The 57,671-nt window shown below is 47.4% G+C and carries 43 protein-coding genes and 1 riboswitch; of the genes, 25 read left to right on the forward strand and 18 right to left on the reverse strand.

Annotated elements, in window-relative coordinates:
* Positions 1-170: 170 nt before the first annotated feature.
* Together C234_RS0104100 and C234_RS0104105 are read right to left on the reverse strand one after the other, a co-directional pair.
* Positions 171-2,075, reverse strand: coding sequence for an erythromycin esterase family protein (locus C234_RS0104100; protein ID WP_034540924.1), 1,905 nt, complete (start codon positions 2,073-2,075; stop codon positions 171-173).
* A gap of 79 nt (positions 2,076-2,154) precedes the next feature.
* Complete coding sequence (locus C234_RS0104105) at positions 2,155-3,225, reverse strand: N-acetylmuramoyl-L-alanine amidase family protein (RefSeq protein ID WP_027324737.1); 1,071 nt, start codon at positions 3,223-3,225, stop codon at positions 2,155-2,157.
* A 125-nt stretch (positions 3,226-3,350) separates the two neighbouring features.
* Between C234_RS0104105 and C234_RS0104110 the strand changes: the two genes are divergently transcribed.
* The 4 genes from C234_RS0104110 (at position 3,351) to C234_RS0104130 (ending at position 9,380) form a co-directional block, all read left to right on the forward strand.
* Positions 3,351-4,631 carry an O-acetylhomoserine aminocarboxypropyltransferase/cysteine synthase family protein gene (locus tag C234_RS0104110; protein WP_027324738.1) on the forward strand — a complete coding sequence of 427 codons (1,281 nt, stop codon included), beginning with the start codon at positions 3,351-3,353 and terminating at the stop codon, positions 4,629-4,631.
* A gap of 571 nt (positions 4,632-5,202) precedes the next feature.
* Positions 5,203-7,497, forward strand: coding sequence for an NADP-dependent malic enzyme (locus C234_RS0104115; protein WP_027324739.1), 2,295 nt, complete (start codon positions 5,203-5,205; stop codon positions 7,495-7,497).
* A complete protein-coding gene (locus C234_RS17735) occupies positions 7,494-7,670 on the forward strand; it encodes a hypothetical protein (protein ID WP_021647217.1) in 177 nt (58 codons plus the stop codon). The genes C234_RS0104115 and C234_RS17735 overlap by 4 nt, the downstream gene beginning before the upstream one ends.
* Before the next feature lie 375 nt (positions 7,671-8,045).
* On the forward strand, positions 8,046-9,380 hold the full coding sequence (locus tag C234_RS0104130) for an NADP-specific glutamate dehydrogenase (protein WP_021647219.1): 1,335 nt from the start codon (positions 8,046-8,048) through the stop codon (positions 9,378-9,380).
* Between the two features lie 230 nt (positions 9,381-9,610).
* Here C234_RS0104130 and C234_RS0104135 read toward each other — a convergent pair whose 3' ends face one another.
* Positions 9,611-12,589 (reverse strand): PEP/pyruvate-binding domain-containing protein, encoded by a 2,979-nt coding sequence (locus C234_RS0104135; protein ID WP_027324740.1) that lies wholly within the window; start codon positions 12,587-12,589, stop codon positions 9,611-9,613.
* Between the two features lie 93 nt (positions 12,590-12,682).
* Between C234_RS0104135 and C234_RS17345 the strand changes: the two genes are divergently transcribed.
* The 4 genes from C234_RS17345 to C234_RS0104165 all read left to right on the forward strand — a co-directional run bounded on the left by C234_RS17345 (position 12,683) and on the right by C234_RS0104165 (position 18,793).
* Positions 12,683-12,934: a hypothetical protein gene (locus C234_RS17345; protein ID WP_027324741.1), complete on the forward strand. Its 252-nt coding sequence runs from the start codon at positions 12,683-12,685 to the stop codon at positions 12,932-12,934.
* 749 nt (positions 12,935-13,683) lie between these two features.
* Positions 13,684-15,795: a prolyl oligopeptidase family serine peptidase gene (locus tag C234_RS0104155; protein WP_027324743.1), complete on the forward strand. Its 2,112-nt coding sequence runs from the start codon at positions 13,684-13,686 to the stop codon at positions 15,793-15,795.
* 246 nt (positions 15,796-16,041) lie between these two features.
* Positions 16,042-17,379, forward strand: coding sequence for an NADP-specific glutamate dehydrogenase (gene gdhA / locus C234_RS0104160; protein ID WP_027324744.1), 1,338 nt, complete (start codon positions 16,042-16,044; stop codon positions 17,377-17,379).
* A gap of 247 nt (positions 17,380-17,626) precedes the next feature.
* Positions 17,627-18,793, forward strand: a complete 1,167-nt coding sequence (locus tag C234_RS0104165) for a M24 family metallopeptidase (protein WP_027324745.1) — start codon at positions 17,627-17,629, stop codon at positions 18,791-18,793.
* 43 nt (positions 18,794-18,836) lie between these two features.
* Here C234_RS0104165 and C234_RS0104170 read toward each other — a convergent pair whose 3' ends face one another.
* Positions 18,837-20,273 (reverse strand): CCA tRNA nucleotidyltransferase, encoded by a 1,437-nt coding sequence (locus C234_RS0104170; RefSeq protein ID WP_027324746.1) that lies wholly within the window; start codon positions 20,271-20,273, stop codon positions 18,837-18,839.
* A 120-nt stretch (positions 20,274-20,393) separates the two neighbouring features.
* Between C234_RS0104170 and C234_RS0104175 the strand changes: the two genes are divergently transcribed.
* On the forward strand, positions 20,394-21,230 hold the full coding sequence (locus C234_RS0104175; RefSeq protein WP_027324747.1) for an outer membrane protein assembly factor BamD: 837 nt from the start codon (positions 20,394-20,396) through the stop codon (positions 21,228-21,230).
* A 12-nt stretch (positions 21,231-21,242) separates the two neighbouring features.
* On the opposite strand, the gene C234_RS0104180 is transcribed toward C234_RS0104175, so the two are convergent.
* The 4 genes from C234_RS0104180 to ruvA form a co-directional block, all read right to left on the reverse strand.
* Positions 21,243-21,782, reverse strand: a complete 540-nt coding sequence (locus tag C234_RS0104180) for a ClbS/DfsB family four-helix bundle protein (protein WP_027324748.1) — start codon at positions 21,780-21,782, stop codon at positions 21,243-21,245.
* Positions 21,783-22,002: 220 nt separating this feature from the next.
* Positions 22,003-22,140, reverse strand: coding sequence for a hypothetical protein (locus C234_RS17740; protein WP_162830789.1), 138 nt, complete (start codon positions 22,138-22,140; stop codon positions 22,003-22,005).
* Between the two features lie 12 nt (positions 22,141-22,152).
* Positions 22,153-23,130, reverse strand: coding sequence for a DUF3843 family protein (locus tag C234_RS0104190; RefSeq protein WP_027324749.1), 978 nt, complete (start codon positions 23,128-23,130; stop codon positions 22,153-22,155).
* A gap of 42 nt (positions 23,131-23,172) precedes the next feature.
* Positions 23,173-23,778, reverse strand: coding sequence for a Holliday junction branch migration protein RuvA (ruvA, locus tag C234_RS0104195; protein ID WP_027324750.1), 606 nt, complete (start codon positions 23,776-23,778; stop codon positions 23,173-23,175).
* A gap of 146 nt (positions 23,779-23,924) precedes the next feature.
* Between ruvA and C234_RS0104200 the strand changes: the two genes are divergently transcribed.
* The 7 genes from C234_RS0104200 to nrdG all read left to right on the forward strand — a co-directional run bounded on the left by C234_RS0104200 (position 23,925) and on the right by nrdG (position 35,783).
* Positions 23,925-24,824: a diaminopimelate dehydrogenase gene (locus tag C234_RS0104200; RefSeq protein WP_027324751.1), complete on the forward strand. Its 900-nt coding sequence runs from the start codon at positions 23,925-23,927 to the stop codon at positions 24,822-24,824.
* Between the two features lie 234 nt (positions 24,825-25,058).
* Positions 25,059-27,074, forward strand: a complete 2,016-nt coding sequence (locus tag C234_RS0104205) for a DUF3857 domain-containing protein (RefSeq protein ID WP_027324752.1) — start codon at positions 25,059-25,061, stop codon at positions 27,072-27,074.
* Between the two features lie 22 nt (positions 27,075-27,096).
* Positions 27,097-28,983 carry a transglutaminase domain-containing protein gene (locus C234_RS0104210; RefSeq protein WP_051290152.1) on the forward strand — a complete coding sequence of 629 codons (1,887 nt, stop codon included), beginning with the start codon at positions 27,097-27,099 and terminating at the stop codon, positions 28,981-28,983.
* 724 nt (positions 28,984-29,707) lie between these two features.
* Positions 29,708-32,011, forward strand: coding sequence for a carboxypeptidase-like regulatory domain-containing protein (locus C234_RS0104220; protein WP_034537544.1), 2,304 nt, complete (start codon positions 29,708-29,710; stop codon positions 32,009-32,011).
* A 12-nt stretch (positions 32,012-32,023) separates the two neighbouring features.
* Positions 32,024-32,350 (forward strand): DUF3858 domain-containing protein, encoded by a 327-nt coding sequence (locus tag C234_RS0104225; protein WP_027324755.1) that lies wholly within the window; start codon positions 32,024-32,026, stop codon positions 32,348-32,350.
* A 323-nt stretch (positions 32,351-32,673) separates the two neighbouring features.
* A riboswitch (cobalamin riboswitch) is annotated at positions 32,674-32,854 on the forward strand.
* A 33-nt stretch (positions 32,855-32,887) separates the two neighbouring features.
* Positions 32,888-35,281 carry an anaerobic ribonucleoside triphosphate reductase gene (locus C234_RS0104230; protein ID WP_027324756.1) on the forward strand — a complete coding sequence of 798 codons (2,394 nt, stop codon included), beginning with the start codon at positions 32,888-32,890 and terminating at the stop codon, positions 35,279-35,281.
* 10 nt (positions 35,282-35,291) lie between these two features.
* The gene (gene nrdG, locus C234_RS0104235; protein ID WP_027324757.1) at positions 35,292-35,783 is read left to right on the forward strand and encodes an anaerobic ribonucleoside-triphosphate reductase activating protein; all 492 of its coding nucleotides are present in this window, start codon (positions 35,292-35,294) and stop codon (positions 35,781-35,783) included.
* A 265-nt stretch (positions 35,784-36,048) separates the two neighbouring features.
* Here nrdG and rseP read toward each other — a convergent pair whose 3' ends face one another.
* From rseP to tsaB, 7 genes are read right to left on the reverse strand one after another with little or no spacing between them, the layout of a single operon-like run.
* Complete coding sequence (gene rseP, locus C234_RS0104240) at positions 36,049-37,404, reverse strand: RIP metalloprotease RseP (protein ID WP_027324758.1); 1,356 nt, start codon at positions 37,402-37,404, stop codon at positions 36,049-36,051.
* A 38-nt stretch (positions 37,405-37,442) separates the two neighbouring features.
* Positions 37,443-38,627, reverse strand: a complete 1,185-nt coding sequence (locus C234_RS0104245) for a 1-deoxy-D-xylulose-5-phosphate reductoisomerase (RefSeq protein ID WP_027324759.1) — start codon at positions 38,625-38,627, stop codon at positions 37,443-37,445.
* A 19-nt stretch (positions 38,628-38,646) separates the two neighbouring features.
* Positions 38,647-39,507 (reverse strand): M23 family metallopeptidase, encoded by an 861-nt coding sequence (locus C234_RS0104250; protein ID WP_027324760.1) that lies wholly within the window; start codon positions 39,505-39,507, stop codon positions 38,647-38,649.
* Positions 39,508-39,559: 52 nt separating this feature from the next.
* On the reverse strand, positions 39,560-40,096 hold the full coding sequence (gene rimM / locus C234_RS0104255; RefSeq protein ID WP_027324761.1) for a ribosome maturation factor RimM: 537 nt from the start codon (positions 40,094-40,096) through the stop codon (positions 39,560-39,562).
* Positions 40,093-41,397, reverse strand: coding sequence for a UDP-N-acetylglucosamine 1-carboxyvinyltransferase (gene murA / locus C234_RS0104260; RefSeq protein ID WP_027324762.1), 1,305 nt, complete (start codon positions 41,395-41,397; stop codon positions 40,093-40,095). The genes rimM and murA overlap by 4 nt, the downstream gene beginning before the upstream one ends.
* A 17-nt stretch (positions 41,398-41,414) precedes the next feature.
* Positions 41,415-42,029 carry a DUF4290 domain-containing protein gene (locus C234_RS0104265; protein ID WP_021645007.1) on the reverse strand — a complete coding sequence of 205 codons (615 nt, stop codon included), beginning with the start codon at positions 42,027-42,029 and terminating at the stop codon, positions 41,415-41,417.
* 2 nt (positions 42,030-42,031) lie between these two features.
* Positions 42,032-42,721, reverse strand: a complete 690-nt coding sequence (gene tsaB / locus C234_RS0104270) for a tRNA (adenosine(37)-N6)-threonylcarbamoyltransferase complex dimerization subunit type 1 TsaB (protein ID WP_027324763.1) — start codon at positions 42,719-42,721, stop codon at positions 42,032-42,034.
* An 89-nt stretch (positions 42,722-42,810) separates the two neighbouring features.
* Here tsaB and C234_RS0104275 point away from each other — a divergent pair, with 89 nt between their 5' ends.
* From C234_RS0104275 to nadD, 3 genes are read left to right on the forward strand one after another with little or no spacing between them, the layout of a single operon-like run.
* Complete coding sequence (locus C234_RS0104275; RefSeq protein WP_027324764.1) at positions 42,811-43,689, forward strand: YicC/YloC family endoribonuclease; 879 nt, start codon at positions 42,811-42,813, stop codon at positions 43,687-43,689.
* 31 nt (positions 43,690-43,720) lie between these two features.
* Positions 43,721-44,287 carry a guanylate kinase gene (gene gmk / locus C234_RS0104280; protein WP_027324765.1) on the forward strand — a complete coding sequence of 189 codons (567 nt, stop codon included), beginning with the start codon at positions 43,721-43,723 and terminating at the stop codon, positions 44,285-44,287.
* A gap of 16 nt (positions 44,288-44,303) precedes the next feature.
* Entirely contained in the window at positions 44,304-44,900 is a 597-nt protein-coding gene (nadD, locus tag C234_RS0104285; RefSeq protein WP_027324766.1) for a nicotinate (nicotinamide) nucleotide adenylyltransferase, read from the forward strand.
* Here nadD and C234_RS0104290 read toward each other — a convergent pair.
* Positions 44,857-45,774 (reverse strand): metallophosphoesterase, encoded by a 918-nt coding sequence (locus tag C234_RS0104290; RefSeq protein WP_027324767.1) that lies wholly within the window; start codon positions 45,772-45,774, stop codon positions 44,857-44,859. The genes nadD and C234_RS0104290 overlap by 44 nt on opposite strands.
* 92 nt (positions 45,775-45,866) lie before the next feature.
* Between C234_RS0104290 and C234_RS0104295 the strand changes: the two genes are divergently transcribed.
* Positions 45,867-46,784 carry a 1,4-dihydroxy-2-naphthoate polyprenyltransferase gene (locus C234_RS0104295; protein ID WP_027324768.1) on the forward strand — a complete coding sequence of 306 codons (918 nt, stop codon included), beginning with the start codon at positions 45,867-45,869 and terminating at the stop codon, positions 46,782-46,784.
* A 39-nt stretch (positions 46,785-46,823) separates the two neighbouring features.
* On the opposite strand, the gene rfbB is transcribed toward C234_RS0104295, so the two are convergent.
* On the reverse strand, positions 46,824-47,960 hold the full coding sequence (rfbB, locus tag C234_RS0104300) for a dTDP-glucose 4,6-dehydratase (RefSeq protein WP_027324769.1): 1,137 nt from the start codon (positions 47,958-47,960) through the stop codon (positions 46,824-46,826).
* 8 nt (positions 47,961-47,968) lie between these two features.
* Entirely contained in the window at positions 47,969-48,832 is an 864-nt protein-coding gene (gene rfbA, locus C234_RS0104305) for a glucose-1-phosphate thymidylyltransferase RfbA (RefSeq protein ID WP_027324770.1), read from the reverse strand.
* A gap of 419 nt (positions 48,833-49,251) precedes the next feature.
* On the opposite strand from rfbA, the gene C234_RS15810 reads away from it, so the two are divergent.
* The 5 genes from C234_RS15810 to C234_RS0104330 all read left to right on the forward strand — a co-directional run bounded on the left by C234_RS15810 (position 49,252) and on the right by C234_RS0104330 (position 57,484).
* Positions 49,252-49,830, forward strand: a complete 579-nt coding sequence (locus C234_RS15810; protein WP_051290154.1) for an RNA polymerase sigma-70 factor — start codon at positions 49,252-49,254, stop codon at positions 49,828-49,830.
* Positions 49,831-50,030: 200 nt separating this feature from the next.
* Entirely contained in the window at positions 50,031-51,002 is a 972-nt protein-coding gene (locus C234_RS0104315; protein WP_081688112.1) for a FecR family protein, read from the forward strand.
* 246 nt (positions 51,003-51,248) lie between these two features.
* Complete coding sequence (locus C234_RS0104320; RefSeq protein ID WP_423774683.1) at positions 51,249-54,632, forward strand: TonB-dependent receptor; 3,384 nt, start codon at positions 51,249-51,251, stop codon at positions 54,630-54,632.
* Between the two features lie 26 nt (positions 54,633-54,658).
* Positions 54,659-56,548 (forward strand): RagB/SusD family nutrient uptake outer membrane protein, encoded by a 1,890-nt coding sequence (locus tag C234_RS0104325; RefSeq protein ID WP_027324773.1) that lies wholly within the window; start codon positions 54,659-54,661, stop codon positions 56,546-56,548.
* Between the two features lie 18 nt (positions 56,549-56,566).
* Positions 56,567-57,484, forward strand: coding sequence for a discoidin domain-containing protein (locus tag C234_RS0104330; RefSeq protein WP_027324774.1), 918 nt, complete (start codon positions 56,567-56,569; stop codon positions 57,482-57,484).
* Positions 57,485-57,671 lie beyond the last annotated feature (187 nt).

The following is a 57,671-nucleotide window of genomic DNA, read 5'->3' on the forward strand; positions in this document are numbered from 1 at the left end:
TTTTTTTTGATAAAATCGTCATTCGCTACAACATGGATAAGGTTGTATTGTATCCCGAAAATAGTTTGAGTTTGCTAAACCTGTTCAAGTCCATTTGTAAAAACGCAAAAATCAGCATTGACAATAAACAGGAGTGAAATACCTTAATCCGATTTTCAATCGGTACTAAATCAGTGATTAAAAATATTGTAATTTCCAGGCAACAGTTTCAGATATTGGCGAAGTTGAAGCATCTTCGGAACGGCTTTTTCGCCAAATGAAACCTCCGGCCGGATAACATCCGATGGTTTACTCTGAGATAAATATACAATGCCATCCATTAATAAATGAGGATATCCAATAAAAAAACGGCTATTCGCAGAAATGGTTCCTACACGCATATATAAGGGACCTTTGGGAAGAGAAGCGGTATTGGTGAAAAAATAACGATGGTTACTTATATTAAGTTTCGACTCGAGACTGAGAGAGTACGGACAAGGTAATTCGTTAACCATAAAATTAAAATTATTTATAGTGGTGTTTTCTCCGTTTCCTACAAAAAATCCTATGGAGAAGAAATCATTTTTAAAAAGATTCTTCAACAGCCCGCCACAGGATTGATCGTTAAACGACCAGCTTGCCCGGAACCGGTTATTGCAGATGTGCCCTAAATGTCCATAAAAAGTAACCGTTTCGTCAGGGGCACATAACAGTCCGGTCAAATATCTAATATTTTCATACATGATTGAATCTCTTATTATAAACTTATTATCGGATGAATGGAGTCGATAAAGTTGTTGATGATAATGGCCAATCATGTTCAATTCAGTAGGGTCTAATCTAATTTTCTTCTCTGCCTCAACCTCTTTTAATGCTTTAACCACATCGTTATGGTAAAAAGTAATTGCTGCCAGTCTTTTACATATTTCATCCTCAGCCTCAAGCTTATTTGTCTTTCTAAGATAATCAAACAAGTTTAGGTTATAAACAGGTAAATCTTCGATATTTACATCGAATCCCAATACTCGCACCTTTTTATCTGCTGTTTTATTGTATTCTTTTACCCATTCAAAAAATCCCAGCATATTTTTGGAATAAACAGATTGGCTTATCACACCGTATTTTACAATGCTGTCAAGGTGAAACGCCTCATTTCCTCTCACATATTGATTCACGCTAAGCATCTCGTCTAAAGGCAACTCTATCAATATCAACTTGCAATTTCCGTGAGTCACCCGATATTTCAGAATGTCGATGGCCGCCTTTTCTATCGTTTGGCTTCCGTGTACCGACTCTCCTAACGCCACTATCTTTTTTGTTCTTAATTCAGAGATCGGACCATATCTTTTTTCCTCTGAAACATCTAAATCCTTTAACTTTTTCTTCTTTATTTTATAATGAGAATCCGCATCGGAAATTGAACTGTACAACTGATCTTTATTCATAGATAATTGTATATCATCAAGGAAAAGAGCAGAGTTGCCTTTAACGTTGTCCGATTGCAGCTGAAATTCGAACCGTAAAAACCGGACGTTTCTCAAAGGATGAATTGCTTTGGCAATTGTCCAACCCGTGTCTTTCAACAGGATCGTCGTGTCTGAGCTTATGACGTCTCCTTCGTCATCCATGCATTGAGTGATAAAAACAGGATTTGATAAATTTTCACTCTTATAAGACAAACGAACCGTTATAGAGTCAGCATCGCTCGGTTTAAGTAGAAGCCCGCTACTAATAATATGCTTCTTTTTGCTTTTCCCTAACGCGGCTCTTTTATTTCCGGCTATCACAATTTTTTGAACGGGCTTTTGAGTATCGATAATTACACTTGTGTCAACCGCCAAAGATAAGTTATCGCCATTATAGACATCCCAATAAATCCTCCTTAGGTTATCGGTTTCGGAATTGAGTATATACCGGAAAGCCCCATTGTCTTGAGCGAGCAATAAATGACTCTTTACAAACAAACAACAAATTGTGAATATACCGCCTCGCAACAGCAGTGACAGAGCAGTAATATCAGAGATGCGATTTTTCCTCGATGGAGGAATGCAAGTGGCTAAGCCGGATGAAGTAAAAAAGACTTGTGACAATTTCATTGTATGTACTATATATATAAAGTCAAATTATGTTTTTCAAGCTCGCTAACGAAATAAGATGCGACAAGAGTAGACATTATCATTTAAACGTCAGTTTATAATCTTTTATAAATCCCTCCATCAGCCAATTGGCGAGGGCCTGCCGGTTGGAATTGATGACCAGCCGCCGCTGGTCGAACGTGTTTTGAATATTGCCCAGCTCCACAAAAACAGAGGCCGGATGGGTGTAAGCCAGCACATACAGATTCCGCTCGCTCACCGTTCCTGAAAAGCCGCGATTGGGCTGATGCTTCCCGTATTTGGATTCGAACATATCTTTCATGTTGTATGCCAACCGCTTGCTTTCGGCCTTCTTCATGGAATGATAGAAAAAGACATCGGTCTGCTTCCCTTTGCTCCGGCTGTCTACATGAATAAAGATGGCGCGGCAGTAAGCATAGTTCTTCCGGTCTTCCCGGTAAAGCGTGTTTATCCGCTCGCAACGTTGCTTCAAGCGTTGCACCTGATTTAAAGGAATGGGAGCGCCCATGCAGGTTTCGCGCTTGCTGTTCGACAAATAGGCATCATCTCTGATACCGTCTTTGGCATCCCGGATGATAATGTGCACTTCCGCCCCCTCCTGCATCAGGTTGCGTGCCAGACGAAGGGCGATATCATAGGCATATTCGTCTTCATGAAGTTCATGTTTTCCCACATAGCCGATAGCTCCCGGGTCGGGCCCTCCATGCCCGCTGACTATATAAAAGCACGCACCTGCCAAACGTTCGGAAGTTACCGGGACATCCGCCAACTGCTTTCCGAAGAGCGGTTGATGAATGGACGTTCCTTTTCTTGAAGGCTTATCCGGCACTATCTTCTTTTTCCCACCGGCAGGCAGCTTATCCGCAAGAGGCTTTCCCGATACGGTTTTCGTTCTTTTCACCGGAGGAATGACGTAGGTCATCCCCATCTTCAACACTTCTTCCTTCCCTAATTGTTTCCTGTTCAACTCCACAAAGTCATTATAATATTTTTTAGGCGACCTGTTGTGTCTCAGCAGAAAAGTAGAAATGCCTTCACCAGCTTTCGGAGTGGCTTTCTCTTGAGCCTTTGCTCCCGGAATTAAAAAGAATACACTAAAACACAGAAGAATACCGAATCTCTTTTTCATATTTACGTTAACTCGTATTTACAATATCATTTCACTCATAAAATAGAACAAAAATACGATTATTTTCTCTATTTTTGCGCCATTCATCCTTTTTTTGAAAAGAAGACATTTAAAACCGATACATTATGGCAAAACAATTCAAACCCGAAACATTGTGCGTACAAGCAGGATGGAAGCCCGGCAAAGGAGAGCCGCGCGTACTGCCCATCTATCAAAGTACAACTTTCAAATACGATACCAGCGACCAGATGGCGCGTCTTTTCGATCTGGAAGACAACGGCTACTTCTATACCCGCCTGCAAAACCCGACCAATGACGCCGTAGCCACGAAGATAGCCGCACTCGAAGGCGGAGTGGCCGCCATGCTTACTTCAAGCGGTCAGGCTGCCAACTTCTACGCAATTTTCAATATCTGCCAAGCAGGCGACCACTTTGTTTGCTCTTCGGCCATTTACGGAGGCACGTTCAACTTGTTCGGCGTCACCATGAAAAAGCTCGGAATCGACGTAACCTTCGTCAGCCCCGATGCCGGCGAAGAAGAAATATCGGCAGCTTTCCGCCCGAACACGAAAGCATTGTTCGGCGAAACCATCTCCAACCCGTCGCTCGAAGTGCTGGATATCGAAAAATTCGCGCGCATCGCCCACAAGCATGGCGTTCCTCTGATTGTAGACAATACCTTCCCCACTCCCATCAACTGCCGCCCGATCGAATGGGGAGCGGATATCGTGGTGCACTCCACTACCAAATATATGGACGGACATGCCACCAGCGTAGGCGGTTGCATCGTCGACAGCGGCAATTTCGACTGGGATGCCCACGCCGATAAATTCCCCGGACTATGTACTCCGGACGAGTCGTACCACGGACTGACGTATACGAAAGATTTCGGGAAAGCGGCTTACATTACCAAAGCTACCGCCCAACTGATGCGCGACTTGGGAAGCATACAAAGTCCGCAAAATGCCTTTTTGCTGAATCTGGGACTGGAAACGTTGCATCTACGCATGCCCCAGCACTGCCGGAACGCACAAAAGGTAGCCGAATATCTATCGGGACATGAGAAGGTGGCATGGGTGAACTACTGCGGACTGCCGGAGAACAAATATTACTCGTTGGCACAGAAATACATGCCCAATGGGTCTTGCGGTGTTATTTCTTTCGGGCTTAAAGGCGGACGCGATGTCTCCATCCAATTCATGGACGCTTTGGAGGTAATCTCCATCGTCACCCATGTGGCGGATGCGCGCAGCTGTGTGCTACACCCTGCAAGCCATACCCACCGCCAGCTTACGGACGAGCAGTTGATAGAGGCCGGTGTACGCCCGGACTTAATCCGTTTATCGGTAGGCATAGAAAACGCCGATGATCTGATTGCAGACATCGAACAGGCATTGAAGGCATAACGAATAAAAAAAATGTTTCTACAGTTTAAAGGACATAAGACCGTCTTTATTTCCAAATAGTAAAAGCAATAACCTCAAGTTTATCGGATGATGTCAGGCATTAAGACTTTGAAGGTGCGGTTCACTCTCTGGTAGGGGCGGCTGCGTTTGCCGTTATGCGGAAAGAAGTTAGCTCCATTTATTATAAAGTCAGCGTTTTCGGTTTAAAGGATATTTCGTCTGCCGTTCGTGATTCATTCGTCTTTCGCCTGCGTTTGATTCGTCTCTCGAACGGCAGACGAATCAAACGCAGACGAAAGACGAATAAGTTTTGCTGTAAAAAGAGTAAAGGATTGCAGTGTAAAGGATAAGATAGAAATCTTAGATTCGCCGCATAAATTAACGGTGAAACAGACTTACATCTTCACAGAACAAAGTAAATAAGCAGTTGCACGAAATACTTTCCGAAATAATTCGTTTCAAACGGCTATTGTAATAAAATAAAATGATTTCGCCCGTTTTTCAAAACAAATTCCAACATTTATTTATACATTTGTAGCCAATTGACAAATTTGCATTTAAATAACTTATCATGGCTAAAATAACCAAAGAAGCCGCTTTGCTCTATCATTCGCAGGGTAAACCCGGCAAAATAGAGGTCGTTCCTACCAAACCTCACAGTACACAGAATGATTTATCTCTTGCATATTCTCCCGGCGTGGCAGAACCTTGCCTCGAAATTGAGAAAAATCCGCAGGACGCTTATAAATACACGGCGAAAGGAAATCTGGTAGCCGTTATTTCCAATGGAACCGCCGTTTTGGGACTGGGTGATATCGGTGCGTTGAGCGGCAAACCGGTAATGGAAGGCAAAGGGCTGCTTTTTAAAATCTATGCCGGCATAGACGTGTTCGACATCGAAGTGGACGAGAAAGATCCGGATAAGTTTATCGAGGCGGTAAAGGCCATCGCTCCGACTTTCGGCGGCATCAATCTCGAAGACATCAAAGCGCCGGAGTGTTTTGAGATAGAACGGAGGCTGAAAGAGGAGCTGGATATTCCGGTGATGCACGACGATCAGCACGGCACTGCCATTATTTCAGCAGCCGGACTGGTGAACGCGCTTCAAGTGGCGGGAAAGAAGATAGAGGAGGTGAAGATCGTAGTCAACGGCGCCGGAGCTTCCGCCGTATCGTGTACCAAGCTTTATGTGGCTTTGGGGGCGCGCCTGGAGAATATCGTCATGCTCGACAGCAAGGGGGTTATCAGCCAAACGCGCACGGACCTGAACGAACAGAAACGGTTCTTCGCCACCGCACGCACCGACATACATACGCTTGAAGAAGCGATGAGAGGCGCCGACGTATTCCTCGGACTGTCGAGAGGAAACGTGGTGAACGGAGACATGATACGGAGCATGGCCGCCATGCCTATCGTGTTCGCGCTGGCCAATCCGGTTCCCGAAATATCTTACGAAGAGGCCATGGCCGCCCGTCCCGACGTTTTAATGTCTACCGGACGTTCCGACTATCCGAATCAGATCAACAACGTAATCGGATTTCCTTACATCTTCCGGGGCGCTTTGGATACGCAGGCAAAAGCCATCAACGAAGAGATGAAAATAGCTGCCGTATACGCCATTGCCAATCTTGCCAAACAACCCGTGCCGGATGTGGTGAATGCAGCCTACCAGGTAAACAACTTCACTTTCGGTCCCGAATACTTCATTCCCAAACCGGTAGACCCGCGCCTTATCACGGAAGTGGCTTGCGCCGTAGCCCGCGCGGCCATGGAAAGCGGAGTAGCCCGCAAGCCTATCGAGGACTGGGACGCATACAAGGTGCATTTACGGGAACTGATGGGATACGAGTCCAGACTCACCCGCCAGCTTTACGACACTGCCCGCCGCCATCCGCAACGGGTAGTATTCGCCGAGGGCACTCATCCCAACATGTTGAAAGCGGCCGTAGAAGCCAGATCGGAAGGGATCTGCCACCCTGTTCTGCTGGGCAACGACGAAGCCATCTGCAAGCTGGCGCAGGAGTTGGATCTCAGTCTGGAAGGCATCGAGATTGTCAATCTTCGCCATCCCGACGAAGCGGGACGACGCGAACGTTACTCCCGCATTCTGGCGGAAAAGCGGGCGCGCGAAGGATTCACTTTCGAAGAAGCCAACGACAAGATGTTCGAACGCAACTATTTCGGCATGATGATGGTGGAAATCGGAGATGCCGACGCCTTTATCACCGGACTTTACACCCGATACAGCAACACCATCAAGGTGGCGAAAGAGGTAATCGGCATCCGCCCGGAGTTTACACATTTCGGAACGATGCACATCCTCAACTCTAAAAAGGGAACTTACTTTCTCGCCGACACGCTGATCAACCGCCATCCCGACGCGGATACGCTGATAGACATAGCCAAACTTGCCGATCACACCGTGCGGTTTTTCAACCATACGCCGGTAATGGCGATGCTGTCGTACTCCAACTTCGGGGCCGACACTACAGGAAGCCCGGTAAAAGTGCACCAAGCCGTAAGCTATATGCAGGAGAGGTATCCGGAACTGCCCATCGACGGAGAAATGCAAGTAAACTTCGCGATGAACCGCAAGCTGCGCGATGCCAAATACCCGTTCACCCGCCTGAAAGGGAAAGACGTGAATACGCTCATCTTCCCGAACCTGAGTTCTGCCAACGCAGGCTACCAGCTATTGCAGGCCATGGATCCGGATACGGAGTTCATCGGGCCCATTCAGATGGGACTGAACAAGCCCATTCACTTCACCGACTTCGAAAGTTCGGTTCGCGACATCGTAAACATCACAGCCGTAGCGGTAATCGATGCTATTGTGGAAAAGAAAAAGAAAATAAACGACCAATGAAACGCCCGTTATCAAAATCACAAATTGTTTGCATCAGCCTGCTTTGGCTGGCGCTGTGCTACTTGGTACTGACAAGAGCCGAACGCATCGACGGAATGACGATTATCATGCTGCTCATCTCTGCGGCATTGGTTTTTATTCCTGTCTATAAGTCCGTCAAAAAGAAGAAATAATATCTTTTTTACTTAAAAAAGAGCGATAATGTAACAGAAATAACACATTATCGCTTTTTTATTTATAAAATTGTTGCATATTCATTTTTTATCTTTACTTTTGCAAATCAAAATAAAGAACAAGAATCCGTTTGAATTTTGCCACTATTCTTTTTAAGAGTTCTTCTTGAAGAAAATGACCTGTTTCCATAAGAAAACCGTTGCGGAATACCGACGCGCCAAACAGAAAAGTCGGAGGCGGGGAACTCCGGGGAGAGAGGAAAACCGCAAGACGGCATTATCGAACCGGATTCTACATTACAAACATATAAATATGGTGTGCCTGCAAAGCAGGTTCATAAAATAAGGTAATAGATAACCATTAAAAAAGTGATTATGAATGCAGCTAAGGTATTAGAAGATTTAAAAAGAAGGTTTCCCAACGAACCGGAGTATCATCAGGCGGTAGAAGAAGTACTGGCCACGATCGAAGAGGAATACAACAAGCATCCGGAGTTCGACAAAGCGAACTTGATAGAGCGTTTGTGTATCCCCGACAGAATCTATCAGTTCCGGGTCACTTGGGTGGATGACAAAGGCAACGTGCAAACCAACATGGGATACCGTGTGCAGCACAACAACGCTATCGGCCCGTATAAAGGCGGCATCCGCTTCCATGCGTCCGTAAACCTTTCCATTCTGAAATTCCTTGCATTCGAGCAGACTTTCAAGAACTCGCTGACTACGTTGCCCATGGGCGGAGGCAAGGGCGGATCGGATTTCTCGCCGCGCGGCAAGTCGAACGCCGAAGTGATGCGCTTCGTGCAGGCGTTCATGCTGGAGCTGTGGCGTCATGTAGGACCCGAGACCGACGTTCCGGCAGGCGACATCGGCGTGGGAGGACGCGAAGTGGGCTTCATGTTCGGCATGTACAAAAAGCTGACGCATGAGTTCACGGGAACGTTTACCGGAAAGGGACGCGAGTTCGGCGGATCGCTCATTCGTCCCGAAGCCACCGGATACGGCAACATCTACTTCCTTACGGAGATGCTGAAAACCAAAGGCACCGACCTGAAAGGCAAGACGTGCCTGGTATCGGGAGCGGGCAACGTGGCCCAATACACCATCGAGAAAGTGATCGAACTGGGCGGGAAAGTAGTGACCTGCTCCGATTCGGACGGATACATTTACGATCCCGACGGCATAGACCGCGAAAAGCTCGACTACATCATGGAGCTGAAGAACCTGTACCGCGGACGTATCCGCGAATATGCCGAGAAGTACAACGTGAAGTATGTGGAAGGTGCAAAGCCGTGGGGAGAGAAATGCGACATCGCCTTACCCTCAGCCACTCAGAACGAGCTGAACGGCGACCATGCGCGCCAGTTGATCGCCAACGGCTGTATCGCCGTGTCCGAAGGAGCGAATATGCCTTCCACTCCGGAAGCCATCAAAGTGTTCCAGGATGCCAAGATTCTGTACGCTCCCGGGAAAGCGGCCAATGCCGGAGGCGTATCGGTATCGGGTTTGGAGATGACTCAAAACTCCATCAAGCTGGGGTGGAGCGCCGAAGAGGTGGATGAAAAGCTGAAAAGCATCATGAAGAATATCCACGAGGCCTGCGTACAGTACGGAACGGAAGCCGACGGATACGTAAACTACGTGAAGGGCGCCAATGTGGCGGGATTTATGAAAGTAGCCAAAGCGATGATGTCGCAAGGCATTTTATAAAATCTTCCCCGAAGGTTCCATACAGAAACCGATGCACCGAAAGGAGGATTTGTAACCCGAAGCTCACGCATTCAATCCCCCTTTCGTCTGAAAAAGATTTCGCGTTTGCCTGAAAAAGACTTCGTGTCCAGGCAAACGCGAAGTCTTTTTCAGGCATGAGAGGGAGCCTCCGGTCTCGTTCTAAAAGAGAAAAGGATGCGGAGAAGCGTTCCGGATTCGCGCGTTTGCGGTCAGCCTTGTCCGCCATCGGGCATAAGCACAACGCCCCTGTTCTTTTTCCCGTCCATCTTCACCACCATCGGTTGTTCGAAACGGACGTGGCGCAAGAACTTCGTTTCCTGTACGGCAGGCTGCGCATCGAGGTACTCCTGATTGTAAACACCGTCGTTCATGTAAGCGTTGACGGTGAAATACCCCACGCCGAACGAAGTCAGATTCTGGAAGAAGTGAGTTCCCTGACTCGGATCGACGCGGTAGTTCGTCAGCCCCGCCTCCACAATCACGCGCGCGGCGGAGATGTGAGGCCACTTCACAGGAATGCCGAGCCACGTGTCGCTGCTTCCCCAACGGCCGGGACCGACCAGCACATACCCCTTTCCCTCGTCCAGAAACTGCCTGTTCAGTTTTTCTATCTCCCATGCGATGGCCTGATTGTTCGAAGCGCTATACCCTTCGGTCTTCACATATACGATATCATAGATATCGTTCATGACACCATGCCCCAAAGACTTGTCCGAGCGAAGCACCACCTGTTCGTCGGGTATCTGCGCCAAATCTTCGTCCAACACATCTTTACTGTCTACTATCGGACGAATCTGCAAGAGATAGAACGTTCCTTTCTTGTCCTGATCGGGATGCAGATTGGCGGCAAACTCTATTTCAACCGGACGCCGCATTTCCTGTTCGCCGTACTTCAACACCAGTTGCAGGATACGTGCCAGCGGGAAAACGTCGTGCTGAAGAATGTTGGCAAACGTGATTACTTTCCGCCCGCCGGGATAGAGTCCGTCGCGTATAATCTGGTCGTAGGGATCGTATGTAGAAGCGATGTACCGCAATGAACCGTCGCTCTCCGCCTCCTTCACATGAAGTTTCAGCAGGTTGAACCCGTCGTCGATGGAGAAGTTTTGCCCTACGTTCTTCAAGTCGAGCGCGTAGAAACGCGTCTGCGTCTCCTTCAGAGCAATCTCCATCTCGCTGGTCTGGAGCACGCGGTTGGGGTGATGGGGAGAGAAGCGAAGCGTCATTCCTCCGTCGACAATGTATTTGCCCAAGCCCAAAGCCAGGTTCACCGTCCCCTCTTCGGCCTTTTCATCGCCCAAGGGGTAGTAGTTGAGCGAACGGGCTACACCCGACATCGAAGGATAGTAGCGGTCGCAATACTGGTTGCCGACCACCTCTTGCAGGATAACCGCCATTTTCTCCTGATCGATTACATTCGACGTAGCCTGCATGTAGGCCTTGCTGTCGCGGAAGTAGACGGAAGCGTACACCCCCTTTATGGCGTCGGAAAGCATGCGGAGCATCTCGTACCGGTCGTCGAGATAAGGAATCATATACGTATTGTAGATTCCGGCGAAGGGCTGGTAATGCGAGTCTTCGAGCAAGGAAGACGAGCGGATGGCGATGGGCGACTTCACCACGTCGAAGAAAGTAAAGAAGTCTTCCACCAGCCGGTCGGGCAGTTTGGCTTTCAGGAAGTATTTCAGGATGAGATCGTCGTCGGCATCCGAGAGGGCTACCTGGTAGAGACTGTTTGTTTCCATGAACTCATCGAACACATCGGTGCAGAGGACAACGGTCTTCGGAATGGCTACGGCGGCATCCTCGAACTCCTCGAATTCGGGATGAATCTTCACCATGTTGTCGATGAAAGCCAGTCCGCGTCCCTTTCCCCCCAGCGATCCGTCGCCGATGCGGGCGAAGTTGGAATAACGGTCGAAGCGGTCGCGCTTGAAGACAGCCACCACTCCCTGATTTTTCATCTTCCGGTACTTGACGATGGCTTCGAAAATAATCTTGCGGTGAGCGTCCACATCTTGCAAGCTGTTCCACGTAATGGGGCGAAGAAACTCGGCAACGGGAAACATGGCGCGCGAATACAGCCAGCGCGAAACGTGGTTCCGGCTGATGTGGTAAAGGAACGACTCCGCAGGCACGGCGAAAAGAATGTTCTGCAGCTCTTTCAGATTGCGCACGCGCGCTATCTCCTCGCCGGTATCGGGGTTGCGAAACACGAAATCGCCGAAGCCGAAATTCTCGGATACAATGCGCCGCAGGTCGACATCCATCTTCTTCGAGTTCTTGTCGATGAAGCTTGCGCCGTATTTGGCCGCGTATAAAGCGTTTTCCGATTCCGACGACTGCACGATGAGCGGCACGAACGGGTCGTTCTTGCGTATTTCGGCACAAAGCTTGATGCCCGCCAGTTCGTCTTTGCCGCCGCGCTCCACTTTCGGGAAACGGACATCGGTAATCACCCCCAGAATATTGTTCCGGTACTTCCGATAAAGTTCCACAGCCTCCTGATAGGTACGCGCCAGAATAATCTTAGGTCGCCCGCGCATCCGAAGCGTGCGCTGATGGGCGTTCAACGCCTCGGTAGAAACCTCCTGACTCTGCTTGAGCACAAACTTATACAGGTTGGGAAGGATGGAGGAGTAGAAGCGGATGCCGTCTTCCACCAAAAGGATAAGCTGCACCCCCACCTCATTCACGTCATGTTCCAGATTCATCTTGTCCTCCATCAGCTTGATGATGGAGACCAGCAGGTCGGTGTTTCCCAGCCAGCAGAACACGTATTCGAACGCGCTGAGGTCTTCGTTGATGATGCGCTTCGTGATGCCGTGGCTGAAAGGCGTCAGAATCACGATAGGAATGTGGTTGTATTTCGCCTTGATATGCCGTCCGATATCGAAACTGTCGTTGTCTCCCGTACCCGGCATACATATTACAAGGTCGAACGGCATCTTTTCCAACAGTTCCCACGCCTCTTCCTCCGTCGATACTTGCGAGAAGCGGGGCGGATAGCGGAGAGACAGGGAAGTGTATTCGTTGAATATCTTCTCGTCGATACGCCCGTCGTCTTCGAGCATAAAGGCATCGTACGGATTGGCTATGAGCAGCACGTTGAAGATGCGCCTTGTCATCAGATTGGCGAACTGCGTGTCTTTGAAATAAAGCTGGTTCAGTTTGTATTTACTAAGCATAAGATCAGAATGATTACTCCGCAAAGTTAATTTTTTAATCTTATTTTTATTCTTTCCGGTGTCCCTATTTTGCGAATCGCAGCAGGAAGACGTTTGCCTGCACACGGGGAGCCATGGGGAAGCGGCGATCTGCCTGCGATGCCGCATCCGTTGCGCCTCTCGGTTCGGGGAAGATTGCCCTGCGATACACAGACCGACAACACGGATGCATGTCCATACCGCCTCTTGCTTCGGGAAAGATCCTGTCGCAACCCGTTCGGCAACCGCCGTTCTGCCGGAGGAAGCGACAGCGGTATTCCACAGCGTGAAAGTTTCCCGCCGGGGAAAGCCGAATCTTTTCATTAAAGGAACAGAGGCTCTGTCCGGGCGAAACAGAGGCTCTGTCCGGGCAAAACAGAGGCTCTGTCCGAGCAAAACGGAGCTTCTATCCGGAGCAAACAGAGGCTTTATTCCGTGAAGAAAGAAGCTTCGACGGAACTGAAAGAAATACCACAAAGCAAAACAGAAACCATTTTCAATAAAATACACCGGATGTATTCGGTGAAAAAAGAAGCTCCGACCAAACTGAAAGAACCGCCACAAAAGCAAAGCAAAAATCATTTTCAATAAAATACACCGGATGTATTCGGTGAAGAAAGAAGCTCCGACCAAACTGAAAGAACCGCCACAAAAGCAAAGCAGAAACTATTTTCAGTAAAATACATCGGGAGCATTCGAAGAAGGAAGAAGCCTCGTCGGAACAGAAAGAAGCATCACAAAAGAAAAGCAGAAACCATTTTCAGTAAAATACACCGGATTTGTTCGGTGAAGAAAGAAGCCACACCGGAACCCAAAGAAGTTAAGCCAAAGCAAAAGCAAAATTCTTTGCGGCAGAAACAGCCCTTCTCCGAAACAAGGCAAAAATGCAGCTCCGGCAAAAAGTTGCCGCAAGACAAACAGCCGCTTAGGGCAAAACCGAGCCGCTCCCTCCTGCCCCGAAGGCGGAAAGCCGGATAAATATTCAAAAAATAAAACTTGATATTCCTTTATAACTCATTATTTTGTACATTTGTGACGTCCAAGCTCTATGTCAAACCAAAAAAGAGATGAACGAAATGAAAAAAACAATCTTGCTAATGAGTGGAGTCATCGTGATGTCATGCACTTCGCAACAGAAAAAAATCGTCTACCCCGAAACGGCCAAAGTAGACACTGTAGACGTGTACTTCGGTACACAAGTTCCCGATCCGTACCGCTGGCTCGAAAACGACACCAGCGCCGCCACCGCCGAATGGGTAAAGGCGCAGAACGAAGTCACCGCTGAATACCTGAGCCGTATCCCCTTCAGAGACAAGCTGCTGAAACGGATGACCGAGCTTGCCGACTATGAAAAGATAGGCACTCCCTTCAAGAAACACGGGAAATACTATTTCCGCAAGAACGACGGACTACAGAACCAAAGCGTATATTACGTTCAGGATTCGCTGAACGGAGAACCGCGCGTATTCCTCGACCCGAATAAACTCTCGGAAGACGGAACGGTGGCTCTCACCGGATTGTATTTCTCCAACGACGGGAAATACACTGCCTACAGCATCTCACGCAGCGGCTCCGACTGGTCGGAAATATTCGTGATGAACACCGAAACGGGCAAACTGCTCGACGACCATATTCAATGGGCGAAGTTCTCCGGTGCAAGCTGGGAAAAAGACGGCTTCTACTACAGCGCCTATGACGCTCCGGTGAAGGGCAAGGAGTTTTCCAACGTGAACGAAAACCATAAAATATATTATCACAAGATAGGTGAACCGCAATCGAGCGACAAGCTCGTTTACCGGAATCCGGCTCACCCGAAACGTTTCTACAGCGCCGGAACCAGCGAAGACGAGCGCGTTCTCTTCCTCTTCGAATCGGGCGCAGGCAGAGGAAACAACCTCTCGATACGCAACCTGACGAAACCGGGAGCGCCTTTCGTGCAGTTGACAACCGACTTCGACTACCAGTACAGCCCGATCGAAGTAATCGGCGACCAAATCTATATCTTTACCAATTACGGCGCGCCTAAAAACAGAATCATGGTGGCCGACCTCAAGCAACCGAAGCTGGAGAACTGGAAAGAACTCGTGCCGGAATCGGACGCCGTACTGTCGGGAGCCGATATCATCGGCGGAAAGCTCTTCCTCACTTACGACAAAGACGCTTCGAACCATGCTTACGTATACGGTCTCGACGGAAAGATGATACACGAAATCAAGTTGCCTTCGCTCGGTTCGGTAGGCTTCAGCGGCGATAAAGACGACAAAGAGTGCTTCTTCGGATTCACCTCGTTTACCATCCCCGGAGCTACTTATAAATATGATATGGACGGAAACAGCTACGAACTTTACCGGGCTCCCGAAGTACAGTTCAACCCCGACGATTTCGTCACCGAGCAAATCTTCTTCACCAGCAAAGACGGAACGAAGGTACCGATGTTCCTTACCTACAAGAAAGACCTGAAGAAGAACGGAAAGAACCCCGTATTCCTGTACGGATACGGCGGATTCGGCATCAGCCTCAACCCGTATTTCACCACCTCGCGCATCCCATTCCTCGAGAACGGCGGCATCTATGTACAAGTAAACCTGCGCGGCGGAAGCGAGTATGGCGAAGAATGGCACATCGCCGGCACGAAGATGCAAAAGCAGAATGTATTCGACGACTTCATCTCCGCCGCCGAATACCTGATCGACAATAAATATACGGACAAAGAGGGAATAGCCATTGTAGGCGGTTCGAACGGCGGACTGCTGGTAGGAGCCTGCATGACGCAACGCCCCGACCTCTTCCGTGTGGCGGTTCCGCAAGTGGGGGTAATGGATATGCTCCGCTACCACAAGTTCACCATCGGCTGGAACTGGGCAAGCGATTACGGGACAAGCGAGGACAGCAAGGAAATGTTCGAGTACCTGAAAGGATATTCGCCGATTCACAACCTGAAGCCCGGAACCAAGTATCCCGCCACACTCATCACCACCGCCGACCACGACGACCGTGTAGTGCCCGCGCATTCATTCAAGTTTGCGGCAACTTTGCAGGCCGCCAACGACGGAACAAACCCGACAATCATACGTATCGACACCAAAGCGGGGCACGGAGCGGGCAAGCCGATGTCGAAAATACTGGAGGAACAAGCCGACACCTACGGCTTCATCATGTATAATCTGGGGATGAAACCGAAATTCTGACAGCGGGCAAACCGCTCGGGAATACCCCCACCGTACGAGCAAAGAAAAACAAAAGCGCGGAATTCCGCGCTTTCTTTTCAGCTTCTCGCATAGGGAAGAATACGCTTACACAACGCATCTTTATCATTTTATCATTATTTAATCAAAAAATAAGCGTAAAAAAGATTATATATGAAAAGTTTTCCTATATTTGCAGCATACAAAGCTGACATTTTATCAGAATAACCTTTTTAAAAACATACTATTATGAACATCCAAAAAATCATGTCCTCTCTGGAGGCAAAGCATCCCGGTGAATCCGAATACCTTCAAGCTGTGAAGGAAGTACTCCTATCTATCGAAGATATATATAACCAACACCCCGAATTTGAAAAAGCCAAGATTATCGAAAGGCTGGTGGAACCCGACCGTATTTTCACGTTCCGTGTGACTTGGGTAGACGACAAAGGCGAAGTGCAAACCAACCTCGGCTACCGCGTACAGTTCAACAATGCCATCGGCCCGTACAAAGGCGGTATCCGTTTCCACGCTTCGGTAAACCTGTCGATCCTGAAGTTCCTTGGCTTCGAACAAACATTCAAGAATGCGCTGACCACGCTTCCGATGGGCGGCGGTAAAGGCGGTTCCGACTTCTCGCCACGCGGCAAAAGCGACGCCGAGATCATGCGGTTCTGCCAGGCATTCATGCTCGAATTATGGCGTCATCTGGGTCCGGACATGGACGTGCCTGCCGGCGATATCGGCGTAGGCGGACGCGAAGTGGGCTACATGTTCGGTATGTATAAGAAACTGACCCGTGAGTTTACCGGTACTTTCACCGGCAAAGGATTGGAGTTCGGCGGTTCTCTGATTCGTCCCGAAGCTACCGGTTTCGGCGGATTGTACTTTGTGCACCAGATGCTGAAAGCCAAAGGACTCGATATTAAAGGAAAGACGGTAGCCATCTCCGGTTTCGGCAACGTTGCCTGGGGCGCCGCAACCAAAGCGACCGAGCTGGGGGCCAAAGTAGTTACCATCTCCGGACCCGACGGCTACATCTACGATCCCGACGGAATCAGCGGAGAAAAAATCGACTATATGCTCGAGCTTCGCTCTTCGGGCAATGACATTGTTGCTCCTTATGCGGAAAAATACCCGAACGCCACCTTCGTAAAAGGCAAACGTCCGTGGGAAGTGAAAGTCGACATCGCGCTTCCTTGCGCCACGCAAAACGAGCTGAACGGAGAAGACGCTCAAAATCTGATCAACAACAAGACGCTTTGCATCGGCGAAATCTCCAACATGGGATGTACGCCGGAAGCCATCGACCTCTTCATCGAACACAAGATGATGTATGCTCCGGGTAAAGCAGTCAACGCAGGCGGAGTTGCCACTTCCGGGCTCGAAATGTCTCAAAACGCCATGCACCTGAGCTGGAGCGCGGCGGAAGTGGACGAAAAACTTCATGCCATCATGCACGGCATCCATGCCCAATGCGTGAAGTACGGCACGGAATCCGACGGATATATCAACTACGTGAAAGGCGCCAACATTGCCGGATTCATGAAAGTTGCCCATGCAATGATGGGACAAGGAGTCATTTAAGAATCAATTGATTGCATAATAAATTATGAATAATGGGTCGCTTGGTAGTCGATTACCGGGTTGAGTCATAACAATGTTCATATATCTCTAAATCTTTGTTTAGTTGTATTTGTATTTGTGGTTTGCGCTACTCATCTCCTGCGACAGGAAGTGGGTAGCGCTATTTTCTTTGTTTGGGTTTTATTTTCAATTGAAATAATTAACTTTGCAGAACGAATGAACATATATAAACCATAATCAAATCTTCATGTTACAGCCTGAATTAAAATTAAGACGCGATAAGATACGCAGTCTGATGGCGGCGCAAGGGATTGATGCGGCACTCATCACCTGCAATGTAAACTTACTCTATACATACGGCACTATTGTCAGCGGCTATCTTTACCTGCCTCTTCACTCTCCGGCGCTGGTGTTTTTCAAACGCCCGAACAACATTACGGGAGAGTATGCTTTTCCGGTTCGCAAACCCGAACAAATAGTCGATCTGCTTAAAGAACAGGGAGTGCCCGCGCCAACGAAACTGATGCTCGAAGGAGACGAACTTCCCTATACGGAATACCTTCGTCTGTCCGGACTGTTTCCCGATGCGGAAATAGTAAACGGAACGCCGATTATCCGCGAAGCGCGCAGCATCAAAACCGCTGTGGAAATCGAGATGTTCCGCCGTTCGGGAATAGCCCACGCCAAAGCTTACAGCCAAATACCCGAAGTATATCGGGCGGGAATGACCGATTTTGAGTTTTCCATTGAAGTGGAGCGCCTGATGCGGTTGCAGGGAAGTCTGGGCATCTTCCGCGTATTCGGCCGGAGCATGGAAATCTTCATGGGCAGCGTATTGGCGGGCGACAACGCCGCATACCCTTCACCGTTCGACTTCGCCTTAGGAGGGCAAGGACTCGATTACGCTCTTCCGGTCGGTGTGAACAAGACTCCATTAAAAGAAGGACAGAGTGTAATGGTAGACTTGGGAGGAAACTTCAACGGATACATGGGCGATATGAGTCGCGTATTTTCTGTGGGCAAACTGCCGGAAGAAGCTTACAAAGCTCATCAAGTCTGCCTGGATATACAGGAGAGAATCGCGTCTGTCGCACGACCGGGAGTACGCTGCGAGGATCTGTACAATACAGCCATCGAGATGGTGACCGAAGCCGGCTTTGCCGACAATTTCATGGGAACCGGACAGCAAGCACGGTTTATAGGGCACGGCATCGGGCTTGAAATCAATGAAGCCCCGGTTTTGGCTCCACGCGTCAAACAAGAGTTGCAAGCGGGAATGGTATTCGCCCTCGAACCCAAAATCATTATACCCGGGGTGGGTCCCGTAGGCGTAGAGAATTCCTGGGTGGTGACGAACGAGGGAATAGAAAAGCTGACTATCTGCGAAGAAAGCATTATCAATCTGGAGGCCTGACAACAACAGCCGGCAATGTCTTGTGAAAAGCCGAACAGGCTCGCTACTCCTTAACCGCTTTCAATCCCATTTTCTTCGCCTTTTGCATCATAAAAGCATGGGCGGCTTCGTATTCATTGGGAATCACGCCGTCGAGTATGGCGTCTTTTATGGCAGCTTTCAAAGAGCCTACCTCCCGGCAAGGCTGCAAACCGAAGGTTTCCATGATTTCCTCTCCGCTCACCGGAGGCTGAAAGTTACGGATACGGTCTTTCTCTTCCAAGTCTTTCAGCTTCCGCCGCACCAGTTGAAAATTGTTCAGGAAGCGCTGCTTGCGTTCCAGATTCTTCGAAGTGATATCCGCTTCGCAAAGAGTCATCAGGTCGTCGATATCGTCTCCGGCTTCAAAAAGCAACCGGCGCACAGCCGAATCGGTCACCACGTCATCCGCGATTACGATGGGACGCATGTGCAATCCCACCATCTTCTGCACATACTTCATTTTCTCGTTCATGGGCAGCTTCATCTTACGGAAAATGACGGGAACCATCTTCTCACCCACAAAGTTGTGGTTGCGGAAAGTCCATCCGGCTTTAGGCTCCCAGCGTTTCGTCACCGGCTTGGCAATGTCGTGGAGCAACGCCGACCAGCGCAACCAAAGGTTATCGGTCATCTTGCTGATATTGTCGAGCACCTGAAGCGTATGATAGAAGTTATCCTTGTGAGAACGCCCGTTTCTGGTTTCCACTCCCTGAAGAGCCGCGAATTCGGGGAAAATAAGCGGCAGCAGTCCGCTGCGGTCTAAATCGATGAAACCTTTGGAGGGTATAGGCGAAAGGATGATTTTGTTCAATTCGTCTGCAATGCGTTCGCGCGAAATGATTTCGATACGGTCTTTGTTTCGGCAAAGCGATTCGAACGTATCATCGTCGATGTAAAAACCCAGCTGAGTGGCAAAACGAATGCAACGCATCATCCGCAACGGATCGTCGCTAAACGTGATATCCGGGTCGAGCGGCGTACGGATGGTCTTTTCTTTCAAATCGTCCAACCCTCCGAACGGGTCTACCAGTTCTCCGAAGCGAGATTGATTGAGGCAAACCGCCAATGCGTTGATGGTAAAGTCGCGCCGATTCTGATCGTCTTCGAGCGTACCGTCTTCCACAATCGGTTTGCGGGAGTCGTGCCGGTAGGATTCTTTACGGGCGCCGACAAATTCAACTTCCATCCCTTTATACTTCACCTGCGCCGTGCCAAAGTTTTTGAAAACAGAGACGTGCGCCCCCTTCCCCAGCTTTTTGCCCAACGCTTCCGCCATGGCAATTCCGCTGCCGACTACCACTATATCTATATCTTTAGAGGGACGTTGCAAAAAGATATCGCGTACATAACCGCCCACCACGTAGCACTCCAATGCGAGGGCATCCGCCGTTTCGGCTATTTTCCCGAAAATAGGTTCGCTGAAATGTTGCTTCAGTTCCTCTTGAGTCAATTCTATCATTCTAATACTATTACCAACGTTTTAAGCCTGCAAAATTACAAAAATATGAGGATAATTCGTACTTTTGCCTTTACATTAAATGTTAACTCGCTGCAAACAGCGCACTAAAACGATAAGATAATGAAAAAAACGATAATTTTCTCCGTCTGCCTGTCAGTACTTACAGCATGCGGAAGCGGAATCGAGAAAAAGGCGAACGAGAGACTCTCCGCAGCCCGCTCCGCCTATGAATGGGGCAACTACGACGAAGCCAAACGGGAAATAGACAGCATCAAAATCTTATATCCGAAAGCCTTCGAAGCGCGTAAAGCCGGTCAGGCATTGCTCATGGAAGTGGAAGAGCGGGCACAGCAGCGGAGGATAGCCGTTCTGGACAGCGCGCTCGGACTAAGGCAACAAGCGTTCGAAGCCATCAAAGGGAAGTACAAGCTGGAAAAGGACGACGAATATCAGACCGCAGGAAACTATTTTTGGCCTACCCAAACGGTGGAAAAGAACCTGCACCGCTCTTTCCTCCGGTTTCAGGTCAGCGAAAAAGGAGTCATGAGCATGACTTCCATCTATTGCGGGAGCGGCAGCATCCATCATACGGGAGTGAAAGTAACCGTTCCCGACGGGAGCTTTGCACAAACTCCCACTTCGAAAGACAGCTATGAAACGACGGATATGGGTGAGAAAATAGAGAAAGCGGACTATAAACTGGGAGAAGACGGAGGAGTCATCGAGTTTCTGGCCCTCAATAAAGACAAGAACATCCGCATAGAATACATCGGCGAACGGAAGTATGCCACAACGATGCACCCGGCCGACCGCACTGCGGCTGCCGAGCTATACGAACTGGCAAAAATACTTTCGGAGATAGATAGTATCCATTCGGAAAAAGAAAAAGCCCAACTCAAAATTGACTTTATCCGAAAGAAAAAGGAGTATAAAAAAGACGCAGGAGAAATGCTTTGAAAATATACACCGCTATTTACCGCTTGTTTTGATATGCAGTTTCAGCTTTTTCATCGCCCAGTCATAATGGCTTGAAGTGGCCGAAACGCAATAAGCGCCCAATGTCGAAGTGCCTGTCCATGCAAATGTGTTTTTTGCAAATAATTCGTCATTGGAAAAAGTCTCAATCAATGCCATTACCTTTTTATGGCTTTCCATAAGCATGTTTTTTGCGTCAATCAATGATGTCTTTTGATGTTTTTCCCAGAACTCTACATTCATCGCAGGATAAGTTTTCCAATTATACGGTTCGGGTAGAAAAGGTTTTGCATCACCGGCGCGATTGGACTCAATCCAATTCAACAACAACTTGTGCCATTCGTGCAAATGCACAAGTACATCCCGCAGATTCTTGTCCCTGCTCCAATGCGTCTCTTTTCCGGCCGCAGCCATTTCGTGTGCAAAAGCGGCATTTTGCAGTTCATCGCTCATCTGTTCAATAATTTTGCACAATCTATCAAATTGTCCGTTCGCCGCAATTATCAAATCCGTTTTTGTTGTTGCTCTTGCCATTGCTCATTCTTTATTTCGTTTTCACCTTTCCAATCGCTTCATTCTGCGCGTAAATAGCCACGCCATAAGCCTGCTGTGTCCGCCTTCAATCATTTAGCACTTTCGTCAGCTGTTTCCTTTCTTCCGTATAGTACGGGTTATTCTGATACTACTCGAACATCAAACCGTAATGCCGGATATAGTTTTGAAATGAATGAATGCCCGAAACTCTTGAAAATATTTATTTCACCCGCCTGTTCAATTGATTGTTCGCCTTTTCCGGACGAGACTTCCCTACCCTTTTTCCCGACGTTTTTTTCTTCCCTTGCACAGGCTTCGCTTTTCCGGTAAAGGGGTTCTTGTTCTTTTTTATCGGCATACGCGCTACTGTTTAATCTCCTTCATAATATTCGTCCAAAAACCAACGAGCTACAAAATCCCAGTTTTCATGAAGCAATCGTTTCCCGTCTTCGAAAGGGAACTGCGCATCGGGCAACAGCCGGTACTCCATGGCATATTTCAACAAGTCGAACGGACAAAGGCCTTGTTCGCAAAACAACCTGTAAGCGTTGACAACGGCAAGTTTCTGATCATAACAAGGATTGTCTTCGTGCGCAAGACATTCGGCTATGTCGAGCGCCATCAGCACACCCTTCGGGTTGCCATACATGATGAAATTCCTGCATTCCTTATATGAGTCTATGAAATCATGATCTCTCCACCCCATCTTCTCAACCGCAAAAGCCGCCCACTCTCTATGAGAATCGAAAAACATCAACGGCTTCCCGCCCGAAGCTTCCAGAAACCGGGCAGCGCTTTCGGGCAGTTCTCCGCCCGGGACAGGCACAGGCAAAGGTGTGCGTTTGATTTCCATAAAATCTCTTCCTATAAACCATTCGGGCGCAAGATGACCGCTTATGGGAGCTTCCTCAAAAATCTCATCCATCAGTTTATAGATCACTCCGGCAAGCTTCAGCAGACTATCGTCCAACGGGTTTCCAACCTCATCAGTCTCTATATCCGAGTAAAAATTCCAAAGAATGAAAGCAATGTCTTCGAGATTGATCTCATCGGGAAAGTAATTGTCCGTAAGCGTGTAGAAAGGCAAATAGCGGCCGTACTCGCGATGATGCCACCGAATGAATTGCCGCCAGTTTCCGTCATCGGCCACGCAATCTTCCAAATAAAGCGTCAGCAACAATGCCGTTTCCTGCCGGCTATATGTGTCAACCTCCCGATAAAGAGAAAGTCCGGCAAGCATCTCCGCCAACCGGTTGGCAAATCCAAGATACCATCGATCGGTATCCACGACTTTTACACGTTGGTGAAAGTCGAGCCACTCCTGCATATAAATCTTGTTTTCTTTCATTATTTCAAACTGATTCTGTTCTGCCACTATTTATACAAATTATTACAGTCTTTTCAAAGCCCACTTGATCACCTTTTCCACCGGCGCCGAAGGTTCTTCTTTCAGAATAGCCGTCACCACCTTTTGCGAAGGAGCAGTCGCAAAGCCGAGCATGGTCAAAGCAGCTACCGCCTCGTCGTGCACTTCCGTATTCACAGCCGGTAAAAGTGTTGTTCCCGAAGCAGAGATCCCTCCGTCCGATACGCCCACAGTCGTTATCTTATCTTTCAAATCCACAATGATCCGCTGCGCCGTTTTCAGTCCGATTCCCTTGACCGTTTTCAGCAAATTGGCGTTTTCCGTACCGATGACGTTTACCAGCTCGGCAGGCGACAAGGCTGAAAGAATCATCCGCGCCGTATTTCCCCCTATGCCCGAAACCGAGATCAACAAAAGGAATATTGCCCGTTCCTGCTTGTCGGCGAATCCGTATAGCACGTACGCGTCTTCTCGAATAGCCTCGTAGACATACAACTTGCACGTTTTCTTTCCCTGAATAGCGGAATAAGTATTCAACGAGATATTGGCGGCATACCCCACACCGTTACAATCGATCACTGCGGTTGCCGGACTGAGTTCGGCAAGCTCGCCACGTATATATTCTATCATAATGCACAAAGATAATAGTTTTTCACCACAGAATGAAAGTGTGATAAAAAAAATAAAATATCGGCTCACGCTCCTGTTAGTTATTGATAAAACGCTTACATTTACAACCGAAAGAAAGAAAATTGTACGCATAAAAAAAAATAAAAATGAAAAAAGTAAGAGCAGCCATTGTGGGCTATGGCAACATCGGACATTACGTGCTCGACGCCCTTCAGGCGGCGCCCGATTTCGAAATTGCGGGCATTGTACGTCGGGCAGGCGCCGAAAACAGACCGGAAGAACTGGCAAACTATGCCGTAGTAAAAGATATGAAGGAACTGGAGAAAGTGGACGTCGCCATCCTTTGCACGCCGACACGCAGCGTAGAGAAGTATGCGAAAGAATACCTCGCCATGGGAATCCATACGGTCGACAGCTTCGATATCCACGCCGGCATTGTAGATTTGAGACGCACGCTCGACGCCACTGCCAAAGAACATAAAGCCGTGTCCGTCATCTCTGCCGGATGGGATCCGGGAAGCGACTCCATCGTCCGCACGATGCTCGAAGCCATTGCGCCGAAAGGCATCACCTATACCAACTTCGGCCCCGGTATGAGCATGGGGCATACGGTTGCCGTGAAAGCCATCGACGGGGTAAAAGCCGCGCTATCGATGACCATTCCCACCGGAACCGGCATTCACCGCCGCATGGTATATATCGAACTGAAAGAGGGATATGATTTCGAAAAAGTAGCCGCCTCCATCAAGGCAGACCCCTACTTCGCCAATGACGAAACCCACGTCAAGCTCGTTCCGAATGTAGACGCACTGCTCGATATGGGGCACGGCGTAAATCTTACCCGCAAAGGCGTATCCGGGAAAACTCAGAACCAATTGTTCGAATTCCGGATGCAGATCAACAATCCTGCTTTAACCGCACAAGTATTGGTGTGCTCGGCACGCGCGGCAATGAAGCAACAGCCGGGATGCTACACGCTGGTCGAAATACCGGTCGTCGACTTGCTGCCGGGCGACCGCGAAGAGTGGATCAGGCATTTGGTATAACAAACCACGCCTCACATAGCGCGACTGCGCTTGCCGGTAAAAAATATGAAATCCATTTCTGTCACAACCCACAGTGGCAGAGATGGATTTTATTTTTGTACATGCATACCCGAGAACACTTCTCGTTATGGAATACAAGAAAAAAGGCCAATTGTTTTTTTACTGCCTGCTTTCTTTTTATTAATACATTCTTTTTTAACTTTGCAGCGCAATACTAAAAACACAAGTCTGATAATGAAAAAAACATTCGTATTATTCGCATTTCTATGCTTTTTTTTAACTCCGGTTTTATCATCGCAACAGCCTACGGACACTTTTAAACCGAGCCTGAAATACGGCAAACCCTCCGAAGAAGAGCTGACCATGACTACTTACGCTCCGGACACTGCGGCCGCTGCCGTCATTCTTTATTCAAAAAGCAGCGCGCGATACGACTTCATGTCCAACGAGTTCCGCATCACCTACAACTACGAAGTAAAAATCAAGGTCCTCAAAAGCGAAGGAACATCTTATGCCAACATCAGTATTCCTTACTACTTACATGCGAACAGTTCGCTTATGAAAGAGAGCGTCAGCCAGATAGACGCATCGGCTTACAATCTGGAAAACGGAAAGATAGTGCGCACGAAGATGAAACGCGACCTGATATTTGAAGAACGCCTGAACAAAGGATACATGCAAGTGAAGTTTTCCGTTCCTTCGGTGAAAGAAGGAACCGTATTCGAATACAAATATCAGTTGTATTCCGACTTCTATCAGGACATATCCCCGTGGGAGGCTCAAAAAGATATTCCCGTGGCATACACGGAATACGAAATAACCATACCCGAATATTTTGAATTCAATATCGAGATGCGCGGCAAACAGCACCTGCATTCCAAAAACGGTCAAGAGAGCTTACACTATTATCTGAAAACTCCTAACGGAGGGCAGGAAATGATTACTTGCAGCGGACAGAACATCCGGCTTACCGGAGAAAACCTCCCCTCTTTACGCTCCGACAGTTACATCTGGTGTGCCGACGACTACCGGAGCGGTGTAAGATTCGAATTAAGAGGACTGAGATTTCCCAATACTCCTTACAAACCGCTTACCCAAAGCTGGGAAGGAATCGACAAGAAACTGTTAGAAAATGAAGACTTCGGAAACCCGCTTAAGATGCGTAATCCTTACCGGGACGAGATGAAAACGCTCGGAATAGAAGAGTTGGACAGCCGGCAAGATAAAATTTCTCGCATCTATGAATATGTGAGAAAAAAAATCTCATGGAACAAACAATACCGCCTTTACAGCGAAGATGTGAAAAAAGCCGTAAAGGAAGGTACAGGCAGCAATGCAGACATCAACTTTGTGCTCATGAGCATGTTGCGCGACGCGGATATCCCCTGTTACCCTGTGGTGATGAGCCACAAAGGTTCCGGAATGTTGCCGATTACCCACCCCAGCATCCGAAAGCTCAATACTTTTGTCGTGGCAATAGCCGATACCGACGACACATTTGTTTTCCTCGACGGGTCTGCCACCGGAGGGTTCCTGAATACTTTACCACCCGGACTTATGGTAGACCGCGCCCGTCTGATTGCACCCGACTCAGGCAGCCAATGGGTAGATTTGAGCCAACTGGGCAAAAACCAGATACTTTCTGTCGTGAACGCAAGCGTCGATGCCGACGGAAGCATCACCGGCAAACGACAAAGCAGCTATATCGGCCAATATGCCGCAGAACTCCGCCACCGCTACCGTGAAGCCAAAGACAGTACGGAGTTCGTCAGCAATCTGGAGACGAGAGAGAACATCAAGATCAATGAGTTCAACCTGAAAGGAATAGACGAGTTCTCTCCGAAAGTGACGGAAACATTCAAGTTCGCAAAACAGGCGACCACCAACAATGACCTGATTTACATCAAACCGATGATATTCTTGCACACCGGCAAATGCCCGTTCATACAGACCGAGCGGCAATTACCTTTGGAAATGAGGTATAACGAGCAACTGACTCTGATCATCTCGCTGAACATTCCCGAAGGATACACGGTAGAAGAACTGCCTGCCGCCGTCAACATCAAGACAAGCGACGGGCAGGGAACATGCAAGTACCAAACAAACTCGCAAAACAATACGGTGAACATCAAATACACATTCGCCTACAACAAGCTGTTCCATCTGCCGGAAGAATATCCGGACGTAAAAGCTTTCTGGGAAGAGGTTGCCAAGAAAAACAACGAAATTCTGGTACTCAAAAAGATTTAAACGAACGATTTATCCTTTTCTTATGAATAATCTCATATATAAGATACAGTACGTGTTTGCCGGGCTTCTGAGCGCCTGCGCATTGCCTTTACAAGCGCAACATGCCGCTAATGCCAACTCGGTGATAGTCGATGCACAAACGAACATCGTATGCAAATCGATGACGCAATCGGTCGAAAAGCAGAGCCGGACGATTACCGTTTTGAACCCCAAAGGGTTGGACGCCGCACAATTTGTGTGCGGATGCGACATGTTCCGTTCATTGCAGAAGTTCTCCGGAGAGATTCTCAATTCCTCGGGACAAACCGTACGCAAAATAAAAAAATCCGATTTGCAGAAAACCGAGTACAGTTCCAATCTGGCTACGGACGATTACGTCTATTATTACAATTGCAACTTCTCTTCATTCCCTTTCACTGTGAAATATGAATGGGAAGTGAAATGCAACAACGGGCTCATAGGCTATCCCTCGTTCGTTCCCCAAACCGATTTCCTGCAGGGCGTGGAAAAAGCATCTTTCCGCATCGAACTTCCCGCCGGGCAGACGTGCAGGTATCACGCTTTAAACAACAATGACAATAAGATTCAAATCAAAGAATCTGCCGGAGATGCCGGACAAAGAATCATAGAGGCACGCGCGTCGCAGTTGGCACCGGTATCGGAAGAGCCTTTCGGACCGGCGTTCTCCGAATTGTTTCCGCGTGTCTATTTCGCCCCTTCGGCATTCATCTACGATAAGTCGGAAGGGAATCTCGACACTTGGCAGACATACGGCGCCTGGCAATACAAGCTCCTCGAGGGGCGGGGAACAATTCCCGAAGAGCTACGGTCAAAGCTCCACGAACTGACCGCCAATTGCCGTAACGACCGGGAAAAAGTAAAAGCCATTTACGATTATCTGGCCGAGACCACCCGTTATGTAAGCATTCAATTGGGTATCGGCGGTCTGCAACCCATTCCCGCCGCCAATGTATGCCGCACCGGATTCGGAGACTGCAAAGGACTCTCCAACTACATGGCGGCAATGCTGAAAGAAGTGGGCATTCCCTCCACATATACCGTCATCAGCACTGTCAACCGAAGGCTGCTTCCGGAATTCTCCAGCGCCAACCAAATGAACCATGTCATCCTGCAAGTCCCTCTTCCGCAGGACACACTTTGGCTCGAATGCACCAATCCTCAACTTCCGCTCGGGTATGTGCACCAAAGCATTGCCGGACACGATGCTTTATTGGTAAGACCTGAGGGAGGCAGCATATATACACTTCCCATATACGCCGATTCCCTCAATACGCAACACATCACTGCCGATATCAAGCTATCGCCCGATGCGGAAGCCCGGATAGAGGCAAGCGAAACATCCCGTCTATTCCAATACGAAAACAGAACAAACCTCTCATACTTAAAGCCGAATAAGCAAAAAGACCGGATACGCGAAGGAATCAAACTGCTGCAAGCCGACATCTTACAGTTGCGGATAGACGAACACAAGGAAGCCGATCCTTCCGTTACGGTTCAATATACAATAAGCAGCAACCAATACGGAGAAAAAACCGGCAATCGCCTTTTCATTCCTACAAATATCTTTCGGAAAGAATTCTACGTTCCTCACATCACCGAGCGTAAGACTCCCATCCACATCAATTACGGATATGCAGACACCGACAGCATCCGTATTCACCTTCCCGAAGGGTATGTGATTGAAGGCAGACCCGGAAACACAGAGCTGAAGACCCGGTTCGGCAACTTCAAATCGACCGTTCGGGTGGAGGGCAAAGAAGTTTTGGTCGTTCACGGTCTTTCCATTGCCAAAGGTGTTTATCCTCCCGAAGCTTATGCCGATTTCATCGATTTCAGAAAGAAAGTATCCGCACAATACAGCGCAAGAATCGTGCTGAAAAAAGAATAAAACACAATCTCCGACTTAAGATGCTCCGCAAAACTTTCGGAGCAAGTATTTACAAGATATGGAAGAACAAAAAGTGCACGCACTGAAACGCTCAAAACTTCTTTGTTCATCATCCGTTATGTAATTGCAAAATGAGACTGTTGCGCTCTTCTTCGCGCAACAGTCTCATTCTACTATTTTCTTCTCTGTCTGCCTGCCAACAATAGACTATTCGTTTGCGCGTAACTTCAAAGAAACAAACTTCCCATTATCAGCATATTACCCCAATAAACGGATATTATTCTATTTCAATTGACGACAAACATCTACAAAAAACATGATGATTGCAACCATTTGGTGCACAAGTTCCGTCTAATAAACAAAGAAGAAAAAACAAACCAATCAAAGATAAGTAAGTAATCAAAATTAAACGACATGTTTAGAATAGTTAATACACACTCCATTCCCTATATCCACCAAGGCTCTGTTGATGGCATAGAAAAGCATGTCTGCATTGGCATAACCATGGAGATTTATCCATTTCCTTTTCAGAATACACCAAAGTGTTTCGGCAAGGTTCAAGTGTAGTGAATATAGAGGAAGAAAACAAAGAATCCCCTTTTCACTCAAATGGGTTTAAATCCTTTTATCCATCTGTTTCGATGTACTATAATGTTATCAAGTACGATGAAGTTTTTGGAAATTATATAAAATAAGAAATACTCACTTAATTAAAAAATAATTTATGGATATTCGAAGATTGATAATAATATTTATTGCATTATACATTGGCACCTTCCCTTTGTGCGCTCGGAACGTGCTGCATGGCAATGTGGTGAACGAATCCAATGAAGCACTTTTGGGAGCTACGGTACGTGTGCTGTGCTCGGACTCGGTATTTGTCAGTGGTACAATAACAGACGATGTAGGCAAATTCCGCATAGAGGGCCTTGAAGCCGGAGAATACATATTAGCAGTGAGCTGCGTGGGATATATCAATTTATTTCTCAGTTTCGAGATGCCCGAGGAAGAATATACTTTGCCGACCACAGTTCTGAAAACAGACAATGTTATATTGGAAGAGGTAACCATAACGGGAAGTTCATTTATTCAGAAAAAAGACCATTTACTTGTCTTGCCGAACAAAACGCAAATGAAGCACGCCTTTTCCGGCTACGACTTGCTGTACAACCTGATGATACCGGGACTGACCATCGACCGGGGGAAAAAAACCGTGACTTCTATGACCGGTAACGCCACGCTCTACATCAACGGGGTTGAGGCTGACGTGCGCGAAATACAAAACCTGCAACCCAAAGATATTAAACGAGTGGAATATTACGTGTTGCCCACGAGTGGTAAGTTTGCAGGCGACGCAGCTTCCGTCAATTATATTACCAAGACATACCGTTCCGGAGGTTATATTACTCTGGACGGATGGCAGAACATCGGACATTTGGCAGGAGATTACAATGCAGGAGCCAAGCTTTCGAACGGCAACACCAATTATTCCTTTTGGGCAGGACATAACATGCGAAGCTACGACGGAACATCAATGGAGAAGCAGGAGGATTTGCTGTTTCCCCATTATACTATCCATAGGAAAACGAACCAGACTGGTATCGATTATTACAACAACCAGCAATACGCCCAATTAAAAGTGAGCAATGATATCAAAAAGCACAACCTGTCCGCTTCTATATCTGTGGTTCGTGACGCAACACCACATGACAAACGACAAGGTATTTTGGATTACGAAGGCTACGATCTGCATCATACAGGGTCTACTGACAATAGGGAGAATGAAAGCATGCGTTCGTCGGTGAATCTGAACGGGATTTTTTATCTGAACTCCGAACATCAACTTAAAATCCGACTGAACGGTGGATATACGCAAAACGACTATGTGAGGACGTACACAGAGGAAAAATTACAATCACTTTCGGAAGTGGACGAGGACCTGTATACTTTCGATGCGCAAGTGGCACATTTGTTCCAGCCAAATACTTCCAATTCACTGTACAGCCGGGTAACTCATTTCCATAACGTCACTTCGTCACTCTACAAAGGCAATCACGCTTCGTGGCAACACTTGTGGAAAGGGGAAACATTGTTCCAATTCGACTACACGCACAAGTTTGGCGATAAATGGACCGTGATGTTGAGTCCGGGGGCATCGTGGCTGAATTACAAACTACATGGTAATGAGTTGTCCGGCTCATGGAATATCCGTATCAATACGTGGGCGCGCTATGTGCCGGATACCAAACAGTGGATGGGTATCGGCTTTTCACTGGGGAACAACCAACCGGACATCAGTTACTTGAATACATCCAACCAAACCGTCGACCTGTACCAAATCAAACGGGGAAATCCTTATTTGGACAATACTACTTTGTATAATTGGTTTTTCATGTATGCAGGTCAATTTCACTCCCTGTTCAATTTTCAGGGTAAGACATGGTATACTCTGAACCGGCATAATATTTCGTCTACGTATTTTCTGGAGGGAGATAAACTGATAAGCAGTTATGCTTCGGACCAGTCGTTCAATACCGCCAACATTGAGATTGCTATCTCCAGCCGAATTTCGAAAAACTTACAGACAAATATCGGATTGAAATATGGTTACATGTATGTACCCGGTTGCTCAGGTTTGTCACAGAAGAATTTGTCTGCTTCGTTCGACGTAAGTTTTTTCATTAGGTCTTTCTCGGTGAACGGACATGCCAAGACTACCGAGAGGCTATTGGACGAACGGACACAGGTCTTTCGAAAACTGCCCGCTTCTTATGGTCTGTCGGTTCGTTACAGCGGAAAAAATTGGATGGCGGAAGCTGGGACGGAGAATCCGTTTACCAAACATATCCACTATCGGGAATATGCTGATTATGAGGTGTACCGATACAGTCAGAAACAAGCCAGCCGTATTTATCAACAGACTGCTTATGTGAAACTGGCTTACACGTTCGACTTCGGCAAGAAGACTTCCCACGACTCCAACGATGTGGACAGAAGTATCAACAGTGCGATCCTGAAAGCAAAGTAAATATAGAGAAATATGCCTAATTACAGCGATATTACCATCCATCACGGCTTTGCCCTTTCCACCGAACGTAAGACTCCCATCCACATCAATTACGGATATGCAGACACCGACAGCATCCGTATTCACCTTCCCGAAGGGTATGTGATCGAAGGCAGACCCGGAAACACAGAGCTGAAGACCCGGTTCGGCAACTTCAAATCGACCATTCGGGTGGAGGGCAAAGAAGTTTTGGTCGTTCACAGTCTTTCCATCGCCAAAGGTGTTTATCCTCCCGAAGCTTATGCCGATTTCAGAAAGAAAACTTCTTTGTTCATCATTCATAATGTAATTGCAATATGAGGGAAGGATATACTGAAGCAAAGCCGAACTCTCCCGATTATCATGCGGACAAGCCGCTTTTTTCTTCATAAAAGAATAGGTGTAAAGCAAAATCAAAGATCTCAAAGTTGTTTCAAGCGAGCCCTTGCGACAAGTTGTTTCGTACTGTTAAAAAAGGGAAGAAGAAAAAGACGAGAATAATGACAGCTTTCCCAAATGGGAAACTACATACAAGATATTTATAAAAAAGTTTTCCGTTTTGGACAACTTTCTCTTTCGATAAACATAAAAAGTTTTCCATCTTTTAATGTTAAAACGTTACCGAATTATCGTATAATCTATTATCTTTGTCTCACAGTTTCGGAACTAAAAGAGGTTTAGTCATGAGGGAACGCTGTGCGAATCGGCGACAGTACCCGCTGCTGTAATTCTCGTTGAATCCGTACACGATGCCACTTCATTCGATGAGGGAAGGCGTACGAGGGAGAGATAAGTCAGAAGACCTGCCGGAACAAACCTACATATTATTAATGTCTAACACTTTCGGGAGTTAAAGTTATGAACTACGCGGAAATTTGTATCATCAAACGTGATGGTAAGAGAGAAGATTTCTCTATCAGTAAGATCAAGAATGCGATCAGCAAAGCATTCAACGCTACCGGTATTCAAGATGAGCAGCAACTAATTGCCGACATCACAATGAATGTAATCAGCCAATTCTCCACTCCTACCATTACCGTAGAAGAGATTCAGGATCTGGTAGAGAAAGAATTGATGAAAGTACGGCCGGAGGTTGCCAAGAAGTATATCATCTATCGCGAGTGGAGAAACACCGAGCGCGACAAAAAGACTCAGATGAAACATGTGATGGACGGCATCGTGGCCATCGACAAGAACGATGTGAACCTGAGCAATGCCAACATGAGCAGCCACACGCCTGCCGGGCAGATGATGACCTTCGCCTCGGAAGTGACGAAAGACTATACCTATAAGTATCTTCTTCCCAAACGTTTTGCCGAAGCGCACCAGTTGGGCGACATCCACATCCACGATCTCGATTATTATCCCACGAAGACGACTACCTGCATTCAATACGATATGGACGATCTCTTCGAACGGGGATTCCGCACCAAGAACGGCAGCATCCGTACGCCGCAGAGTATTCAGAGTTACGCCACGCTGGCTACTATCATCTTCCAGACCAACCAGAACGAACAGCACGGCGGACAAGCCATTCCCGCTTTCGATTTCTTCATGGCGAAAGGAGTAGCCAAATCGTTCCGCAAACATCTGGCGTCATTCATCAACTTCTATGTAGCTATGGGAAATGGCCGGGAAGCTGAAGAGAGCGCAATCCGCAAACTGATCGAGGCGCACCTTCCCTCCATCAAATCGGGCGAATTGGATCGAGAAGCCTTACGTATCGCCCTGGTAGCCCTGCAAATCAATATAGACAAGGAACACTTAGCGCACATCATCGAGAAGGCGTACCTGCAAACTCAGAAAGATACGCATCAGGCGATGGAGGGATTCATCCACAACCTGAACACGATGCATTCCAGAGGCGGCAACCAAGTGGTGTTCAGTTCCATCAACTACGGAACAGATACGTCCGCCGAAGGACGGATGGTGATTGAAGAACTGCTGAAAGCCACCATCGAAGGACTCGGAGATCGTGGGGAAGTGCCGGTGTTCCCCATTCAGATATTCAAAGTAAAAGACGGCGTGTCGTATTCGGCAGCCGATTTTGAAAAAGCGATGAAAATGGAAAACATGGAAGACGCAATGAAAGCAAGTTACGCTGCGCCGAACTTCGACTTGTTGCTGAAGGCCTGCCAGACTACCGCAAAGGCGCTTTTCCCGAATTTCATGTTCCTCGACACACCGTTCAACCAAAACGAAAAATGGAAAGCCGACGATCCGAAACGATACATATATGAATTGGCCACGATGGGATGCCGCACGCGCGTATTCGAAAACCTCGCCGGAGAGAAATCGTCGTTGGGGCGCGGAAACCTTTCGTTCACTACGCTGAACATGCCCCGCTTGGCCATCGAAGCACGCATCAAAGCCGAGAGTCTGATCGAAGACGAACGGAAGAAAGACGCGATAGAACAAAAAGCCAAAGAGATATTCATAGAGTCGATACACAGCACCGCCTCGCTGATAGCCGACCAGCTTTACGAACGCTACCAATATCAGCGTACCGCCTTGGCACGCCAGTTTCCTTTCATGATGGGGAACGACGTATGGAAAGGCGGCGGCGCGCTCAACCCCAACGAACAGGTGGGCGACGTGTTGCGCAGCGGGACACTGGGCATAGGCTTCATCGGCGGACACAACGCGATGGTCGCTCTCTACGGCGAAGGTCACGGACACAGTCGGAAGGCATGGGATACGCTTTACGAGGCAGTGATGGAGATGAACAAAGTGGTGGATGAATACAAAGAAAAGTACGGTCTGAATTATTCGGTACTGGCAACTCCCGCCGAGGGGCTGTCGGGACGGTTCACCCGTATGGACCGCCGCAAATACGGTAAAATACCCGGAGTTACCGACCGTGATTATTATGTAAATTCTTTCCATGTCGATGTAAAAGAGCCTATTTCCATCGTAGATAAAATCAGGCGGGAAGCTCCGTTCCATGCCATCACCCGAGGAGGACACATCACGTATGTGGAGCTGGACGGCGAAGCCCAGAAAAACATCCGCGCCATTGCCAAAATCGTAAAGGTGATGCACGATGAAGGCATCGGATACGGTTCGATCAACCATCCGGTAGACACCTGCCACCAATGCGGTTACAAGGGAGTGATCTACGACAAGTGTCCTGTATGCAGAAGCGAAAATATTCTCCGCATGCGTCGCATCACCGGTTATCTCACCGGAGACCTCAGTTCATGGAATTCCGCCAAACGGGCGGAAGAGAAGGACCGGGTAAAACATCTGTAACATCCGGCACATGACCGTTTCGCATACCATACTTCCCCCGCTTCGTTTATTGGGAACTTATCCGGAAACGATTGTCGACGGTGAGGGCATCCGGTATTCCATTTACCTGGCCGGATGCTCCCACCACTGTCTCGGTTGCCACAATCCGGAAAGCTGGAACCCGAATGCCGGAGAGTTGCTCACAGACGAGCTCATTTCCCGAATCATCCGTGAGATTCGCTCGAATCCGCTACTCGACGGAATCACTTTTTCCGGAGGAGATCCGCTCTTCCACCCCGAAGCCTTCCTTCCCCTTATCCGGAGAGTGAAGCAGGAAACGGGGCTGAACATCTGGTGCTATACGGGCTACACTTACGAAGAAATCAAGGCCTCTCCCCGCCTGAACACCGTACTTCCTTACATAGATGTATTGGTGGACGGACGGTTCGAACAGGATTTATTTTCCCCCTATCTCGAATTCAGAGGAAGCAGCAACCAGCGGATTCTGCGGCTGAAAGAATAAATTAGACCGCTTTATCCCCGGCACCGGCGCCACACCGGCTTTGAAAAAAAGGCGGCGGGCTTTGAAAAAAAGGCGGCGGGCTTTGAAAAAAAGGCGGCGGGCTTTGAAAAAAAGGCGGCGGGCTTTGAAAAAAAGGCGGCGGGCGGTTCGAAAGCTCAATTGTGCTTTCGAACCGCCCGCCGAAACTTTATTGAAACTCGGCGAGGCAATCCCTAAAAAGCCCGGAATGACTTATTTCATGACACGCTCACGGAGGCAAAACCTATCAGAAGAAAAACCTCAGCACATCGTTGAAGTTCGCCCAAAGCAGAAGCCCGAAAAGTAAGATCATCCCCGTCATCTGGGCATATTCCATAAACTTATCGCTCGGTTTGCGGCGCGCAATCATCTCGTAAAGCAAGAAAAGCACATGACCGCCATCCAATGCCGGAATGGGAAGTATGTTCATAAAGGCAAGAATGATAGAGAGGAAAGCCGTCATGTACCAGAACTGATGCCAATCCCATGTAGCCGGGAAAATGCTTCCCAGCGTTCCGAAACCTCCCAGCTGTTTCGCCCCCTCTTTCGAGAACAAGTATTTCATATTTCCCACATAGCCTTTCAACGTTTTCACACCCAATGCCATACCGGCAGGAAATGATTCGAAGAAACCATACTCTTTCTTCACCACCGGAAGCAGTCGTTCGGCCGACAATCCGGCTACCACTCCCATCTTATAAGCAGAATCGAGCTGCATAGTCAGCGTATTCGTCTCGCCGGCACGCACATAGGTCAATGTGATGGAGCGGGGATCGATGCTGTCGTTACGAAGAGCGGCCTCATTTTTCTTCCGCCCGGCTATCGCCATGCTATAGTCCGAAAAAGAAACCGGCTTTCCATCCAAAGCAATAATGCTGTCTCCCACCTGAATCCCGGCAAGGGCGGCAGGCGAGTTCGCCATCACGCTGTCCACCACATACGGAAAGCGGAAAGAAGCGAAACGGACGCTATCTGTCATCAAGCGCTGCATCATATCTTCAGGAATATACACCGATACCTTTTCACCGCCACGAAGCACACTAACCTCACGGGCATCGACAATCCGGTTCATCATGTCTCCGTCATACCGTTCGAACGGAACACCGTCCGCCGACAGAAGAATATCTCCATCACGGAAGCCGACCGACTTGGCTGTCTCGTTGAAATCCATTCCGAACGGAGTCTCCCGTACCTTTACATACTGGTCGCCCCAGGCAAACAAAATCATCGAATAGATAAACAATGCCAGAAGGAAGTTGAACAACACACCGCCGATCATAATCAGCAGGCGTTGCCATGCCGGCTTGGAGCGGAACTCCCAAGGCTGTTCGGGGCGTTTCATCTGTTCGGCATCCATCGACTCGTCGATCATACCGGCAATCTTGACATAACCTCCCAAAGGCAGCCATCCCACAGCATATTCCGTTTCGCTCTTTTTCGGCTTAAACTTAAAAAGCGTGAACCAAGGATCGAAAAATAAGCAGAATTTTTCTACGCGCACCTTAAACAAACGGGCAAAAAGAAAATGCCCGCCTTCGTGAATGATGATAAGCAGCGAAAGGCTCATGATGAGTTGCAGGGCACGAATCAAAAATGTTTCCATGTTTATTACTTACAAATTACTGATTACATATTATTATATTAAACACGAGAAGAGCGCACGAACTCCGAGGCAATGCGGCGGGCTTCGATATCGGTCGCCACATAATCTTCATAAACGGGATTCTTGATAAAAGAAGCGCGCTCCATCGTTTTTTCTATCACATCGCTCATGCCGAGAAATGCGATGCCGTCTTTCAGGAAAGCGTCGACCACCACCTCGTTGGCTGCGTTGACGCTGCAAGGCATGTTTCCGCCTCGGTGCATCGCTTCGTACGCCAAAGCTAAATTGCGGAAGCGCCGCGTATCCGGTTGCTCGAATGTCAGGCTCGTACATTTCGAAAAATCCAACCGTTCGAATGACGAAGAAATACGTTCCGGATAAGAGAAAGCATATTGAATGGGAAGACGCATATCCGGCATACCCAGCTGCGCTTTTACGGAACCATCTCCAAATTGTACCATAGAATGTATCACCGACTGCGGATGTACTACCACTTCAATCTGATCGGGGCGGACTCCGAACAGCCATTTCGCCTCAATCACCTCAAAGCCTTTATTCATCATCGTGGCGGAATCGACGGTAATCTTGGCGCCCATCTCCCAATTCGGATGCTTCAAGGCCTGAGCCTTGGTTACGGTCTGCAATTCCTCCATCGAGCATGTGCGGAACGGACCGCCGGAAGCCGTCAGAATCAGCTTTTCTATCGGATTTCCAAACTCACCGACCAGACACTGGAAAATGGCGGAATGCTCCGAATCGACGGGCAGAATCGGCGTCCGATACTGTTGCGCCAACTCATTGACCAATTCGCCGGCTACAACCAGCGTTTCTTTGTTGGCCAACGCGATGGCTTTTCCGGCACGAATCGCGCTCATCGTAGGTTTCAAGCCCGCATAGCCGACCATCGCCGTCAGCACAATATCGATCGGAGCGGCTTCCACTACCTGACACAAGGCATCCATTCCCGCATACACTTTGACGGGCATATCGTTCAACGCCTCTTTCAGCCCGGCATATTTGTCCTCATTGGCAATCACCACCACCTCCGGCTGAAACTTCCTCGCCTGCGCAATCAGGCTTTCCACCCGGTTGTTGGCAGTGAGCGCATAAACCTCGTACAGGTCGGGATGTTCTTCCACCACCTGCAACGCCTGCGTACCGATAGAACCGGTAGATCCGAGGATGGCTATCTGTTTTTTCTTTTTATGGTCTTCTATATTCATTCTTATCTATTCAATCCCACTAAAACACAATATATTTTTCAGGATTCACCGGACTTCCCTTATACCAAAGCTCAAAGTGCAAATGAGGCCCCGTACTCAGCGTTCCGCTGTTTCCTACCAAAGCGATCGCCTCACCGCCTCGTACATGCTCGCCCTGTTTCTTGAGAAGCGAACCGCAATGCTTGCAGACCGATATAAAATCCTGATTATGCTGTAACATAATCACATAACCCGTTTCGGCGGTATACGTGCTCAACACCACCGTTCCGTCCATCGCAGCCAATATACTCTCGTTCGGATTGGCCGCAATATCGGTTCCGAAATGTTTTTTTTCCGGCTCGAAATGAGCGGATACCATTCCGCGTACCGGGCGATAAAGAATCATTTTGCTGACGTCCGGCTGGGATATGATGGTAGACAGGTTGTACTTTTCGCTTTCTTCGTATTGCCGGCGAAACTCTTCTTCGCGGCGGGTACGTTCCATAAGCGTGTCCTTACGCGCCACAGTGAGCGAATCGAGGGTGCGCACGCTATCTATTTGCACTTTCCCGCTGAAGATGTCCTGTATGTTCATGATGTACAGGTTTTGCCTTTCGAGCAACAGCTGCAAAGAGTCTACCCGCAACGCGTTGCTCACTATCTGCTTGCGGACTTCACTGTTCATGTATCCGGGAAGATAATTGCGCAAAGGAGTAAAAGCAATGATGGAAGCGGCAATCAGAAAGAGCACGGTCAGTACGGTAATCAGCACCGACAGACCATTGAGTTTGGACACATGAAGCCCAACCACCTCTTCAAGCGTATTCTCGTTGACGATGGTGAGCTTATATTTAAACTTGAAGTTTCTCCAAAATGCTTTTCTTCTCTTCTTTTGCGGCATTCTCTTTCTTACTTATTTGGCATTCTCTTTCTTCTTATCTATTGTATTCCGTTCAGTCCTCCTCCAGACTTTCCAGATCCAGCAACCCTTCGGGCAGCTGCATGACAATGGTCTTGTTTTCCTTGTCTATTTCCAGTATGAATTCTTCCTGCGCAGGAATCAGAAGTTCCTCATCTTCACACTCTACGACAAAAAGCGTGTTCACGGTGGAGGTATCCACATCCGTCACTGTTCCGATTCGCCCGTACCGTTCATCGTCTATACGGAAGCCGACAAAGAAGTTCCACGATAAATCCTCCGTTTCCGCTTCTGCGGCATGCTTCAACGGGAAATAAACTTCCACGTTGGTAAACATTCCGGCGCGCTCGGCCGTATCTACTCCTTCGAGCTTCATCAATGCCGTAGAATCCGACCGGAAACGATATTCTTCTATAAAGAAAGGCACGAAGATGCCATCGAGCAGGCAAACGATATAATCGCCGTCCACCCGGTCGAACACATCGTCCGTAAACGTGAACTGCAACTCACCGTGAATACCGTGCGGCTTATTGAACAAACCTATTTTATATACTTCTTCTTTTCGTATCATATTCGGGTAATCCTCGCGCCTATGGCGTTCAACCGCCCCTCGATATTCTGATAACCGCGGTCTATCTGTTCAATATTACTGATCGTACTGGTTCCTTCGGCGCTCATTGCCGCTATCAGCAGAGCGATACCGGCACGAATATCGGGTGAAGTGAGACGGGCTCCGCGCAGTCTGAATCCGTGATTATGGCCGATGACCACCGCCCGGTGCGGGTCGCACAATATAATTTGCGCTCCCATATCTATGAGCTTATCGACGAAAAACAAACGGCTCTCAAACATTTTCTGATGAATGAGCACGCTTCCTTTCGCCTGCGTAGCCACCACAAGCATCACGCTGAGCAAGTCGGGTGTCAGTCCCGGCCAAGGAGCGTCGGCAATGGTCATAATGGAGCCGTCGATGAAAGATTCTATTTGATAACTGTCTTGCGCAGGCACGTAGATGTCGTCTCCCCGCTGCTCGAGCTTGATGCCCAGACGGCGGAAACTCTCGGGAATAATGCCCAGATTCTCGTAAGATACATTTTTTATGGTGATTTCGCTGCCGGTCATCGCCGCCATACCGATAAAGCTGCCCACTTCGATCATATCAGGCAATACCCTGTGTTCGGTTCCGTGCAATTCTTCCACTCCCTCGATGGTGAGCAAATTGGAAGCGATGCCGCTGATTTTCGCGCCCATCCGGTTCAACATGCGACAAAGCTGTTGCAGATAAGGTTCGCAGGCGGCATTGTAGATTGTGGTCGTCCCTTTCGCCAGCACGGCAGCCATCACAATGTTTGCCGTTCCCGTCACCGACGCTTCATCGAGCAACATATAAGCACCCCGCAACTTCTCGGCGGTAATTTCGTAAACACCCCGTTCTTCATCGTAACGAAAATCGGCCCCCAAATTTTGAATTCCCACCAAATGAGTATCCAAGCGCCGGCGTCCGATCTTATCTCCTCCGGGTTTCGAGATCAACGCCTTGCCGAAACGGGCGACCATGGGACCGATGAGCATCACCGACCCGCGAAGGCTCGAACATTTTTTGAGAAACTCTTCGCTCTCCAGATAAGCCAAATCGATATTTTCCGCTTTGAACGTATAAGAGTCTACGCCTGTTTTGGCAACGTCTACCCCCATTTCACGCATAAGCTGAATCAGATTATTGACATCCAGAATGTCGGGAATGTGATTCACCGTCACCTCCTCCTTTGTCAACAATGTGGCGCAAATAATCTGCAACACTTCGTTCTTTGCTCCCTGAGGATGAATTTCGCCGTTAAGCCGGTGTCCTCCTTCTATTACAAATGAAGCCATATCGTTTCGGGGTTTAATCAGTGCCGTTGTTTCCGCTGGTTGCTGTTCCGGCTGTTATAATTGGTTTTCTGACGGTTGCTCTGGCTCAAACGCTCTCCCATCAGACGAAGGATGTCTTCCGTCAGTTGCAGCTTTCCACCGGAAAGCTCATAAAGATCTTCCGCAATTTTCCGGTCGTCTACGGTATCCTTGTTCCATGCCATGTAGTCCTTCTTCATGTGATTGCAAATCAAAGCGACAAGGTTTTGCTTTTCATTGCCTTCGGGAAATTCGGTCGCTTTCCGGATAAGCACCTCGAGCGTACGTCCGTAATGCCGGTAACGGATACGGGCATGAGGATAAGGAATCTGTTCGGGACGAGTCACCAGATTGTCTTTGCGGATTATTTCATAAGGATAATCGATATCGAGTTCAAAACCCGACATGATAGCCAGATGATCCCAAAGTTTGTGTTTAAAGTCGGGCACATCGCGCAGGTGGGGATACATGCTCCCCATGATGTTGATAATCGTATTTGCACAACGCTGACGTTCGGCACGATCCTGAATCGTCAAAGCGTAATCGACCATGTTCTGGATACTGCGGCCATATTCGGGCAACGGCATTCTTTTCTGTTGAGTATTGTATCGCATGTTTATAAAAGTTTCTTAGGTTGAGAAGCAACGAACTCTTTCAAATAGAAAGGTTCGAAATAAGCGACATCCTTATAATCTTCGCGGGCAATGGCCTTTTCCGCAAGCGGGAACATCATTTTTGCCAACGGATGGATGTTGTCGATAAAATGAGCGTTGGGATGGGTGATTTTCTCACGGCATTTCGCCGATCCGTTTCCGAAGAAATACACCGGAGCCTCGTTCAAAAATTCGAGATAAGAGTTTTCATCCACAATATCTGCCGAAACAGGCCGCTTCGTCTTCAGCGCGCGATCGTAAACGGCCGCATACACTTCCATGCGGCGCGCGTCGATCATGGGGCAGAGCAGCGCGTCTTCGGGCAATTCGTGAAACAACAACACGGGCACACACAGCACCTCCGGTGTGGGAATGCCGATCAACGGAACATTACGTCCGTAACAAACCCCTTTTGCCATCGAAACTCCGATGCGAAGCCCGGTATAAGATCCCGGTCCGCAACTGACAGCCACAGCGTCCAACGGGATGGCATGGCTGTCGATGAACGACAAAGCTTCATCAACAAATACTCCTAAGGAAACGGCATGCGAGGGTCCTTCCAAATCTTCTTTCACAAAAATCGTTTGACCGTCTTGACTGGCCGCTACCGAGCAAACGGAGGTAGAGGTTTCAATATTGAGTATACACGACATAAAAATCAGCTTATTTAATTGTGGCAAATTTACATGATTATTTCCAATTCTTAAAATATTCGTGTACTTTTGCACAAAACTTTAAGGTTATGATACAGTCTATGACAGGATACGGCAAAGCTACGGCCGAACTTCCCGATAAAAAGATAAACGTAGAAATCAAGTCGCTCAACAGCAAAGCCATGGATCTTTCCACCCGCATCGCACCCGCTTACCGCGAGAAAGAGATGGAGATCCGCAACGAAATTTCCAAAGTTCTGGAACGCGGAAAAGTGGATTTCAGCATGTGGATAGAAAAAAAGGAAGGGGCGGAAAACGATACTCCTATCAACCAATCGGTGGTGGAAGGTTATTACAAGCAGATACAGACAATTTCGGATAATCTCGCCATTCCGGTTCCTGCCGACTGGTTCCAGACCTTGCTCCGCCTGCCGGATGTGATGACCAAAACGGAGGTTCAGGAAGTTTCGGAAGAGGAATGGAAAGTAGTGCACGAGACGATACTCGAAGCCATCCGCCAGTTGGTGGAGTTCCGCAAACAAGAAGGAACGGCCTTGGAAAAGAAATTCCGCGAAAAAATAAACAATATCACAACGTTGCTCGAGGCGGTAGCTCCTTATGAAAAAGAACGGGTGGAAAAAGTAAAAGAACGCATCACCGACGCCCTTGAAAAAACATTGAGCATAGACTACGACAAGAACCGTCTGGAACAGGAGCTGATTTACTACATAGAAAAACTGGATGTGAATGAAGAGAAGCAACGGCTCGGCAACCATCTGAAATATTTCATCAGCACACTGGAAAACGGTAGCGGACAAGGGAAAAAACTTGGTTTCATCGCGCAGGAAATGGGACGCGAGATCAATACGCTGGGAAGCAAATCGAACCATGCCGAAATGCAGAAGATCGTAGTACAGATGAAAGACGAACTGGAACAGATCAAGGAGCAAGTATTGAATGTAATGTAGAAAACATCTCACACATAAAAAATAAGTATCTATGCCCGGAAAGTTAATTATATTTTCCGCTCCTTCGGGATCGGGAAAATCGACCATCATCAACTATCTGCTCACACAAAACCTGGGGCTGGCGTTCTCTGTTTCGGCCACCAGCCGCGCACCGCGGGGAAACGAACAAGACGGAGTGGAGTATTTCTTCCTGACGCCCGAAGAATTCCGCAGACGGATCGAAAACAACGAGTTTCTGGAATATGAAGAGGTATATCAGGATCGCTACTACGGGACACTGAAGGAACAAGTGGAAAAGCAATTGGAAAAGGGGCAGAATGTAGTGTTCGATGTAGACGTGGTGGGCGGATGTAACATCAAAAGCTTTTACGGAGAACGTGCCCTCTCGGTATTTATCCAACCGCCGTCGATAGAGGAGTTGCGCCACCGGCTGGAAGGCAGGGGAACAGACGCGGCGGAAGTGATCGAGAGCCGCATTGCCAAAGCGGAATACGAATTGGGATTTGCTCCGCGATTCGACCGTATCATCGTGAACGATGATTTGGAAACAGCTAAAACAGAGGCATTAAATACGATCAAAGAGTTTCTTGGAAAATAAATTGCAGAAGAGCATCATGAGCCAGCTTAAGACCGGAATATTCAGCGGGTCGTTCAATCCTGTCCATATCGGGCATTTGGCTTTGGCCAATTACCTTTGCGAATATGGGGGATTGGATGAGGTGTGGTTTATGGTAACTCCTCATAATCCGTTGAAAGAACAGACCGAACTGTGGAGCGACGAACTGCGGCTTGAGCTGGTCAGGCTCGCAACGGAAGACTATCCCCGTTTCCATGCTTCCGATTTCGAGTTCCATTTACCGCGTCCTTCTTACAGTGTGTACACTCTGGAAAAACTGCGGAAACAGCATCCCGAACGGGAATTCTGCCTCATCATCGGATCGGACAACTGGAATAGCTTCAGTCATTGGCGTGAGCCTCAACGCATCATTGCAGAAAACCCGATTCTGATCTATCCCCGCCCGGGATTCCCCGTCGACGAGAAACAACTTCCCGCAAACGTACGCATGGTAGACTCGCCCGTTTTCGAAATCAGTTCCACTTTCATCCGGAAAGCTCTTTCGGAAGGGAAAGACATCCGCTACTTCCTTCATCCGAAGGTCTGGGAATTCATTTCCCGTTCTCTGCCCGACTTGAAAGGCAACGAAGCGTAATCATGACAACCTCTGCCGGCGCTCCGATGCGCAGTGCCAACCGGGAGGTGCCGATGCCGTTGGTAATAATCACCGGTATCCGATCGGAGTTATGAGTGATTCCGGTTAGAAATCTCTTTCCATAGCGCGAATGCCAAGCCGGGGCGGCGCCTAAAATCCGTACTTGTCCGCCATGGGTGTGTCCCGCCAGAACAAGGTCGGCATTGGCTACCGACACGTCTTCGGCATAATTGGGCGTATGCACCAGAAGTATCACAAAATCATCGGGAGCGAGGGACAAAGTGGGGGAAACACCGTTACGTTCCAAATCAAAAGGGTTGCGAACACCGGCTACCAGTATGCGTTGTCCTTCTCTATAAAGCGTATCTACCCGATGCTCCAACACATGCATTCCGTAGCGTTTCATCGTACCGATGATCTCATCGTGGCAACGTTCGTAATCGTTATTGCCCATCACTCCATAAATTCCCAGAGGAGCTTCGACCCGAGACAAAGCCGCAAACAGAGGCTCCACATATTCGCACCCCTCCTGATAATCGCCTCCCATAAGCAATACATCCGGTTTCCGCTCGTTTAAAAGACGGATAAGATCGTTCAACCCTTTCTCTTTCAGCTTACTTTTATAATGGAGGTCGGAAATAAAAGCAATCCGCAGACCATCGAAAGCAGGAGGAATGTCGCGGTGCATAAAATCGTACTCGACAATACGCCTCACCGTGGCATAACGGGATGATACTTTTTCCTTAAAAGAGCGTATGGAGTAAACGCCCGCAGATGCCGGAAACGAGGAAACGAGCGCACTTCTTTTCGACTGACATGAAGCGAACAGTAATAATAACGATAAAAACAGCGGCAGATAACTCCTTGTCCTCATATTCTCTTAGTAATGATGTGCAAAGATACAGAATTTACGTTATCTTTGCATAAAGGTGTAAGAAGCAATGTATAACAACTAAATAAAAAACAATGGAAACAGTTAAACCTCATTCGTTGCAAGCATGGGTACTGGCTTCACGCCCGACAACCCTTACGGGAGCCATCACTCCGGTTATGGTAGGAACGGCATTGGCCATAATGGACGGATATTTTCAATGGCAACCGATGCTTATCTGCTTCTTGTTTGCCGGACTGATGCAGATTGCCGCCAATTTTATCAACGATTTATTCGATTATCGGAAAGGTACGGACCGGGAAGACCGCCTGGGCCCCGAACGCGCTTGCGCACAAGGGTGGATTTCACCCAAAGCGATGCGGAATGGCATCATCGTTACCATCGTATTGGCTTGCCTTGTGGGCAGTATGCTGTTGTTTTACGCCGGATGGGAGCTTATCATTGTCGGGCTGCTGTGCATATTATTCGCTTTTCTCTACACGACGGGACCTTACCCTTTATCTTATCATGGCTGGGGTGACCTCTTGGTGATTGTGTTTTTTGGATTCGTTTCGGTAGGCGGTACCTATTATGTTCAATCTCTGACATGGACGCCAGATGTCATCGTCGCCTCGCTCGTATGCGGTTTACTAATTGACACATTGCTTGTGGTAAACAACTATCGCGACCGCGAGGCGGACGCACAAAGCGGGAAGCGCACCCTCATCGTCCGCTTCGGTGAAGCGTTCGGACAATATCTATACCTCGCGCTGGGATTCATTGCCGCCTTCATCTGTTTGTGGTTCCTATTCGAAGGGCATGTTTATGCCGGTTTGTTCCCGCAATTTTACGTACCTCTTCATTTCGCCACGTGGAGAAAAATGGTGCATATACACAGCGGTAAAAGGCTTAACCTCATATTGGGCGAAACCTCACGCAACATGATGTTGTTGGGAAGTCTTTTAGCGATAGGATTCCTGTTCGACGCTCATTCTCCGTATGTCATTTCATGACATTTCAGAAAGCAAGATTATTATTCCGGGAATCGTCGACTATGAACCGTACATGTTTTTATAATAATCCTGATAATCGCCGCTGGTCACCTGTTCCACCCACGCTTGATTATCAAGATACCATTCAATGGTTTTCACAATGCCGCTTTCGAATGCAGTCTCGGGACACCATCCCAGTTCCGCCTTGATTTTTGACGGATCGATGGCGTATCGCTGGTCGTGTCCCAAGCGGTCTTTCACGAAAGAAATCAGGTCGTCGTTTATCCAACTGATATCGAGCTCTCCGTTTTCATCCGTTACTTTCTTTTTCAGCACTTTTCTATATGCCGGATATTCCGTCATGAGTCGGCGAATGGTCGCAATGGTCAGCCTCACAATCTCCAGATTGGTTTTCTCATTATGACCGCCTACATTATACACCTCGCCATCGGTTCCTTTCGTCACCACCAGATCGATAGCTTTGCAATGGTCCTCCACATACAGCCAGTCGCGTACACTGCTTCCATCACCATACACCGGAAGCTGCCTGCCTTCGAGCACATTCTTTATAATCAGCGGAATCAGTTTTTCGGGAAAGTGGTAAGGCCCGTAATTATTCGAACAACGGGTAATGGTAACCGGCATTTTATAAGTATCGCGATAAGCCATCACCACCAAATCGGCACTTGTCTTCGAAGCGCTGTAAGGGCTGTGTGGAGAAAGCGGCGTTGTTTCCGTAAAATATCCTTCCGCACCCAACGAACCATATACCTCGTCAGTAGACACCTGGTGGTATCGCACTCCTTTCCGCCACGTGGGATATCCTTTTTCATCCTTCCCCATCACCCACGCACGGCGGGCGCAGTCCAACAGATTCTGCGTTCCGAGAATATTGGTCACCAGAAAAAGCTGGGGATTATCGATGCTACGGTCTACATGGCTTTCGGCAGCAAAATTCACCACATAGTCGAAACGGTATTCGGCGAACAAAGCATCCACCAGTTGTCGGTCGCATATATCGCCTTTCACAAAAAAGCAGCGTTCGTTGTCGATATCATTGGCGATGGTTCCTAAATTGCCCGCATAAGTCAAGGCGTCGAGAATCACCACTTTGATGTCATCATGTTTCAATAAAATGTATTTAATGTAGTTGCCGCCGATAAACCCCGCCGCCCCGGTCACAAGATAAGTCTTCATATATTTTACTATTTCGCCAATTCGATCAGATATTTGCCATATTCGGTTTTCTCAAGCTTGCGCCCGAGACAAAGCAATTGTTCCGACGAGATCCAGCCCTGACGCCAGGCAATCTCTTCGATACAACTGACGTAAAATCCCTGCCGGTTCTGGATAGTCGCCACAAAATTCGAAGCCTCGAGCAGGCTGTCGCAATTTCCCGTATCGAGCCATGCAAATCCCCGCCCGAAAAGTTCGACATTGAGCGTACCCTCTTCGAGGTAGAGTCGGTTCAAATCGGTAATTTCGTATTCTCCCCGAGCCGACGGGCGGAGCGAAGCGGCTTTCTCTGCCACCGTAGAGTCATAAAAGTAAAGCCCGGGAATGGCATAATTACTTTTCGGCACCGCGGGCTTCTCCTCCAAAGAAACCACCTTTCCCTTTTCATCGAACTCCACCACTCCGTAAGCGCTCGGGTCTTTCACATAATACCCGAAGATGCAAGCTCCCTTTTCGATAGCTGCGGCCCGGCGCAACATAGGCGAAAATCCTTGACCATAGAACAAATTATCGCCCAGAATCAAACATCCCGGTCCTCCTTTCAGAAAGTCGGCTCCCAACACGAAAGCCTGTGCCAAGCCGTTGGGTTGTTCTTGCACCAAATAAGAGAAAGACATGCCAAGTTCTTCTCCCGTCCCCAGCAATTCGCGGAACATCGGCAAGTCGCGTGGCGTAGAGATGACCAGAACATCACGAATTCCCGCCAGCATCAGCGTGGAAAGCGGATAGTAAATCATCGGTTTGTCGTACACCGGCATTATTTGCTTGGATATCGCTTTCGAAAGCGGATAAAGACGGGTGGCACTGCCCCCGGCCAGAATAATTCCCTTCATCTTCTCGGACTGTTGGTTGACCATGCAAATTTCGGAAAGAAATCTGACGTGACAAAATATAAGGAAAGCTCTTTTTAGGGATTATTAAACTTATCGGTAGAATCTTTTCCCCGAACATTACATAAATGCATCAAATATGTAAAATAAGACAAAAGACTAACATTCTCAAGAATCCGCCGATTATATTATTGCTACCCGATAAAACGTCTACTTTCGTTTATCGTTTTAAGTAGCATAACAAGAAACTAAGAAACGAAAACAGATTGTTAAAAATAAGAGAGAATGGATAAGCCGGCTGTGCCTTGGTTCTACTACAGAAAGGTTATATTTTTGCAAAAAAGTTTATCAAGAACTTTTTTTTTGCTATTTTTGCTTACTCTTATCGGCTTACGGTTAATATATCTTTATAATATATTGAAATGGATAAAGCATACTTTGAACGCATATACGTTGATTACTATAAAGTTCTACGCTTCTTTGCCATGCGTATTGTTAAAGATATGTCGTATGCCGAGGATATTGTTCAGGAAGTTTTTACCGACTGCTGGGAGAATCGGGAGCGGATAGATACGTCTGTATCTATAAAACCCTATCTATATACACTGACTTATCGGCGTTCGCTCGACCTTCTTAAATCATCTCAACATGCTAAAAAAAACATGTCTGAAGATCTCTCTTATCTGGACAATCTGCTTTTCACCTCTTTTACCGTTGACGAACAGCTGTCTACGAATGAAATAAAGGATGAAATTACACGTTGTGTAAATGCATTGCCCGACAAATGTAAAAAAGTCTTTATAATGAGCCGTTATCACGACCTCAAAAACCGCGAAATTGCAGAAAAACTGAATATTACGGTAAAGGCTGTAGAGAAGCATATTTCAAAGGCGCTCAAAGATATTCGGACTCATCTCTTGCAAGCCGGATATATGTCGATAGGAACTCTAATCCTTTCACTTTTTTCTATTTTACCCCCCCCCCCGTTTAGCATTATTTAACAGGTATTGCTTTAAGAAATACTCACCATCCATACCGTTCATGTTGTAGCTTTTCCTCCTATATTTCAATGAATCATCAGGCTATAGCGCAATAAGCGACATCTATAGTTCCCGGAAGTACTTCGAAAATAATTTGTGTTTCGTGGTAGGGTATCTTCTTTGTAAATCGTGATAGAGAGAGTCAGTAAAAAACAGATGTTATGCAGAAGAGTATGATAGATTACGATATACTCATTATTCGTTACCTCGAAAGCAATATAGAGCCGGAAGAAAGAAACATGCTTATGCACTGGGTAAAGGCATCGAAAGAGAATGAAGAGTATTTTGTACAAATGGCGAAAGTGTGGGAGAAATCGACCATCGAACTTCAGGATAAAAAAGCTGTCCTGAAGAAAGCCGATGTATTCTTTGAGCGGATGAAATCAAAAAAACGCCGTAGATTATATCAGTGGATAGCTAGTTCGGCAGCAGCAGTGCTCCTCTTGCTTTGGGGATTGCAGATCTGGGAGATTAAGTTTCCATTCAACAGTCAAATGATATCCATAGCAACTTACGATACAAAAAAAGAAGTGATTTTGCCTGACAGCTCCATAGTATGGCTCAATGCCGGAAGTTTGCTGAAGTATCCGAAGAAGTTCAACAATAAGCGTAGCGTGACTTTGGAGGGCGAGGCTTTTTTTGATGTAAAAAAAGACAAGAAGAGACCTTTTTCGGTGAGCACATCTACAATGACTATACGAGTGTTCGGAACAACTTTCCTTGTCACTGACAGGAAAGAATTACCGCATACGGAAACCGTTCTTGAAACGGGAAAAATCGACGTAACCATGAAAGAGACAGGCGAAAAACTGGAAATGAAACCCAACCAACAGCTTATCTACAATAAAAAAGAACAATCCACAGAAGTTAAAATAGTAAATGCAGCCAATTACACCAACTGGAGAAAAGAACATCTTCTTTTTGAAAATACTCCCCTTAAGGCAGTGTTTATTCAATTGAGCAAATGGTATAATATAGACATATCGTACAAAACTTGCAGCCAACAGTTGCTGAACACCCCGGTCTCTTTTAAGCTTGACAATGAAACCGTGGACGACATTTTGAATATCTTACAAAGTATCACGTCTCTAACTTGGAAAAGAAGTGAAACCAACACAATAATCATCGAGTAACAAACTTTTTTAATACTGGAATGCCTATGAGAACATAACAAAGACAAACACAAAAAAAGAAGCGGATTATTTGCCGATCCGCTCCTCATTCTAACTATTTCTTCCTTGTCTGTCTAAAGAGAAAGGAGAACAAGACGAAGGAAGCTAATTACTCAACAAAAATAACTAAATAGTATGAATAACACAGGAAAACGAAATGTTTTTTCATTTTGTTGTAAAAAAACAGTGTTTTGCACAAAATTGTGCATGATTATTATAGGTTTGTTTGCATCTGCCTTCAGCATCGAAGCTATGGCTCAAAACAACCTGATAACCTTAAAACTAAATAACGTAACTGTCATTGAAGCTGTAAGGGCAGTTGAAAAACAATCGGCTTACAAATTCATGTATAACAATGCCGATGTAGACGTTTCACGCAAAGTCAGCGTAAATGTCGAAAAAGCGACGGTAGAGGCTGTAGCCAAAACTATTTTCGCAGGATACAATGTAAGCATAAAAGGAAAAAACGTAGTCATCACTTCGATCAAGAAGACCGGTGGAGCAAATGCCGTTCAGCAATCGGCGCGACGCAACACGGTGATCGGTGCGATAGTCGATGCCGTAACGGGCGATCCACTTATCGGAGCTTCGGTCCTTGTAAAGAACGCTACTCCTCCGTATGGTGCGACAGCCGATGTAGATGGAAAGTTTGAACTTTCAGTATCACCCGATGATGTTCTCATTGTTAGTTTCATCGGATATGTGAGCAAAGAAGTCAAAGTAGGCAATCAGAAGATACTTAGTATCTCTCTCTCGGAAGATGCGGCTACGCTGGGCGAGGTAGTAGTAACGGCTTTCAACATGGGGCAAAAGAAAGCCACCATGACAGGCTCGATACAGACATTGCGTCCGAGCGATCTGAAAGTGCCCGCAACGAATCTTTCGACTGCTTTTGCCGGACGCCTTTCGGGAGTTATCGCATACCAGCGTAGCGGCGAACCGGGAGGAAACGGCGCCGATTTTTTTGTGCGGGGTGTTTCCACCATGAGCGGCGCAACCAATCCGCTTATCATTCTTGACGGTGTGGAAGTTTCTAAAGCAGATCTCGACGCTTTAGATCCCGAAGTAATCGAAGGTTTTTCCGTACTGAAAGATGCTACAGCCTCGGCTATGTATGGTACACGGGGCGCCAATGGTGTGCTCATTATCAAAACGAAAAGCGGAGCGGATCTCGACAAACCGGTTATAAGCGTACGTGCGGAAGCGTATGTGAACAAGCCGATAAACGTTCCCCAAGTCGTCAATCCTATAACGTTCATGCGCATGTTCAACGAAGCGGTCACCAACCAAGGCACCGATGCGCTCCTCTATTCCGAAGACAAAATTAACGGAACTCTGAAAGGTCTCGACCCTTATCTATATCCGAATGTAAACTGGTATGACGAGCTATTCAACTCCTCGACATTCAACCAGAAAGCCAACTTCAACATTCGCGGCGGTACCAGTAAAATCACGTATTTCATGAATGTCAATGTCGTGCATGAAACGGGTATGCTGAAAGGAAGAAGTAAGGATTTCTTTTCATTCGATAACAACATCAACTACATGAAGTATGCGTTCCAAAATAATATCGACTTCAACCTATCCAAGACTGCCAAGGTGGGACTCAACCTCAATGTGCAACTCAACAGCTTGCACGGTCCTATTACAGCCAGTGACGGCGGTGGAGGAGTGGGCAACATTTTCAACGCTATCATGCAGAATAATGCGGTCGATTTCCCAATCATGTATCCGCAAGGCGATGACCCATGGTATCATTGGGGAGGTACACGAATAGGATCAACCCCGATAGAAAACCCTATGGCTGTGGCCACCTCGGGCTACAAAGATATGTTTGAAAGCACTGTTGTAGCCATTCTCAACTACAATCAGAAGCTTGACTTCATCACCAAAGGTCTTGGCTTCAAAGCACTCTTCTCTTTCAAGAACTGGAATCGGACAACGAATTTCCGCTTTCAGGGCGCCAACAGATATATTCTTGAAGGAGTGACTACCGATGAGGAAGGCAACACCGTATATATTCAAACACCTGAAAGCGGAACACCTTCGAAACCGAATCTGAATGCCGGTTCAGGTGTATCCGGAGACCGCAGCTACTATTTCCAAAGCTACATCGATTACAACCGGTCGTTCGGAAATCATAACGTTTCGGGTATGTTACTCTATAACATGAGTGAATATAACAACAACGTAATAGGCAACAACAATCTGATTGGTTCACTTCCTAAACGTAAACTTGGTTTTGCAGGACGTATCACCTATGATTACGCCAACAAGTATTTGTTTGAAGTTAATGCCGGATACAACGGTTCGGAAAACTTCGCAAAGGGACATCGCTTCGGATTCTTTCCGTCCGTGTCTGCCGGATGGAACGTTAGTGAAGAGAAGTTTTGGAATCCCCTTAAATCCATTGTGTCAAACTTCAAAATACGTGCCTCTTACGGACTTGTCGGAAATGACCAAATTGGTGGAGAACGCTTTATCTACATGGGTATTGTTTCACTGAGGAATACGCCGGGGTACATCACCGGATATGATGGCGACAGAAGTTCTGAATACAAAGGTCCTACCTATTCCCGCCTGCAAAACAATAATATCACTTGGGAGATAGGACGGAAATACAATCTCGGAGTAGACTTACAGCTCTTCAACTCATTGAATTTGACTATCGATGCTTTCAAGGAAATACGTAGTGATATATTCCAGCAAAAACAATCCATTCCGAACTCATTCGGTACAGCCGACACGAAAATCTTCGGGAACTATGCCAAAGTGAAGAATTGGGGATTCGACGCTTCTATGGATTATGGAAAACAAATCACCAAGGATTTCTCTTTACAGTTCAGAGGGTCTTTCACCTTTGCACGCAACCAAGTACTCGAATACGACGAAGCTCCCGGTCTGCGCCCCGCTCTTCGCCAAGTGGGTCGCCGTCTGAATACCTACATGGGCTATGTTGCCGACGGACTCTATATCGATGAGGCGGATATCGCCAACAATCCCACTTCTACACTGGGCAACATTACCATCGCTCCGGGCGATATAAAATATGTAGACCAGCCCGATGCCGATGGTAACTATGACGGGAAGATAACCTCCGATGACCGGATTGAAATAGGACATCCTCATGTTCCGGAAATCGTTTATGGTTTCGGTCCCTCTATGAAGTATAAAAATATAGATTTCTCGTTTTTCTTCCAAGGCCAAGCGAATGTATCACTTATGATGAGTGGTTTCCATCCGTTCGGAACGCAGGAGAGACGTAACGTGCTGCAATGGATAGCCGATGACTACTGGAGCAAGGATAACCAGAACAATCGTGCCCGCTATCCGCGTCTGACACATTATTACAATAATAACAACCAGCAAGGATCCACACATTGGTTGCGTAATGCTTCGTTCTTGAAACTGAAAAACCTTGAAATAGGTTATACCTATAAAGGAATGCGTATTTATACAAGCATCACCAATCTGTTCACTCTTTCCAGTTTCAAGCTTTGGGATCCCGAACTCGGAGGAGGAAGCGGAATGAAGTATCCGTTGCAACGCACATTCAATATGGGTCTGCAAATCCGGTTCAATGATAAATAAGTTTTGCATCGTTAAATTATATAAATATGAAATTATTATCTAAAATATTTGCTTTGACACTAGTCATGATATGGAGTGTCTCATGCGATTTTCTGGATGTAGTGCCCGATGAACGGACTACAGATACTGACACGTATGCAGGGCGCAACAACGGTATAGAATATCTGTATTCTTGCTATGCTTATCTACCTAATCCGGCCAACACGCCGGGAGGTCTCGACTTGCTTACGGGAGACGAAGTAATAACCGCCTTTGAACACGAAACATTCGCTGCTTTCCCGAAAGGGAATTATTCGGCTTCCTCACCGGTTATTTCATACTGGAATACCTTCTTTCAAGGGATACGCCAATGCTATATGTTTATGGAAAGAATAGACAAATTCCCCGACACCTCGGATGCGGAGAAGAATGATTACAGGGCACAAGCGAAATTTCTTGTCGCATATTATCATTTTCTGCTTTCGCGTGCCTACGGACCCATTTTGTTGATAAAAGAAACTCCGTCCACAGACATCCTTGCCTCTGAATATCCTACCCGTGTTCCTTACGATGAATGTGTGGCTTGGATTTGCAATCAACTCGATGAGGCTGCCCAAGGCTTACCCACTAAGCGAGACATAAAAAGCCAATACGGATTAGCCACAAGCATCATGGCTAAGTCGGTAAAGGCCAAAATGCTGCTCTATGCCGCTTCGCCTTTATTCAACGGAAACAGTGTGTATACCGATTTTAAAGACAAAGAAGGAGTGGCATTGATGCCCGCCTCTTACGATGCGCAGAAATGGGTGAAAGCGCGTGATGCTCTGGCAGAAGCCATCAAGCTCGCTGAAGACAACGGGCACATCCTCTACAAGAATGACGCATATCGAGGCGAAGATGGTTCGGCAAACAATTTCCCCGAAAAAGGTATCGTGCGTCGCATGCGCACTCTAACTCTTGATTGGAAGGGCTCAGCTAACCCCGAGGTACTGTTTGCCGACACACGGGGAGAGGGATACTATGACATACAACTGAAATGTACGCCGAAAACTTCTGTAGAGCAGGGCGCTAACGGAGTTTCGCTCACTTGGACCATGCTCAACCGTTTCTATACGAAAAACGGTCTTCCTTGGGATGAGGATCCTGAATTTAAGTCGGAAAATAAACTGGCGGTTGTCAGCATAAATGCCGAGCATGCCGCATACGGAAAGGAAGGAGAGAAGACCATTGCTTTCAACCTTAACCGCGAACCGCGCTTTTATGCTTGGGTGGGTTTTCAGGGAGGATACTTTGAAGTGCTCAACGGTGACGACAACGCATACCCCATTCCCGGCTATATGCCTGAACGAGGACGTGTTCTCCTGAACTTTCTCAAGGAAGGCAATCAAGGACGCAAAAACCGAACCAACAACTACTCTCCGGGCGGATACCTCAATAAAAAAGGTACCGACCCCAATATGATCATGAAGAAATCGGGACCCAGTCGTACCGTATATCCTTGGCCTGTCATCCGTTTGGCCGACCTTTATCTGGGTTATGCCGAAGCGTGTGTAGAAACAGGCGAACTGGATATAGCCAAAACTTATCTGAACAAAGTACGTACACGTGCCGGCATTCCTACGGTAGAAAAATCATGGGAGGGCGTGGCTACACTTGATAAAGAAAGAATGCGTCGAATCGTACGTCAAGAACGCCAGATAGAGCTTTATCTCGAGAATCAGAACTTCTGGGATATGCGCCGCTGGATGATTGCTGAAGAAACTTTCAGTAAGAAAGCCCAGGGACTTAATATTGAAGGAAACACGATAGACGACTTTGCACAACTCAAGGAAATCTCTTTCGAGCGTAAATTCGAATCGCCGAAGAATTATCTGTTACCTATACCCAGCAATGATATCAATAGGAACCCTAAACTTGTGAATAATCCCGGTTATTAATGTTTAAACATATACAAGATGAAACATTTATTTATATATGCCTTTGCAGGAGCTGTTACTCTACTTGCATTGTGGGGTTGCCAGAAAGAGGACCTCGGTCCACTGCCTGTGGCAATCGAAGCTTCTTCCTTGACTGCCGAATCGCAGGAAGGTGCCGTTAAAATAAGCTGGAAGATTCCAGAAGCTGCCAATTACGAATACATCCGAGTAACTTACAGGCATCCCGGCACAAATAAAGAACATATCCGCTTAGCCAGTGTGTATGCCGATCATATTATCATCGACGGTTTGCTCAAGCGCTACGGAGCCATCGAATTTAAACTCATGCCTATAACTGCCAAGGGACGTGAAGGAGAAGTGCGCACCATAACTGCCGAATCGCTTGCACTGCCCAAGATAATCAAAGTGATCTCTGACAGTAAGGAGCAAATGGAAATAGATCCTACGCAGATCTGGGCGAGCAATCCCGAGCCCTACTATGACGAAGGGTTGGTTGCAAGCTTAGTGGATAATAATTACAACACATACTTCCATATGAGCTGGAGCAACCCCAAACCTTTTCCGCACTACATTGTGATGAAGGTGCCCGAATCAATCAATACATTAAGCTTCTTCATTAAGAATCGTACGCATGCCAACAACAACAACCGTCCGAAAAGCATGAATCTTTGGGTGAGTGAAACGTTTGATGGAACTACTTTCAATCCGGCGAATTTCTCGGCGCATAAAGTGGCCGAATTCAGAGGCATGCCCGAAGGAAGCGGCACTGAAGTGGAATCTTCAGGCTACGTTCTTCCATCTCCAATGCAATATGTTTGGTTTGAAGTTCTTGAACCACATGGAAGCGGGCTGTTCTTTTCGCTAGCTGAAATCAAGCTTTATAAATATAAGCTCGAGATGTTCGATCCGGAAACAGGAGAAACAACTGTACTATAACGCTTATTCAGAAAGAAAAGTATTTAAAATTTACCCGGTATTCTTTTGAGCTTTCTTTTTTAGAGGATTTTTCTGTTTTACGAGACGCATAACAAGCTATTTGAGAAACAAAAACAGGAAAAGAGACTGAAAAGAAAACTCAAAAGAAGCCGATAAATAATTGAAAAGGGAAAAACAAACCTACTAC

Origin of the sequence: Bacteroides pyogenes DSM 20611 = JCM 6294 (genome assembly GCF_000428105.1) — a bacterium.
Lineage (GTDB): Bacteria > Bacteroidota > Bacteroidia > Bacteroidales > Bacteroidaceae > Bacteroides > Bacteroides pyogenes.

Coding starts and splice junctions, on each gene's coding strand:
- C234_RS0104100 (WP_034540924.1), bottom strand. CDS start 2,075: ATGAAATTGTCACAAGTCTTTTTTACTTCATCCGGCTTAGCCACTTGC.
- C234_RS0104105 (WP_027324737.1), bottom strand. CDS start 3,225: ATGAAAAAGAGATTCGGTATTCTTCTGTGTTTTAGTGTATTCTTTTTA.
- C234_RS0104110 (WP_027324738.1), top strand. CDS start 3,351: ATGGCAAAACAATTCAAACCCGAAACATTGTGCGTACAAGCAGGATGG.
- C234_RS0104115 (WP_027324739.1), top strand. CDS start 5,203: ATGGCTAAAATAACCAAAGAAGCCGCTTTGCTCTATCATTCGCAGGGT.
- C234_RS17735 (WP_021647217.1), top strand. CDS start 7,494: ATGAAACGCCCGTTATCAAAATCACAAATTGTTTGCATCAGCCTGCTT.
- C234_RS0104130 (WP_021647219.1), top strand. CDS start 8,046: ATGAATGCAGCTAAGGTATTAGAAGATTTAAAAAGAAGGTTTCCCAAC.
- C234_RS0104135 (WP_027324740.1), bottom strand. CDS start 12,589: ATGCTTAGTAAATACAAACTGAACCAGCTTTATTTCAAAGACACGCAG.
- C234_RS0104155 (WP_027324743.1), top strand. CDS start 13,684: ATGAAAAAAACAATCTTGCTAATGAGTGGAGTCATCGTGATGTCATGC.
- gdhA (WP_027324744.1), top strand. CDS start 16,042: ATGAACATCCAAAAAATCATGTCCTCTCTGGAGGCAAAGCATCCCGGT.
- C234_RS0104165 (WP_027324745.1), top strand. CDS start 17,627: ATGTTACAGCCTGAATTAAAATTAAGACGCGATAAGATACGCAGTCTG.
- C234_RS0104170 (WP_027324746.1), bottom strand. CDS start 20,273: ATGATAGAATTGACTCAAGAGGAACTGAAGCAACATTTCAGCGAACCT.
- C234_RS0104175 (WP_027324747.1), top strand. CDS start 20,394: ATGAAAAAAACGATAATTTTCTCCGTCTGCCTGTCAGTACTTACAGCA.
- C234_RS0104180 (WP_027324748.1), bottom strand. CDS start 21,782: ATGGCAAGAGCAACAACAAAAACGGATTTGATAATTGCGGCGAACGGA.
- C234_RS17740 (WP_162830789.1), bottom strand. CDS start 22,140: ATGCCGATAAAAAAGAACAAGAACCCCTTTACCGGAAAAGCGAAGCCT.
- C234_RS0104190 (WP_027324749.1), bottom strand. CDS start 23,130: ATGAAAGAAAACAAGATTTATATGCAGGAGTGGCTCGACTTTCACCAA.
- ruvA (WP_027324750.1), bottom strand. CDS start 23,778: ATGATAGAATATATACGTGGCGAGCTTGCCGAACTCAGTCCGGCAACC.
- C234_RS0104200 (WP_027324751.1), top strand. CDS start 23,925: ATGAAAAAAGTAAGAGCAGCCATTGTGGGCTATGGCAACATCGGACAT.
- C234_RS0104205 (WP_027324752.1), top strand. CDS start 25,059: ATGAAAAAAACATTCGTATTATTCGCATTTCTATGCTTTTTTTTAACT.
- C234_RS0104210 (WP_051290152.1), top strand. CDS start 27,097: ATGAATAATCTCATATATAAGATACAGTACGTGTTTGCCGGGCTTCTG.
- C234_RS0104220 (WP_034537544.1), top strand. CDS start 29,708: ATGGATATTCGAAGATTGATAATAATATTTATTGCATTATACATTGGC.
- C234_RS0104225 (WP_027324755.1), top strand. CDS start 32,024: ATGCCTAATTACAGCGATATTACCATCCATCACGGCTTTGCCCTTTCC.
- C234_RS0104230 (WP_027324756.1), top strand. CDS start 32,888: ATGAACTACGCGGAAATTTGTATCATCAAACGTGATGGTAAGAGAGAA.
- nrdG (WP_027324757.1), top strand. CDS start 35,292: ATGACCGTTTCGCATACCATACTTCCCCCGCTTCGTTTATTGGGAACT.
- rseP (WP_027324758.1), bottom strand. CDS start 37,404: ATGGAAACATTTTTGATTCGTGCCCTGCAACTCATCATGAGCCTTTCG.
- C234_RS0104245 (WP_027324759.1), bottom strand. CDS start 38,627: ATGAATATAGAAGACCATAAAAAGAAAAAACAGATAGCCATCCTCGGA.
- C234_RS0104250 (WP_027324760.1), bottom strand. CDS start 39,507: ATGCCGCAAAAGAAGAGAAGAAAAGCATTTTGGAGAAACTTCAAGTTT.
- rimM (WP_027324761.1), bottom strand. CDS start 40,096: ATGATACGAAAAGAAGAAGTATATAAAATAGGTTTGTTCAATAAGCCG.
- murA (WP_027324762.1), bottom strand. CDS start 41,397: ATGGCTTCATTTGTAATAGAAGGAGGACACCGGCTTAACGGCGAAATT.
- C234_RS0104265 (WP_021645007.1), bottom strand. CDS start 42,029: ATGCGATACAATACTCAACAGAAAAGAATGCCGTTGCCCGAATATGGC.
- tsaB (WP_027324763.1), bottom strand. CDS start 42,721: ATGTCGTGTATACTCAATATTGAAACCTCTACCTCCGTTTGCTCGGTA.
- C234_RS0104275 (WP_027324764.1), top strand. CDS start 42,811: ATGATACAGTCTATGACAGGATACGGCAAAGCTACGGCCGAACTTCCC.
- gmk (WP_027324765.1), top strand. CDS start 43,721: ATGCCCGGAAAGTTAATTATATTTTCCGCTCCTTCGGGATCGGGAAAA.
- nadD (WP_027324766.1), top strand. CDS start 44,304: ATGAGCCAGCTTAAGACCGGAATATTCAGCGGGTCGTTCAATCCTGTC.
- C234_RS0104290 (WP_027324767.1), bottom strand. CDS start 45,774: ATGAGGACAAGGAGTTATCTGCCGCTGTTTTTATCGTTATTATTACTG.
- C234_RS0104295 (WP_027324768.1), top strand. CDS start 45,867: ATGGAAACAGTTAAACCTCATTCGTTGCAAGCATGGGTACTGGCTTCA.
- rfbB (WP_027324769.1), bottom strand. CDS start 47,960: ATGAAGACTTATCTTGTGACCGGGGCGGCGGGGTTTATCGGCGGCAAC.
- rfbA (WP_027324770.1), bottom strand. CDS start 48,832: ATGAAGGGAATTATTCTGGCCGGGGGCAGTGCCACCCGTCTTTATCCG.
- C234_RS15810 (WP_051290154.1), top strand. CDS start 49,252: ATGGATAAAGCATACTTTGAACGCATATACGTTGATTACTATAAAGTT.
- C234_RS0104315 (WP_081688112.1), top strand. CDS start 50,031: ATGCAGAAGAGTATGATAGATTACGATATACTCATTATTCGTTACCTC.
- C234_RS0104320 (WP_423774683.1), top strand. CDS start 51,249: ATGATTATTATAGGTTTGTTTGCATCTGCCTTCAGCATCGAAGCTATG.
- C234_RS0104325 (WP_027324773.1), top strand. CDS start 54,659: ATGAAATTATTATCTAAAATATTTGCTTTGACACTAGTCATGATATGG.
- C234_RS0104330 (WP_027324774.1), top strand. CDS start 56,567: ATGAAACATTTATTTATATATGCCTTTGCAGGAGCTGTTACTCTACTT.